This window comes from Chelatococcus sp. XZ-Ab1 (assembly GCF_029309855.1).
Lineage (GTDB): Bacteria > Pseudomonadota > Alphaproteobacteria > Rhizobiales > Beijerinckiaceae > Chelatococcus_A > Chelatococcus_A sambhunathii.
This window is the reverse complement of the sequence record NZ_JARKII010000001.1, coordinates 222,161-278,038: the sequence shown is the minus strand read 5'-3', so window position 1 is coordinate 278,038 and position 55,878 is coordinate 222,161. Positions and strand designations below refer to the sequence as shown.

General features: G+C 67.9%; 57 protein-coding genes (2 of these 57 only partly in view). 5 read left to right on the top strand and 52 right to left on the bottom strand.

The features are described 5' to 3' along the window. On the top strand, positions 1-950 hold the 3' portion of the coding sequence (locus P2T65_RS01415; RefSeq protein WP_055457595.1) for a hypothetical protein. It extends 52 nt beyond the left edge of the window; only the last 950 of its 1,002 coding nucleotides appear in the window; its start codon lies off the left edge, out of view; its stop codon occupies positions 948-950. On the opposite strand, the gene P2T65_RS01410 is transcribed toward P2T65_RS01415, so the two are convergent. The 3 genes from P2T65_RS01410 to P2T65_RS01400 all read right to left on the bottom strand — a co-directional run bounded on the left by P2T65_RS01410 (position 944) and on the right by P2T65_RS01400 (position 8,150). Beyond that, positions 944-5,251: a translocation/assembly module TamB domain-containing protein gene (locus P2T65_RS01410; RefSeq protein ID WP_276199065.1), complete on the bottom strand. Its 4,308-nt coding sequence runs from the start codon at positions 5,249-5,251 to the stop codon at positions 944-946. The two genes, P2T65_RS01415 and P2T65_RS01410, sit on opposite strands and share 7 nt — an antisense overlap. After that, a complete protein-coding gene (locus tag P2T65_RS01405; protein WP_276199064.1) occupies positions 5,251-7,230 on the bottom strand; it encodes an autotransporter assembly complex family protein in 1,980 nt (659 codons plus the stop codon). The genes P2T65_RS01410 and P2T65_RS01405 overlap by 1 nt, the downstream gene beginning before the upstream one ends. A gap of 203 nt (positions 7,231-7,433) precedes the next feature. Further along, positions 7,434-8,150: a ribonuclease activity regulator RraA gene (locus P2T65_RS01400; RefSeq protein WP_055457906.1), complete on the bottom strand. Its 717-nt coding sequence runs from the start codon at positions 8,148-8,150 to the stop codon at positions 7,434-7,436. 219 nt (positions 8,151-8,369) lie between these two features. Between P2T65_RS01400 and P2T65_RS01395 the strand changes: the two genes are divergently transcribed. Beyond that, complete coding sequence (locus P2T65_RS01395; RefSeq protein WP_276199182.1) at positions 8,370-9,587, top strand: urate hydroxylase PuuD; 1,218 nt, start codon at positions 8,370-8,372, stop codon at positions 9,585-9,587. Between the two features lie 80 nt (positions 9,588-9,667). Here P2T65_RS01395 and P2T65_RS01390 read toward each other — a convergent pair whose 3' ends face one another. From P2T65_RS01390 to P2T65_RS01235, 32 genes are all read right to left on the bottom strand, one after another. After that, entirely contained in the window at positions 9,668-10,717 is a 1,050-nt protein-coding gene (locus tag P2T65_RS01390) for an endonuclease/exonuclease/phosphatase family protein (RefSeq protein ID WP_055457599.1), read from the bottom strand. A gap of 252 nt (positions 10,718-10,969) precedes the next feature. Next, on the bottom strand, positions 10,970-11,893 hold the full coding sequence (locus tag P2T65_RS01385; RefSeq protein WP_245280438.1) for a sugar phosphate isomerase/epimerase: 924 nt from the start codon (positions 11,891-11,893) through the stop codon (positions 10,970-10,972). A gap of 27 nt (positions 11,894-11,920) precedes the next feature. After that, on the bottom strand, positions 11,921-13,033 hold the full coding sequence (ugpC, locus tag P2T65_RS01380) for a sn-glycerol-3-phosphate ABC transporter ATP-binding protein UgpC (protein ID WP_055457907.1): 1,113 nt from the start codon (positions 13,031-13,033) through the stop codon (positions 11,921-11,923). Between the two features lie 14 nt (positions 13,034-13,047). Then, positions 13,048-13,968, bottom strand: coding sequence for an ABC transporter permease subunit (locus P2T65_RS01375; protein WP_071924092.1), 921 nt, complete (start codon positions 13,966-13,968; stop codon positions 13,048-13,050). A gap of 10 nt (positions 13,969-13,978) precedes the next feature. Next, positions 13,979-14,869 (bottom strand): ABC transporter permease subunit, encoded by an 891-nt coding sequence (locus P2T65_RS01370; RefSeq protein WP_276199063.1) that lies wholly within the window; start codon positions 14,867-14,869, stop codon positions 13,979-13,981. Between the two features lie 70 nt (positions 14,870-14,939). Further along, positions 14,940-16,286: an extracellular solute-binding protein gene (locus tag P2T65_RS01365; protein ID WP_071924094.1), complete on the bottom strand. Its 1,347-nt coding sequence runs from the start codon at positions 16,284-16,286 to the stop codon at positions 14,940-14,942. Positions 16,287-16,453: 167 nt separating this feature from the next. After that, positions 16,454-16,969, bottom strand: coding sequence for an L-2-amino-thiazoline-4-carboxylic acid hydrolase (locus tag P2T65_RS01360; RefSeq protein ID WP_245280439.1), 516 nt, complete (start codon positions 16,967-16,969; stop codon positions 16,454-16,456). An 11-nt stretch (positions 16,970-16,980) separates the two neighbouring features. Beyond that, a complete protein-coding gene (locus P2T65_RS01355; RefSeq protein ID WP_055457604.1) occupies positions 16,981-17,688 on the bottom strand; it encodes an ABC transporter ATP-binding protein in 708 nt (235 codons plus the stop codon). A gap of 4 nt (positions 17,689-17,692) precedes the next feature. Further along, entirely contained in the window at positions 17,693-18,448 is a 756-nt protein-coding gene (locus P2T65_RS01350; RefSeq protein WP_276199062.1) for an ABC transporter ATP-binding protein, read from the bottom strand. Next, complete coding sequence (locus tag P2T65_RS01345; protein WP_055457909.1) at positions 18,445-19,458, bottom strand: branched-chain amino acid ABC transporter permease; 1,014 nt, start codon at positions 19,456-19,458, stop codon at positions 18,445-18,447. Before P2T65_RS01345 ends, P2T65_RS01350 begins: the two co-directional genes overlap by 4 nt. Continuing rightward, the gene (locus P2T65_RS01340) at positions 19,451-20,437 is read right to left on the bottom strand and encodes a branched-chain amino acid ABC transporter permease (RefSeq protein WP_245316218.1); all 987 of its coding nucleotides are present in this window, start codon (positions 20,435-20,437) and stop codon (positions 19,451-19,453) included. Before P2T65_RS01340 ends, P2T65_RS01345 begins: the two co-directional genes overlap by 8 nt. 124 nt (positions 20,438-20,561) lie before the next feature. Further along, a complete protein-coding gene (locus tag P2T65_RS01335; RefSeq protein WP_055457606.1) occupies positions 20,562-21,680 on the bottom strand; it encodes an ABC transporter substrate-binding protein in 1,119 nt (372 codons plus the stop codon). Between the two features lie 32 nt (positions 21,681-21,712). Next, the gene (locus P2T65_RS01330; RefSeq protein WP_055457607.1) at positions 21,713-22,210 is read right to left on the bottom strand and encodes an L-2-amino-thiazoline-4-carboxylic acid hydrolase; all 498 of its coding nucleotides are present in this window, start codon (positions 22,208-22,210) and stop codon (positions 21,713-21,715) included. 32 nt (positions 22,211-22,242) lie between these two features. Further along, positions 22,243-23,529, bottom strand: coding sequence for an FAD-dependent oxidoreductase (locus tag P2T65_RS01325; protein ID WP_276199181.1), 1,287 nt, complete (start codon positions 23,527-23,529; stop codon positions 22,243-22,245). Positions 23,530-23,759: 230 nt separating this feature from the next. Then, positions 23,760-24,542, bottom strand: a complete 783-nt coding sequence (locus P2T65_RS01320; RefSeq protein WP_063190019.1) for an outer membrane protein — start codon at positions 24,540-24,542, stop codon at positions 23,760-23,762. A 780-nt stretch (positions 24,543-25,322) separates the two neighbouring features. Beyond that, a complete protein-coding gene (locus P2T65_RS01315; RefSeq protein ID WP_276199061.1) occupies positions 25,323-26,234 on the bottom strand; it encodes a hypothetical protein in 912 nt (303 codons plus the stop codon). Positions 26,235-26,657: 423 nt separating this feature from the next. After that, complete coding sequence (locus P2T65_RS01310; protein WP_276199060.1) at positions 26,658-26,969, bottom strand: hypothetical protein; 312 nt, start codon at positions 26,967-26,969, stop codon at positions 26,658-26,660. Continuing rightward, positions 26,966-27,172, bottom strand: a complete 207-nt coding sequence (locus tag P2T65_RS01305; protein WP_276199059.1) for a hypothetical protein — start codon at positions 27,170-27,172, stop codon at positions 26,966-26,968. The genes P2T65_RS01310 and P2T65_RS01305 overlap by 4 nt, the downstream gene beginning before the upstream one ends. A 4-nt stretch (positions 27,173-27,176) precedes the next feature. Continuing rightward, positions 27,177-27,551: a hypothetical protein gene (locus P2T65_RS01300; RefSeq protein WP_276199058.1), complete on the bottom strand. Its 375-nt coding sequence runs from the start codon at positions 27,549-27,551 to the stop codon at positions 27,177-27,179. 1 nt (position 27,552) lies between these two features. Next, positions 27,553-28,056 (bottom strand): lysozyme, encoded by a 504-nt coding sequence (locus tag P2T65_RS01295; RefSeq protein WP_276199057.1) that lies wholly within the window; start codon positions 28,054-28,056, stop codon positions 27,553-27,555. 2 nt (positions 28,057-28,058) lie between these two features. Next, positions 28,059-28,277, bottom strand: coding sequence for a hypothetical protein (locus P2T65_RS01290; RefSeq protein ID WP_276199056.1), 219 nt, complete (start codon positions 28,275-28,277; stop codon positions 28,059-28,061). Positions 28,278-28,404: 127 nt separating this feature from the next. Then, positions 28,405-28,920, bottom strand: coding sequence for a hypothetical protein (locus tag P2T65_RS01285; RefSeq protein WP_276199055.1), 516 nt, complete (start codon positions 28,918-28,920; stop codon positions 28,405-28,407). 21 nt (positions 28,921-28,941) lie between these two features. Continuing rightward, entirely contained in the window at positions 28,942-29,982 is a 1,041-nt protein-coding gene (locus tag P2T65_RS01280) for an acyltransferase (protein WP_276199054.1), read from the bottom strand. Positions 29,983-30,042: 60 nt separating this feature from the next. Continuing rightward, positions 30,043-30,579 carry a hypothetical protein gene (locus P2T65_RS01275; protein WP_276199053.1) on the bottom strand — a complete coding sequence of 179 codons (537 nt, stop codon included), beginning with the start codon at positions 30,577-30,579 and terminating at the stop codon, positions 30,043-30,045. Between the two features lie 9 nt (positions 30,580-30,588). After that, on the bottom strand, positions 30,589-31,500 hold the full coding sequence (locus P2T65_RS01270) for a phage tail protein (protein ID WP_276199052.1): 912 nt from the start codon (positions 31,498-31,500) through the stop codon (positions 30,589-30,591). A gap of 60 nt (positions 31,501-31,560) precedes the next feature. After that, a complete protein-coding gene (locus P2T65_RS01265; protein WP_276199051.1) occupies positions 31,561-32,553 on the bottom strand; it encodes a hypothetical protein in 993 nt (330 codons plus the stop codon). Between the two features lie 6 nt (positions 32,554-32,559). Next, entirely contained in the window at positions 32,560-33,255 is a 696-nt protein-coding gene (locus tag P2T65_RS01260) for a hypothetical protein (protein ID WP_276199050.1), read from the bottom strand. Positions 33,256-33,267: 12 nt separating this feature from the next. Beyond that, entirely contained in the window at positions 33,268-34,395 is a 1,128-nt protein-coding gene (locus P2T65_RS01255) for a baseplate J/gp47 family protein (protein ID WP_276199049.1), read from the bottom strand. Beyond that, on the bottom strand, positions 34,392-34,931 hold the full coding sequence (locus tag P2T65_RS01250) for a phage GP46 family protein (protein WP_276199048.1): 540 nt from the start codon (positions 34,929-34,931) through the stop codon (positions 34,392-34,394). Before P2T65_RS01250 ends, P2T65_RS01255 begins: the two co-directional genes overlap by 4 nt. Positions 34,932-34,943: 12 nt before the next feature. Continuing rightward, positions 34,944-35,480, bottom strand: a complete 537-nt coding sequence (locus P2T65_RS01245; protein ID WP_276199047.1) for a phage baseplate assembly protein V — start codon at positions 35,478-35,480, stop codon at positions 34,944-34,946. Beyond that, complete coding sequence (locus tag P2T65_RS01240; RefSeq protein ID WP_276199046.1) at positions 35,473-36,537, bottom strand: phage baseplate assembly protein; 1,065 nt, start codon at positions 36,535-36,537, stop codon at positions 35,473-35,475. The genes P2T65_RS01245 and P2T65_RS01240 overlap by 8 nt, the downstream gene beginning before the upstream one ends. A 12-nt stretch (positions 36,538-36,549) precedes the next feature. Continuing rightward, positions 36,550-37,752 carry a DNA circularization N-terminal domain-containing protein gene (locus tag P2T65_RS01235; RefSeq protein ID WP_276199045.1) on the bottom strand — a complete coding sequence of 401 codons (1,203 nt, stop codon included), beginning with the start codon at positions 37,750-37,752 and terminating at the stop codon, positions 36,550-36,552. A gap of 300 nt (positions 37,753-38,052) precedes the next feature. Between P2T65_RS01235 and P2T65_RS01230 the strand changes: the two genes are divergently transcribed. Further along, on the top strand, positions 38,053-38,376 hold the full coding sequence (locus tag P2T65_RS01230) for a hypothetical protein (RefSeq protein ID WP_141659714.1): 324 nt from the start codon (positions 38,053-38,055) through the stop codon (positions 38,374-38,376). On the opposite strand, the gene P2T65_RS01225 is transcribed toward P2T65_RS01230, so the two are convergent. From P2T65_RS01225 to P2T65_RS01145, 17 genes are all read right to left on the bottom strand, one after another. Beyond that, positions 38,373-40,355 (bottom strand): phage tail tape measure protein, encoded by a 1,983-nt coding sequence (locus P2T65_RS01225; protein ID WP_055460636.1) that lies wholly within the window; start codon positions 40,353-40,355, stop codon positions 38,373-38,375. The genes P2T65_RS01230 and P2T65_RS01225 overlap by 4 nt on opposite strands. 71 nt (positions 40,356-40,426) lie before the next feature. Beyond that, positions 40,427-40,792: a hypothetical protein gene (locus P2T65_RS01220; RefSeq protein WP_055460635.1), complete on the bottom strand. Its 366-nt coding sequence runs from the start codon at positions 40,790-40,792 to the stop codon at positions 40,427-40,429. A gap of 3 nt (positions 40,793-40,795) precedes the next feature. Beyond that, the gene (locus P2T65_RS01215; protein WP_055460634.1) at positions 40,796-41,164 is read right to left on the bottom strand and encodes a phage tail tube protein; all 369 of its coding nucleotides are present in this window, start codon (positions 41,162-41,164) and stop codon (positions 40,796-40,798) included. A 71-nt stretch (positions 41,165-41,235) separates the two neighbouring features. Continuing rightward, positions 41,236-42,741 carry a phage tail sheath subtilisin-like domain-containing protein gene (locus tag P2T65_RS01210; RefSeq protein WP_276199044.1) on the bottom strand — a complete coding sequence of 502 codons (1,506 nt, stop codon included), beginning with the start codon at positions 42,739-42,741 and terminating at the stop codon, positions 41,236-41,238. 9 nt (positions 42,742-42,750) lie between these two features. Then, a complete protein-coding gene (locus tag P2T65_RS01205; RefSeq protein WP_276199043.1) occupies positions 42,751-42,978 on the bottom strand; it encodes a hypothetical protein in 228 nt (75 codons plus the stop codon). A 9-nt stretch (positions 42,979-42,987) separates the two neighbouring features. Then, a complete protein-coding gene (locus tag P2T65_RS01200; protein WP_276199042.1) occupies positions 42,988-43,776 on the bottom strand; it encodes a hypothetical protein in 789 nt (262 codons plus the stop codon). A 17-nt stretch (positions 43,777-43,793) separates the two neighbouring features. After that, entirely contained in the window at positions 43,794-44,195 is a 402-nt protein-coding gene (locus P2T65_RS01195) for a hypothetical protein (RefSeq protein WP_055460630.1), read from the bottom strand. 4 nt (positions 44,196-44,199) lie between these two features. Further along, a complete protein-coding gene (locus P2T65_RS01190) occupies positions 44,200-44,535 on the bottom strand; it encodes a DUF2190 family protein (RefSeq protein WP_055460629.1) in 336 nt (111 codons plus the stop codon). Positions 44,536-44,607: 72 nt separating this feature from the next. Continuing rightward, positions 44,608-46,293, bottom strand: a complete 1,686-nt coding sequence (locus tag P2T65_RS01185) for a Mu-like prophage major head subunit gpT family protein (protein ID WP_055460628.1) — start codon at positions 46,291-46,293, stop codon at positions 44,608-44,610. A gap of 88 nt (positions 46,294-46,381) precedes the next feature. Continuing rightward, positions 46,382-47,014, bottom strand: a complete 633-nt coding sequence (locus P2T65_RS01180) for a hypothetical protein (RefSeq protein WP_276199041.1) — start codon at positions 47,012-47,014, stop codon at positions 46,382-46,384. A 5-nt stretch (positions 47,015-47,019) separates the two neighbouring features. Further along, positions 47,020-48,501, bottom strand: coding sequence for a phage portal protein (locus tag P2T65_RS01175; RefSeq protein ID WP_276199040.1), 1,482 nt, complete (start codon positions 48,499-48,501; stop codon positions 47,020-47,022). Positions 48,502-48,514: 13 nt separating this feature from the next. Then, on the bottom strand, positions 48,515-48,688 hold the full coding sequence (locus tag P2T65_RS01170; RefSeq protein WP_157672354.1) for a hypothetical protein: 174 nt from the start codon (positions 48,686-48,688) through the stop codon (positions 48,515-48,517). Positions 48,689-48,711: 23 nt separating this feature from the next. Continuing rightward, entirely contained in the window at positions 48,712-50,769 is a 2,058-nt protein-coding gene (locus P2T65_RS01165; protein WP_276199039.1) for a terminase gpA endonuclease subunit, read from the bottom strand. Beyond that, positions 50,766-51,320, bottom strand: coding sequence for an ArsR family transcriptional regulator (locus tag P2T65_RS01160; protein WP_276199038.1), 555 nt, complete (start codon positions 51,318-51,320; stop codon positions 50,766-50,768). The genes P2T65_RS01165 and P2T65_RS01160 overlap by 4 nt, the downstream gene beginning before the upstream one ends. Before the next feature lie 165 nt (positions 51,321-51,485). Then, on the bottom strand, positions 51,486-52,079 hold the full coding sequence (locus P2T65_RS01155; protein WP_276199037.1) for a phage tail protein: 594 nt from the start codon (positions 52,077-52,079) through the stop codon (positions 51,486-51,488). A 293-nt stretch (positions 52,080-52,372) separates the two neighbouring features. Next, positions 52,373-53,236: a hypothetical protein gene (locus tag P2T65_RS01150; protein ID WP_276199036.1), complete on the bottom strand. Its 864-nt coding sequence runs from the start codon at positions 53,234-53,236 to the stop codon at positions 52,373-52,375. Between the two features lie 389 nt (positions 53,237-53,625). Then, entirely contained in the window at positions 53,626-55,389 is a 1,764-nt protein-coding gene (locus P2T65_RS01145; protein WP_276199035.1) for a phage/plasmid primase, P4 family, read from the bottom strand. A gap of 71 nt (positions 55,390-55,460) precedes the next feature. Between P2T65_RS01145 and P2T65_RS01140 the strand changes: the two genes are divergently transcribed. Both P2T65_RS01140 and P2T65_RS01135 read left to right on the top strand, forming a co-directional pair. Beyond that, entirely contained in the window at positions 55,461-55,703 is a 243-nt protein-coding gene (locus P2T65_RS01140) for a type II toxin-antitoxin system RelE/ParE family toxin (protein WP_276199034.1), read from the top strand. A gap of 12 nt (positions 55,704-55,715) precedes the next feature. Then, positions 55,716-55,878: the 5' portion of a helix-turn-helix domain-containing protein gene (locus P2T65_RS01135; protein ID WP_276199033.1), read on the top strand. Its footprint extends 227 nt past the window's final position; the window shows 163 of its 390 coding nt (coding positions 1-163); its start codon is at positions 55,716-55,718; the stop codon falls past the right edge of the window.

The following is a 55,878-nucleotide window of genomic DNA, read 5'->3' as shown; positions in this document are numbered from 1 at the left end:
TACCATACGCCAGCGCCGCCGAACTCGCCGCCCGTGTCGACAACGACAGCGAGCCCGTGCTGTGCGCCGAAAAGGACAACGTCAGCCTCACCTTCGCCAATCCGGCCGTGAAGCACTTCCGTATCCAGGCGGTCCACCCAGTCTATCTCGGCATGCTCGACACCGACCGCTGGGCAGCCGACTGGACGAGCTGCGACATGACGGGCGACCCCGTGCATGTGGCCGAGCCGCGCCGGGTCACCTTCTATGAGGCGCCCGACCTTTGGCTGGTCGGCTATACCTATCCGTCCTTCTGGCGGCCCAACGATGTGCCGGTGCGCGTCGGCAATCGTGTCGAGCACGGCCTGCATCTCATCCAGGTCTGGGTGCGCTACAAGGAACGGGCCGAGGAAGTGCTCGTGCTCTACCCGCCGGACGGCTACTGGCGGGCTCGCCCGATACCGCCCGGCGACATGCGCTGGACGGCCTACGGCAGTTCCTTCCTCGTCGGCCCCGTCAAGGACGAGGGGCGCCCGGTGGTGGCGCTGAAGGACATTGCCTTCGATCCCGCGACGCGGACCTTCACGCTCGCCTTCGCCGACGGCGGCGAGGGCAAGGTCCGGCTCGCGGCCCTCGACGAGGAGCATCTCGCGCTCGATGTCTCCTTCTCCGGCGCCCTGCCGCAAGAAAGGCCTTTCGCAGCCTTGCGCTCCATGTATGTGATGGAGGCCAATGCCGACACGGCGCGCGTCGCCTGGCGCGCGCCCGGCGCCAAGGGGTGGGACGAATCCCCCGTCATGACCTTCCCGGGCGGCGAGGCGACGGAGCTGTGGACCGGACGCGTCGTGCCTTCGCGCCACAATACCAGCGCGCCGGACCTGATCTTCGGGCGCTTCTCGGACGTCCCGCCCAAGCCGGACAAGCGGGATACTGCTCCCAGGGAGGCCACGAGCACGCCGCTCGCTCAGTAGTCCCATTCCATGCCGATGCCGACGGCGCTCGAGCCGTCGGCTCCCGCCTCGCCCTGCAGCTTGATGCGGTCGGTGATGTCGATGTCGACGGTCACACGGCTCGAGTCCGGCGTCGCGCCCTGCTTGACGCCGAGATAGATGTTGTCGTCGATGCGCTTGCCGATGCCAACGGCCACATTGCCGCGAACGTCGGTGTCGATGTCGACCGCATCAACGCCGAGCGAGCGGCTGAGGTCGTCGAGCACCCGGTTGCCGCCGGCGAACTGCGCCACCGCCTGCGCCAGTTGCAGCGCCTGACCGGCCGTCAGGTTGCCTGACGGCTTGCCGAAGAGAAGCCGGGCCAGTACCTCGTCCTGCGGCAGCTCGGGCGAGGAGGAGAAGCGCAGGTCCGGACGCGAGGCGATGCCGTCGACGGCGACACGCGCCGTCACGTCACCTGCCGGCGCCTCGGCCACGAAGTCGATCTGCGGATCGAGCGTGCCGGGGAAGGTGACGTTGCCGCGCGTGAAGGTGAGGCGCCGGCCGAGAACCTGGAAGGTGCCGCGGCGCATGGTGAAGCCGCCGTCGACGATCGGATTCGACGACGTGCCGCGGATCGTGAGCGTGCCGCCGAGTTCGGCATTGATGCCCTGGCCGCGCACCAACACGCGCCCCGACGAGGCGTCCACCGTGATGTCGAGTGCGGCGTTGAAGGCCCCGCCCGCGGCGCGCGCCCGCCGCTCCCGCTCGGCCCTGGCGCGCTCGGCGACGCGCGGCGGCGCATTCCTGTGCCGCACCTCGATCGGCGTCACGGACGGCGGCAGGCGGTCCGGCACGAAGATCTGCAGGTTCTCGACCGTCACGCGGCCTGAAACACGTGGGGTCGTGGCCATGGGGCCGGAGACCGCGAGGTCGAGGCCGACGACGGCATTGGTCGTATCGTTGGAGATGAGCTGGGCATTCGTCGCCCGCAGGGTGATGTTGCCCGGAAAGCCTGCGGCCGGATCGAGCGCGATGCGCCCGCTGCCGGTGATCGCGCCGCCGTTGCGCGCCCGCGCCGTGAGGCTCTGGATGACGAGCTCGCGCTCGGAGCCGGTGATCGTCGCATTGATGTCGGCGAGGAGGACGCCGTTGACGACGTCCTCGAAACGGCCGCCGACGAGGCGCACCGTGCCCTGCGCCCGCGGCGCGGCCATGGTACCGGTGAGGCGCAGGTCCGCCGTGGCCGAGCCGGCATAGCGCTGGCCGTCGCCGGCTGCGAGCCGGTTGGCGATGGCAAGGTCGATGCGGCCGGCGACGGTGAGGTCGAGGTTGCCGTCTGGGGTCGTCGGCAGTGAGCCGGTGATGCGGATCGGCGCCTCCGATATGCCGCGCACCGAGGCGTCGATCCCCGCCCGGCCGTCCGCCAGCGTCCCGCTCGCCTCGATGGCGAGCGGCGTCAGGCCGGCGTCGCGGATCTGCGGCATGGTGAAGCCGCTGACCGACAGCCGGTAACGCCCGTCGGGCCGGGTCGCGGTGCCGGAGATCTGCGCCTCGCCCGACAGCTGGCCGGCAAGGCCCAGGCCCGGCTCGGCGAGTTCGGCGACGGTGAGCGGCAGGTTGCGGGCCGTGACGGCAAGATCGAGACGCTCGCCGGCCGAGCCGGAGACCTGGAGCGAGCCGCCGTTGGCATTGACCGTGAAATCGCGGATCGTGACCGCCCCGCCGCGCAGGGTGAACGCCGCCCCGCGGGCGACGGTGACGCGCTGGGCGCCGCGCGAGGCACTGGCGCTGTCCAGCGTCACGACCGTCTCGTCCGGGCGCATGGCGACCTGCGCGGTGGCGGCGACATCGACCCCGCGCACGACGCCGTTAAGGACGAGGCGCGTCGCCTCGCGCGTCCCTTCCGCCGAGATCTCCGCCCGCGGCATGTCCACGCCCGCAACCGCGAGCCTCTCGAGCGCGACCTTGCCGTCGGCCACGAACTGGCCGAGCAGGTCGCGCACGCGCACGTCGACGTCGGCCACAGCAAGCGAAGCGCCGAAGCCCGCGAAATCGGACACGCGCCCCTTGGCGGCAAGGTTCTGGCGGCCGGCCTCGACAGACAGGGTCAGGTCGAGGTCGACCGCGCCGGCCATCTCCATCAGCAGCAGCGGGGCAATATCGCCGAGGTCGGCGGCGCGCAGCGTCAGCCGGCCGCTCGCCAGCGAAGCCGGGGTGATGGCGAGCGCACCCTGCGCACGGACGGAGCCGAGGCCAATGTCGAGATCCGACACTGCCACCACCCCTGCGGCATCACGCGCGAAGCGACCGCTGCCCGCCGCCGGCTTGCCGTCCACGCTGCCCGACAGCGTGAGTTGGCCTGTGGCAGCGCCCGTGACATCCTGGGCCTCGATGACGGCCGTCAGCCGCTCGATCGGCCGGCCGAGCGCTCTCGCCTCGTCGATGGTCAGGCGCAGGCGCGCAGCGAGCGCATCGAGCGAGCCGGTCAGCGTGGCCTCCACATTGCCGCGTCCGGTGAGGCGCGCATCGAGCTGCGACAGGTCCGGCAGGTCGAGCTTGGCCGTGACATTGGCCCGGTTCGCCGTTGCCGAGCCGTCGGCGATGAGGCCGACATGGGCGCCCGAGACGGAGAAGCGCTCGAAGCCGAAGCTGCCGTCCGCATTGCGGCGGAAACCGCCGGACAGCCGGACATTGCGGCCGAGAAGGCCGTCGGCCTGCGCGACACCCGTCGCGAGGTCGCGCGCCATGCCGTTGAGCGTCACCGCGAGCCGCGTCAGGTCGAAGCTCGCGGAGACATCCCCGGTGAGCGCCACGACGCCGGCGAGCGGCTGGTCCGTGAAGGCGCGCAGCGCCGCAAGGTCGGCTCGCTCCACATTGACCTTGCCATCCACCGCATCGCTCGTGACGGTGCCGGAGAAGGTCGCGGCCAGCGGCGCCAGATCGAGCCGAAGGGCGGCGATATCGGCACCGCTCAGCGTGGCGGTGCCGTTCGCGGTCAGGCGCGCCTCATCGCCGATGACTCCGGCCAGTTCGGGCGCCTGCGGCGCGAGCCCCGAGAGATCGGCCGTGGCGTCGAAGGCAAAGCGCGTGTCCGGCTGCAACGGCGGTCCCAGCGCCTCGGCCTTGAGACCGATGACGGCGCGGCCGATGGCGTTCCCCACAATCGACAGGGCGTTGCCGGTGGCGGACAGGTCGAGCCTGGGTCGCGACAGCGGCCCCTCCACCGTCGCCGTCACCTCGAGGCCCTGCCAGGACAGCGCGACCGGCGCGAGCGCTGCATAGGGCATGGCCGACGGCAGGGAGAGGACGAGGCGGCCGCTCACGGCATCGCGGGCCTCGTCGAGGGCACCGGAGCCCGTCACGCGGCCGCCGGCGCCTTCGGCGAAGATCTCGCCGATCTCGATGCGCCCGTTGTCGAATCGTTTTCCCCGTGCCCGCAGCGTGGCCTCGCCGGTGGCGAGGGGTGCATAGCGGTCCGGCAGCAAGGCGGCGATGTCGGCCATGCCGTCGAGGGCGAGCACACGGCCGTCGTCGTCGCGCGTGATCGTCGCGGTGGCCCGTGCTTCGGCGCTCGCGCCGAGCGTCAGCACGAGGTCTCCGCGCCAGTCGTCGAGCGGGCCGTCGCCGCGCAGGGTGAAGTCGAGCGGCGGCAACTCCGGCAGGTTCGCAAGGCGCGAGACGATGCCGCCGGCGGGCTCCGCCGCCCTGAGGTCGACGACGAGCTGCTGGGTGTCAGGCACGAAGCGCAGAGTGCCGTCGACGGTGGCGGCGACCCCGTCCGTTCGCCGGACGGCGATCTCGCCGGACAGCCCGTCGGCCGGATCGACGAGCCGCGCGTTGCCGCTGACGGCGAGTTGCACCGGCTCCCCGATGAGCGCCTCGCCGAGGGCGATCTCATCGACGGCGAGCTGCTCGACGATGACGCCGACCGGCAGCCGCGGCAGGCCGGCGCTTTCGGCCGCCGGCTCGGTGCCGGGAACGGGCGGGCGGGTCACGGCGAGGCGCCCGGCCTCCACCGCCGTCACTTCGACCACCCCCGAGAGCAGCGACAGCGGCCGCCAGGCGAGACGCGCGCGGTCCAGCGTCAGCCACACACCGTCGCGATCGGCGACAGAGACGTCGCTCACGGTCATGTCGAAAGGCACCGGGCCGTCGAGCCGGCCAATCGCGAGACGCATGTCGGGGCTGCTCGCCAGGGTCTCGACGAGCCGCACGAGTTGTGCGCGGCCGGCATCGGTGCGCGTCAGGAGCACGGCAGCCAGGACGACGAGGGCGACCGCCCCGACGATGGTGAGGAGAATGGCGCGGGCGACGCGGCCCGCCTTGCTCGAGCGGCGCATCAGAAAGCCTGCCCCAGGCTGATGTAGAGGCCGAAGGGCGGGTCGCCCCTCTCCCTGTTGAGGCCACGGGCGATGTCGAGCCTCAGCGGCCCGATGGCGGTATAGTAGCGCAGGCCGATGCCCGCCGAATAGCGCATGGGTTCGTCGAAATCGGGATAGCTCGAACGATAGGCCATGCCCGCATCGACGAAGGGCACGATGCCGATCGTGTCCGTCACCTTCATGCGCAGCTCGGCCGAGGCCTCCAGCAGGCTGCGCCCGCCGATGGGTTGGCCGAAGACGTTCTTCGGCCCGAGGCTCTGGTAGTCGTAGCCGCGCACCGACCCGCCGCCGCCGGCATAGAACCGGCGTGGCGGCGGGATGTCGCCGAGATCGGCCCCGATGAGGCTGCCGAACCCGACACGTCCCGCGAGCACGAAGCGCTCTTCGGCGTCGATCGGCCAGTAGCCGGAGAGGCTGGTCTTGACCATGGTCATATCGACGGTCGAGCCGAGGAAACTGGTGAACGGTTCCACCGTGACCGAGGCGCGGATGCCACGCTTCGGGTCGAGCTTGTCGTTGGTGTTGTCGTAGTCGACCTGCACAGGCACGCCGACGAGCGTGTACCAGCGGCCGGTATCGAAATCGGTATCGTAGCCGCGCAGGTATTTGGCACGCTCGATATCGAGGCCGATCTGACCCGACCATTCCCTAGTGAAACGCCGCTTGAGGGCGATGGCGCCGAGGAAGCCTTGGCGGGAATAGCTCTCCGTCACCTCGCGCAGGTAGGCCGCCTGCACGACGAGGTCGTCCTTCGCCGTGATGATGCCCGGCTTGGTGAAGGTGGCGCCGAAGCGGTAGCCGAGCTTGTTCTGCCACTCGGCCTTCTTGCCGGTCACGCCGATCGTGTTGATGTCGGTGCCCGACACCTGGGCGTCGAGGCGCAGCCGCTCGGCTCCGCCGAAGAGGTTGCGGTGCCCCCAATAGGCGTTGATGCCCGGCCCCTCGGTCGTCGAATATTTCGCGCCGAAGCCGATGAAGCGCCGCGCCCGCTCCTGCACCTCGATGGCGATGGGCAGGGTGCCGTCGGAATCGAGCGCATCGCCCTCGCGGATGCGCACCGAGCTGAAGACGTCGTATTCGCCGAGGTCGCGCCTCAGATCGGCCAGAGGCTCGGGCGAGAAGAGGTCTCCGGTCTTGAACGGCACCCGGTCTTCGACGAAGGAAGGGTCGAGCCGCTCGGTGCCCTGGACCGTCACCCGGCCGAAACGCGCCTTGCGCCCGGGCGCGACGAAGAAGGTCACGTCCATCGTGCGGGTCGCGTGGTCGACCACCGCCTCCCGCCGCGGCACGGCGGCGAAGGCGTAGCCTTCTTCTCGCAGGGCCGCGACGATGGCCCGCTCGCCGGCGAGCACGGCCGCGCTCTGGGCCGGCTCTCCCGGCACGAGCTTGGCCGCGGCCCAGCCGGCGGGCGGCGCGAGGGGCCGCCCCGTCGCTTCATCGACGACGGCAAGGCGCGAGAAGGTGAAGCGCGGCCCGAAGGTGATCGTGACGCGCACCGGCACCGAGCCGCGGGTGCGGATGGCATCGATGCGCTGCGGGGCCTGCGGCGAGGATACGTCGACGCCCGCCACAGTGATGTCGATGCGCGGCTGGTAATAGCCGAAGGCCGACAGTGCGCCGAGGAGTTGCTGCTTGTCGCCCTCGGCGCGCCTTTGCAGGCCGACGCCGCCCGAGGGTGGGTCGTTCTTCAGCTTCTCGAGGTTGGACAGTTCCTTCAGCCGGTCGCCGAGATCCTCGGTGTCGCCGCGGAAATCGAAGGTGACGTCGTAGGTGACCGGGTCGGGAACGGGAAAGGCCGGCCCATCCTCCTTCTCCTCAGTACCGAAGAGGCGCGCGAAGAAGCCGGGCCGTTCACCGGCCTGCGCCTCGGCCACCGTGAGGACGAGCACGATCGCAGTGCCGGCGGCGAACCAGCCGCACCACGGCGAACGGCCCATGCCGCCCCTCTCGTCCTGTGGCAACCGGATAAGCAATACGTCGCAGCCGCTTCGGCAGCCTCCTTCGCCTCCCTCAGTCCGCTATACCCGCCGGATTGCGCCGTTATCGAGGCATAAAGCCCGGCTGGACGGCAGCACGCGCATATTCCAGGGTATTCTGCACAATATCGTGCAGAATTCGCTAACGATGCTGGGCGCTCAGTTCACCCCTCGCCGCCGTTCGCCGCCAGAAAGGCCTCATAGCGGGCCTTGTTGGCCTCGTTCGGCGGATAGAGGCCCGGCAGCGCGGCGCCGCTCTCGACCTCCCGCATGATCCAGCCTTCCAGCCGCTCCTGTGCCACGGCGGCCTTGACCACGTCGTCGAGCAGCGCGCGGGGAATGAGCACCGCCCCGTCGTCGTCCGCCACCACCACATCGTCGGGGAAGACCGCGACGCCGCCGCAGGCGACCGGCTCCTGCCAGCCGACGAAGGTGAGGCCTGCGACGGACGGTGGCGCGGCCGCGCCCTGGCACCACACCTTGAGGCCTGTGCCGAGCACTCCGGCCAGATCGCGGACGACACCGTCGGTGACGAGGGCGGCGACGCCCCGCTTCTGCATGCGCGCACACAGGATATCGCCGAAGATGCCGGCATCGGTGACGCCCATGGCATCGACCACGGCCACCGCTCCTTCCGGCATCGCCTCGATGGCGGCGCGGGTGGAGGTGGGGGAGGACCAGGATTCCGGCGTCGCGAGATCCTCCCGCGCCGGCACGAAGCGCAGCGTGAAGGCGGGGCCGACGACGCGCTTCTGACCCGGCACGAGCGGACGCGTGCCGCGCATCCACACATTGCGCAGCCCCTTCTTGAGGAGAACGGTGGTCAGCGTGGCGGTGGAGACTTCGGCGAGGGCGGCGGCAACGGCGGGGTCGAGGCTCATGGCGGTCCTGTGCAGCTTCGCGAGGCCCGGCGTGCGGCGGGCGGGAGCGCGAGTCATAGGCCGGGCAGGAGCCTCCAGGCAACCACCGCAGCTCCGCACCGGATGCAGGGCGATCCACGCACGCCCGGCGTCGGAGGCAACGGAACCGCGCTTGCCGAGCTGGCATGCCCCATGCAGGCTGATGCCGCCCCGCCGGACGGGCGGGCGATTCACCGGGAGCTGGGCATGGGGGCAATCGTCTGGGAATGGCTCAATTTCGGCGTGCGCTGGCTGCACGTCATCGCCGGCATCGCCTGGATCGGCTCGTCATTCTATTTCGTGCACCTCGACCTCAGCCTCAAGCCACGTGAGGGCCTGCCGAAGGAAGCCTATGGCGAGGCCTGGCAGGTGCACGGCGGCGGCTTCTACAACATGGTGAAATATCTCGTCGCGCCGCAATCGATGCCGGACGAGCTGACCTGGTTCAAATGGGAGGCCTATACCACCTGGCTCTCCGGCGCAGCGCTGATGGTGCTCGTCTATTACATGGGCGCCGAGCTCTATCTCATCGATGCCGACGTCCTGCCCCTGCCCGCCCGGGCGGCAATCGCCCTCTCCGTGGGCGGCCTCGCGCTCGGCTGGCTCATCTATGACGGCCTGTGCCGCTCGCCACTCGGCCGCAACGACACCCATCTCGCCCTCGCCGGCTTCGTCTTCCTCGTCGCGCTCGCCTACGGCTTCGGCCTCGTCTTCTCCGGGCGCGGCGCCTTCATGCAGATGGGCGCGCTCATCGGCACGATGATGGTGGCGAACGTCTTCCTCGTCATCATCCCCAACCAGCGCAAGGTGGTGGCGGCGCTGATCGCCGGCGAGACGCCGGACCCCACCCTCGGCGCTAAGGGCAAGCAGCGCTCGCTGCACAACAACTACCTGACGCTGCCGGTCGTCTTCGTCATGATCGGCAATCACTATCCGCTCGCCTTCGCCACGCAATATGCCTGGGCCATCCTCGCCTCGATCATCGTCATGGGCGCGCTCATCCGCCATTTCTTCAACACCATGCACAAGACAGGCGAGATGAAGACGTGGCCGTGGTTCGCCTCCGCCCTGCTCCTCCTCCTCGTCATGTTCCTGAGTGCGCTCGGGCCGAAAGGCCCCCTGCGCGGCACGATGGATGCAGCCGGGCCCGCGGGGCCGGTCACCTTCGCCCGCGTGGAGGAGATCGTCACCAGCCGCTGCAGCATGTGCCACGCGATGGAGCCGGTGTGGGACGGCGTCGTCGTGCCGCCGAAGAACGTGCTCCTGGAAACGGGTGACGAGATCCGCCTGCGCGCCCACGACATCGCCATGCAGGCCGCCTTCACCGGCGCCATGCCGCCCGGCAACGTCACGCAGATGACGCCCGAAGAACGTGCGGTGCTGGCGCGCTGGTTCGAGGGTGGTGCGGCGGGGCAGTAAGACCGGCGGCAATCACGCACGGCTGTCTCGCATGCACACACCAGTTCCCTCGCCCCGCCTGCGGCGGAGAGGGTGGAAATTCACCCCTGCCGCGGGCGGACGTCGGCCACGACGAGGTCGTGGTCGGAGATGGCGTTGCCGGCCGCATCGACCGCCGGCACCGTTGCCGGATCGGCCACGGCGACGCCGCGGCAGAACAGCCAGTCGAGCCGGGTAAACGGCGCCTCGGGCGTGCCGTCCGGCCGCGTGCGCAGGCTGACATGGCGCGTGTTGCAGGTCTCCCAGGCAAAGCCTGCGGCTCGCATCTCGGCAAAGAGCGGCTCGGCCTCCTCGACGGCTTCGAGCGGCAGTTCCGCGCCGGCCGGGCCGACGGGCAGCGCATTGGTGTTGAGGTCCCCGCCGATGACGACGGGCACCCCCAGCGCCATATCCTCCAACGCGGCGAGCAGCCGCCGCACCTGGGCTGCGCGGTCCGCGGCGTCGCTGTTGCTTTCGAGGTGGACGGACACGGCGAGCAACTCGCCCGCCGCCCCCGCGACGCGGGCCGCGATCGCCATGCGCCCACCGAGCCGCCGCTGTCCGACCTCGGCCCCCGCGAACCACCGCCCGCCCTCGTCGAGGCGGATCACCGCCACGTCACGGAACGGCAGCCGCGACAGGATGGCATTGCCGTGCAGGCCGACCGCATTGGTCTGCCCCGCGTGCCAGACGCGCTCGCGCGTGTCGCCGAGCCCGAGTTCGACGAATTCCGTACCGAAGACGTAGCCCATGCCGAGCGCATCGGCGAGGAGCCGCACGGTGTGGACATTGCCCGAGCGCGCCATGCCGATGTCCATCTCCGACAGGAGGACGACATCGGCATCGACCTGCCGGAGCAGCACGACGGACGCCTCGTGATACTTGCAGCGCTCCGCATTCCAGGCCGCGATGCGCAGCGTCGCGGCGCCCCCCGTGACCGCCGCCACGGGCCGCATCTCGATGGCGTTGAGCGCCTGCAGGTTCGCGGCGATTCGGTCATGCTCCGCCTGGACGGCCGGCACGCGCCGGGCCTCGTCCAGGATGCCGTAGCCCGGCCCGCGCAGTTCGGCGGTCGTCGCGGTGACGAGACGCTCAAGGGTGGTGATGGTCATGATGGGATCACTTTCGGCGAGCTGTTACCGCAAAGCGCGGCACACCGGCTGATATCGGCTCTGGCGCGTCCTTATCGTCCGAGCGCATGCGTCGCACGGTATTTCCCAAAAGCAGACGCCATGGCAAGCGAACCGCCCGTCATGGCCGGGCTCGTCCTGGCCATCCACGCCTGGCGACTTGCGCGGCTTTCAAGGCGGGGATGCCCGCGAGGAGCGCGGGCATGACGGCAGGTGGTACCGCCCCTCACCACTTCACGCGGCGACGGCGGCCTTCTCGTCGGCGAGGGCGGCAAGGCCGCGGGCGCGGGCGAGGCAGGCCGGCAGTTCCGGTTCGAAGCGCTCGGTGATCTCCATGATCATGGTCGTGCCCGCCGGAAAAGTAAGTTCCGCGAAGATCTCCTCCCACGGGATGTCGCCCCAGCCAAGCGGCATGTGCAGGTCGCCGATGCCGAGCGCCATCGCCTCGCCCGGGTGGAAGAAGCGCGTCATCGTATAGGGGCGGCCGAAGGAATCGTGCACGTGCAGGTGGCCGGCCACGGGCGCCATGGCGCGGATCTCCGCCCGCCAGTCGAGGCCGCGGCGCTTCGATTCGATATAGGCGTGGCTGAAGTCGATCAGCGCGCAGAGGTTCGGATGGCCGATGGCGGCCACCGTCGCGGCAACCTCGGACGGCGTCTGGCGGTATTCGTCGTCGCCCATGGCGAAGATGTTCTCGAGCGCGATGCGCACGCCATAGCCGCGGGCAACCTCGGCCATCTCGGCGAGCGCCTCGCGCTCCATGGCATCGACGAGACCCATCTCGCCGCGCGTCTTCATGGGCGCCATGCCGGAGTGGTGCACGAGGACGCTCGCCCCGACGCGGTCGCACAGCTCGAGCATCGCCCGCATCGCCGCCTTCTGGTACGGCAGGTTGACCATATCCATGAAGTTCGAGCAGACGAGGCCGTGCACCGTATAGCCGAGCTTGTAGCGCTTGGTGATCTCGACGAGCCTGCCGATCCGCTCGGGCAGCACGCGCCCGCCGGAGACGAGGTCCTCGCTGTAGAGCGACAGTTCGGCGATGTCGGCGCCGAGGTCCGCATGGCGGGCGAGCGCCCGCTCCAGCACGGAAAGGTCGCCGGTGCCGTTGCCCGTGCAGAAGCCGACGCCGGCGATGATGTTGCTTGCTTGCGACATGATGCGTTCCATCCTCCTCGCGAATTGTCAGGCAGCGGCGACCGCCGCGCGGCTCGTCTCGACGCTCTCGGCAAGGCCGAGGCGCAGCCCCGTCTCGCCGTCGAAGAAATGCAGGCTCTGGGGCAGGAGCTTGAGGCCGACGCGCTCGCCCGGGGCGAGATCCGTCTCCTCCGACAAGGTCACGGCGAAGGGCAGGCCGTCGATGTCGGTGTAGACGACCCGGCCGGCGCCGAGTTCCTCCACGAAATCGACCGTCGCCGGCAGGGCACCGGGGCTGTCGGCGGCAACGAGTTCCACCTGCTCCGGCCGCACGCCGAGCGCCACCGGCCGGCCGGCATGGGCGCGGGCGAACGGCCATTCGACGGCGACGCGCCGGCCGTCGAAGGTGAAGCTGTCGGCAGCCATTGTGCCGTCGATGAAATTCATGGCGGGAGCGCCGATGAAGGCGCCGACGAAGCGGGTGCGCGGCCGATGGTAGACCTCGGCCGGGGCGCCCACCTGCTCGACGCGACCGCCGTTCATGACAACGAGGGTATCGGCCAGCGTCATCGCCTCCACCTGGTCATGCGTGACGAAGACCGAGGTCGCCGCGAGGCGCTTGTGCAGGCGGCGAATCTCGGCACGCATCTGCACCCTGAGCTTGGCGTCGAGGTTCGACAAGGGCTCGTCGAACAGGAACACCTTGGGCTCGCGCACGATGGCGCGGCCCATGGCGACGCGCTGGCGCTGGCCGCCCGAGAGCTCGCCCGGCCGGCGGCTGAGGTAGTTCTCGAGGCCGACCACGCGCGCCACCTCGGCGACGCGCCGCTCGCGCTCCGCCTTCGGCACGCCGGCGACCCTGAGCGCATAGCCGATGTTGCCGGCGACGCTCATATGCGGATAGAGCGCGTAGTTCTGGAACACCATGGCGCAGCCGCGCTCGCGCGGCTCCAGCCGGTTGACGACCTTGTCGCCGATACGGATCTCGCCCGCCGTGATCTCCTCGAGCCCGGCGATCATGCGCAGCAGGGTCGACTTGCCGCAGCCGGACGGGCCGAGAATGACGACGAAAGCGCCGTCCGCGAATTCGAGATCGACCCCGTGCACCACCTCCCTCTTGCCGTAGGCCTTGCGCACGTTGCGGATGGAAATGCTGGACATGTCCTTGAGCTCCGTCACTTCTCGGTGGCGATGAGGCCGCGCACGAACCAGCGCTGCATCAGCGCCACGACCACGACCGGCGGCAGCATGACGATGAGCGCCGCCGCCATGGCGACGTTCCAGTCCGGCAGGCCGCCGTAGGGGTTGGGCACCATCTGCTTGAGCGCGATGATGGCGGTGCCGTAGGTGCCCCGGTCCGTGGTGACGAGCAGCGGCCACAGGTACTGATTCCAGGCGTAGACGAACATGATGGTGGCGAGCGCCAGCATGTTGGTGCGCGACAGCGGCATCAGGATCTCGACGAAGAAGCGGAAGGCCCCTGCCCCATCCATCTTCGCGGCTTCCGCGAGTTCGTCCGGCACCGTCATGAAGAACTGGCGATAGAGGAAGGTGCCGGTGGCAGTAGCGACCAGCGGCAGGATGAGCCCGACATAGGAGTTGAGCAGGTTCCACTGCAGCGACACCTGGAAGCCGGACAGGACGGCGATAAGCGCGCTGATGCCAGTGACATCGAGGATCGCCTGCAGCGGCGCGAGCGCGTTGGCCGCGATCGCATAGGTCGGCACGATGCGCACCTCTAGCGGCAGCATGAGCGTGACGAAGATGACCCAGAAGAAGATCGTCCTCAGGCGGTAGTTGAAATAGACGATGGAGAAGGCGCTGAGCGCCGCGATCATCACCTTGCCCAGGGTGACGCCCGTCGCAAGAATGAAGCTGTTGGCGAGCTTGGTGCCGAAGTCTCCCCGCTGCCAGGCCGCGCCGAGATTGGTAAGAAGCTCGTCGCCGAGGGCGAAGCTGAAGGGAATGCGGTTGACCGCCTCGACAGTCTGCGTCGCCGCCGTGAAGGCCATCCACACCGGCAAGAGCACGACGAGGAGCCCGCCGAGCATGATGGCGTAAGTGACGGCATTGAAGATGGGGGTGCGCTCGATCATCTCGCCCGCCTCACTTGTAGTGCACGCGCCGCTCCACCCAGCGGAACTGGATGAAGGTGAGCACCATGACGAGCAGCATGAGGATGATGCTCTGGGCCGCGGCGCCCGAATAGTCTAGGGCTTTGAAGCCGTCGGAATAGATCTTGTAGACGAGGAGGTTGGTCGCGTTGGCCGGCCCGCCCTCGGTGAGGATGTCGACGATGCCGAAGCTGTCTGCGCCGACGAAGCTCTCGGTGAGATTGATGACGAGCAGGAATAAGAAGGTCGGCGTCAGCAGCGGCAGCTGGATGTCGAGCATGCGCCTGAGCGGCCCGGCGCCGTCCATGGCGCTCGCCTCCGTCAGTGCCCGCGGGATCGACTGCAGCGCCGCAAGCAGGAAGATGAAGTTGTAGCCGATCCACTTCCACGCGAAGCACAGGACGACGAGCGTCATCGCCTGGGCGCCGTTGATCGACGGATTCCAGAGCCCCGGCCACCACTGGTTGACGAAGGCGACGAGCCCCGTCTCGGGCGCGAAGATGAAGCGGAAGGCGAGGCTCACGGCCGGCGCCGCAACGGCATAGGGCCACACGTAGAAGGAGCGAAAGCTCTTCGAGCCGCGCAGCTGCCGGTCGACGAAGAGGGCGAGCACCAGAGCCTGGGCGAGCGCCAGCGCCGTGGCCGCAAAGGCGAAGACGCAACTCGCCGCGACCGACGACCAGTATTTGGCGTCGTTCAGCACGGCGCTGAAATTCTCGAGGCCAACCCACTGGTTGCCGCCGCCCCAGGGCATCTCCAGCGTGAAGGCCCAGTAGAGCGCGGCACCCGTCGGCCAGTAGAAGAAGACGAAGACGAGCAGCAGCTGCGGCAGGATGAGCAGGTAGGCGAGGCTGCCGGCCCTGAAGACGGCGCGCTTTTCCATCGGATCGGCTCCGGAGGCTCGACGCGGGACGCCGCGGCGCCGGAAAGGCGCCGCGGCCGTTCAGATGGCCTCAGAGGAGGCTCTTGCCCGCGTAGGTCTTCTCGAAGCGGCGCAGCACGGCGTTGGAGCGCTCGGCGGCCTCGTTCAGCGCTTCCTCGACGCCGACCTTGCCGGCGAAGATGCCCTGCAGCGCGTCCGTCACCTCCTTGCGGATCTGCATGAAGCCACCGAGGCGGATGCCGCGGGTGATCGGCGTCGTCGGCGTATAGGTCAGGCTCTCGATGGCGAGCTCGCGGCCCTTATAGGGCGCCTTGTCATAGAAACCCTTGGCCTTCATGGCCTCGAAGCCGGAGTTCGTCACCGGGATGTAGCCGGTGACCGTCGACCACCACTCAGCCGATTCCGGCGTGCCGATGAACTTGAGGAAAGCAGCGGCCCCCTTGTATTCCGGCTCCGACTTGCCGGCGAGGACCCACAACGAGGCGCCGCCGACGAGCGAGTTCCTGCGCTCGGTGCCCTTCCACACCGGCAGCATGGCAACGTCCCACCTCATGTCGGGAGCGGCCGTCTTGCCGATGGTGCCGTGGTCCGCGATCGAGGTCTGGATCATCTGGCAGGCGCCGGAGGCGAAGGACGGCACGATGTCCATGCCCGCCTCCTTCGTGCGCACCACGAAGACCCCTTCGTCCGCCATGCGCTTGAAGAACTTCACATGGTCGACGAACTTCGTCTTGTTGAACACGACTTCGGCGTCGAGCCCGTCATAGCCGTTGTTCTTGGTGGCGATCGGCTCGCCGTGGATGGCCGAGAACTGCTCCAGGATCTGCCAAGTGTCGAAGTTGAAGCCGAGCGGGCACTCGTAGCCGGCCTTCTTCAGTTCGCGCGCCACCTCTTCCACCTCCTCCCAAGTGGAGGGAGCCTTGTCGCGGCCGATCCTGGCGAAGGCGTCCCTGTTCCAGTAGAGCATCGCCGTCGAAGAATTGTAGGGGAAAGACAGAAGCTCGCCCTTCGCCGTCGCGTAGTAATTGGCGATGCCGGAGAAGTAGTCGTCCCACTTCACCTCGTAGCCGTTGTCCGCCATCAGCTTGCGCGCCGGCACATAGGCGCCGGAGAGCATAAGGTCGAGCGTGCCGCCGTCATAGACCTGCACGACGGTTGGCTGCTTGCCGGCGCGGTAGGCGGCGATGGCGTTCTGCACGGCGTTGGGATAGCCGCCCTGGCCGACGCAGACGGCCTCGAATTCCTGCTGCGAATCGTTGAAACGCTTGCAGGTTTCCTGCACGCGCTCGCCGAGGTCGCCCGTGAGGCCATACCAGAACTCGAACCGGGCGCGCTCGGCGGCGGCCGGTGAAACGGCGAATGCGGCGACGAGCGCACCCGCGGCCGCAGCCATCTGCAGCTTGCTGACGAAGGACATTCCGCAACTCCCTGATGCTGGCGGGCCAGGCGGCCGGCCCTCATGCCGAGAGGTTGCTACGCCCTGTGTCTGACAGTTTTATTTCATTTCCACAGCGCTTAACTCAGCCGGCAAAGCGAACGACTGTCATTATTCTGTCAGGCGACGCGGCGGGAGGTCGACATCTCTCAGCCTTCGGCCTTTTCGTATGTATAGCGGAAATCGCAGTGGCTCGCGCCCTGCATGATGGTCTGCGAACGGGCGAGCTTGAGCCTGTCGTCATAGCCCTCGCAGAAGGTGCCGTCCCGCTGGCACGACAGCAGGTGGCCGATCTCACCGAGGCCCATCTGCCGGTACATCTCCGCATAGCGGCAGCGGGTGACGTTGAAGGCGAAGGTCGTCTCGGTCTTCTCGATCACGTCGATCTCGAGCGCGTTCTCCATGGTCCACAGCGGCTGCAGCGCGGCAAAACCCTCGATGGAGGTCTCGCCGTTCTGCATGGCGGCGAATCGCGCGCCCTGCTCGATGGAGGAGCGGCGCACAGCATCGGCCACCGCCTTCTGCGCCACCGCGACGCCGTGGCTCTCCTTCAGCGTCTCGTAGACATGCTTGAGGATCTCCGCCTCGATGCGCCGGCGCTCGATCATCGGCATCGGCGGGGCGGCCGCCGTCTCCTTGGCTGTCGTATCCTTGGCTGAAGCCATCATCCTCTCCTCTATCCGGCGACGTGGCCGCCGAGATAGGCCTCGACGATGCGCGGATCGTTAGCGAGTTCGGCCGCAGGCCCGGCAAGGACGACGCGCCCCCCTTCCATCACCGCGGCCCTGTCGGCGACCCTGAGCGCCCCGCGCGCATTTTGCTCGACGATCAGGATCGACACGCCCTGCTCGCGGATCCGCGCGACGAGATCGAAGATAAGCTTGACGAGCTTGGGCGCAAGGCCGAGCGACGGCTCGTCCAGAAGCAGCACCCTGGGGCTGCGCATGAGGGCGCGGGCGATGCACAGCATCTGCTGCTCGCCGCCCGAGAGCGACCCCGCCGCCTGCCCCATGCGCTCGCCGAGGATGGGGAAGAGCGGCAGCACCTCGTCGATGCGGGCAAGGCCCTGCGGGCCGCCGCCGAGGACGAGGTTCTCGCGCACGCTCATGGTGGCGAAGATCTGCCGCCCCTCGGGCGCCTGGCAGAGGCCGCGCGCCACGATGGTGTGCGAGGGCGCGTTTGTAATGTCCTCGCCGGCGAGCGTGATAGTGCCGCCCCTGACGCGGTAGATGCCCGAGAGCGCGCGCATCAGCGTCGTCTTGCCGACGCCGTTGGCGCCCAGCATGGCGACGATCTCGCCTTCGCCGAGGTCGATGTCGATGCCGTGCAGGATCTCCTGCACGCCCATGGAGACGTGGAGGTCGCGGACTTCGAGAAGCGCCATGGCCCTATTCCTCCACGCCGAGATAGGCCTCGAGCACGGCCGCGTCCTTGCGCACCACCTCCGGCGCGGCATCGGCGATCTTGCGGCCGCTGGCGAGCACCACCACCCGCTCGCAGATGCCCATGACGAGGCCCATGTCGTGCTCCACGAGGAGCACGGTCATGCCGTCGCCGTGCAGGCGCTTGATGAAGGCCGCGAGTTCGCGCGTCTCGGTGTCGTTGAGACCGGCCGCCGGCTCGTCGAGGATGATGAGCTCCGGCTCCATGGCGAGCGCGCGGGCGATCTCGAGATATTTGCGCCGGCCATAGGAGATGTTGGCCGCGAGCTCTCCGGCGAGGCCTTGCAGGCCCACCTGCTCGAGCGCTGCCCAGGCGCGCCGCGAGATGGCCTCGCTCCGCGCCTTGCCGCCGAACACTGCCCCCGCCGCATTGACGCCGAGCATCCCTGCCGCCCCGACAGAGACGTTGTCGAAGACGCTCATGTTCGGGAAGATGCGGAGGTTCTGGAAGGTGCGGCCGATGCCGAGCCGGGCGATACGGAAGGGCTTCTGGCCGTCGATGCGCCGGCCCTTGAAATGCACCTCGCCCGCCGACAGCGGCGTGAAACCCGAGATGAGGTTGAACAGCGTCGTCTTGCCGGCACCGTTCGGGCCGATGACGCCGACGAGTTCGCCCTTGGCGACCGTGGTCGAGACGCCGTCGACCGCGGTGAGGCCGCCGAAGCGGCGCGTCGCGCCGTTGATGGTGAGAAGCGTCGTCATCGCCAGCCCACCTCCGAGCCCGCCTTCGTGCCTTCGCCGCGCCAGGCGCCGCCGAGCTGACGGCGCACGAGGTCGAGCGCCGAGACCTCGCCGATAATGCCCTTGGGCATCAGCAGGATGGAGAAGAACAGCACGCCGCCGACGATGATGTTGCGGAAGTCGCCGACCGGCCTGAGCACCTCCGGCAGGAGGATGAGGACGAGCGCCCCGATGACCGCCCCCGGCAGGCTGCCGAGCCCGCCCACCACCACCATCGCCAGGATGAGGATCGATTGCGGGAAGGAGAAATCGGCCGGCGAGATATAGCCGGCCGTGTGCGCCCACAGCGCCCCGGCAATGCCGGCGAAGAAGCCGGAAACGGCAAAGCTCTCGATCTTCAGCCGCACGGTGTCGAGGCCCATCGCATCCGCGCACTGGTCGTCCTCGCGCAGCGAGCGCAGCGCGTTGCCGTAGTAGGAGTGCGACAGGCGATGGATCACCCACAGCGAGGCGAGCGTAACGACGGCCACGACGAAATAGGCCGAAGCCGGCCGCGACAGGTCGTAGCCGAAGAGCGTGAGGCCGCTGGTGACGAGGATGCCGTTCGGCCCCTTCGTCACCGGCACCCAGTTGAGCATGACGAGATAGAGCATCTGCCCGATGCCGAGCGTCGCCACGGCGAAATAGATCGACACCAGCCGCATGGTCGGCAGCGCCACGAGGACGGCGACGAAGGCGGCGCCGAGCCCGGCGAGTGGCAGGGTCCAGCCGAAGGAGAGCCCGGCCTCCGTGGTAAGCAGCGCCGCCGTATAGGCGCCCACGCCGTAGAAGGCGGCATGGCCGAGTTGCAGGAGCCCCGCAACGCCGGTGACGAGGTGCATGGAGGCCGCGAGCAGCACGAAGATCAGCGCGAGATTGGCCACCTGGTAGAGATAGCTGCGGTCGAAGGCGCCGAGCACCGCCGGCACGACCCCGAGGACGAGGACGAGCACGGCCGCGACGACGAGAAGGGGGCGCAGACGGTCAGACACGGTCGCGAGCTCCGCCAAAGATGCCGCGCGGGAAGAAGATGAGCGTCACGATGAGGAAGCCGTAGGCCACCATGTCGGCCCAGACGGAGGGCACGAAGATGGTCGCGATGCTCTCGCTGAAGCCGAGGATGAGCGCGCAGATGACAGCGCCGGGGATGGACGAGAGCCCGCCCATGACCATGGCGACGAAGGCCTTGATGCCGGGGATGAAGCCCATGCTCGGGAAGATGGCCCCGTAGTAGAGCCCGACGAGGATGCCGGCCGCCGCCCCCATCATGGAGCCTACGGCAAAGGTCCAGATGATGGTGCGGTCGGTGTTGATGCCAACATATTTGGCACCGAGCGGATTGCTCGACACGGCGCGGATCGAGAGCCCGACATTGGTGCGCTTGAGGACATATTGCAGCCCGCCCAGCATCAGCGCCGCCACCACGAAGATGATGACGTCGCCCGAGACGATGGTGATCGGCCCGAGGCTGATCGGGCTGTTGAGCAGCCGGTCGAGCGGCACGGTCTGGAATTGCGAGCCGAAGCCGATCTCGACCGCCTCGCGCACGACGATGGACACCGCGAGCGACGACATCAGCGTCGCCTCGCGCATGGCGCGCGACTTGAGCGAGGCCTCGTCGCTGAAGCGCCGGAACGGCTTGAACGCTATGCGCTCCAGCCCGACGCCCGCGAGCGCCCCCACCGCCACCACGAGGAGCAGCACGACGATGAGCGGCGGCGCGAAGGCGGAGATGACCACGAGCCCGGTAAAGGCGCCGATCGTGTAAACCTCGCCGTGGGCGAAGTTGACGACGTTGAGCACGCCGAAGATCAGCGTGAAGCCGATGGCCATCAGGGCATAGACCATGCCGAGGGAGAGGCCGATGGCGAGTTGCTGCAGGTAATAATCCATCGCGACCGGGAGGTTGGGGCCGAAAAAGCCGCTGAACTCACGCCAATCGTCGTCGAGATCGACGCTCTCCAGCGTCATGGCCGGGCTCGCCCCGGCCATCCGCGCCTTTGACGCTGCGATCGTCTGAGGCGTGGATGCCAGCGACGGGCGCGGGCATGACGGCTGTGGACCGGACCGCCTCACCGGCGGCCCGCAGCTGCGTTCAGTCGGCGACTGCGACGAACTGGCCACCCTTGACGACGGCCTTGGTCAGCTTCTTGGCCGGCTCGCGGTGGGCATCGAAGGTGGTGTCGCCGGTCACGCCGGGGAAGTCCTTGGTTGCGGCGAGCGCATCGCGCACCTTCTCGCGCGTCGGCTCCGGCCAGGCCTTCTCGAGCGCGGCGAGCATGATGTTGACGGCATCATAGGCCTGGGCCGGGAACTGGCCAGGCTCCGCCTGGCCTGTCTTCTCCTTCCAGGCCGCGACGAATTCCTGCACCTGCGGCGCCGGGTTCGACGGCAGGAAGGTCGCCGTCAGATGCATACCCTCCGCGTCGGCACCGGCGAGCTCGATGAGCTTCTGGTTGTAGGCGGCCGAGGTGGAATAGACCGGGATGGTGAGGCCGAGCTGCTTCATCTGCTTGAGGAACTGCGCCCCATCCTCGTAGAAGAAGCCGGTGTAGATCGCGTCCGGCTTCTCGCGCGCGATCTTGGTGATGATCGGGCGGAAGTCGGCCAGCCCGCGGTTGAAGAACTCGCTGAATACCACCTCGCCACCCTTCTTCTTCACCTCGTCGGCGAAGTTGGAGACGACGGTCTGGCCCCAGTCGGTCTGCTCGGCGATGACGGCAATCTTCTTGAAGCCCTGATCGACCATCCAGTCGGCATTATAGGGCCCTTCCTGCGCCTGGGTGGTGATGTTGCGGAACTGCCATTCCGAGATCTTGGCATAATCCGGATGCGAGGCCGTCTGCGACAGCTGCGGCATGCCGGCACTCTTGTAGACCTGGGCCGAGGCCATGGACACGCCGGAGGTGAAGTCGCCCAGCACGCCGACGATCTCCTTGTCGTCGACGAACTTGCGCGCGATGGCGATGCCTTCCTTGGCGTCCGACCGCGAGTCCTCGAAGACGATCTCCACCTTGAAGGGCCTGCCGGAGGCATTGAACTTGGCGAGCGCAATCTCGGCCGCGTTCTTGAAGTCCTGGCCGTATTGCGCCGTATTGCCCGTGAGCGGCAGCTGGTAGCCGATCTTGACGACCGGCTGCTGCGCGAGTGCCGCCCCGCCCGAGACGGCGAGCGCGGCAAGCCCCGCGCCGATCAAAAGATTACGTCTGTTCATCTCAGTCACTCTCCCCGATTGTCTTCGGCGCCTCAGGCCGCCGTGCCCGGCAGGACCCTGAGACGGCAGCAGCCGCTCTCGCCCGGCTTCCATGTCTCGCCGGCGAAGGTGAAGCCGGCCGCGGTGAACAGGCCCGTGTCGATGGCGCCCGCCATGCGGCACAGCTTGCGCACGTCCTCATCGGAGCGGCCCATCTCCTGCCAGGCTTCCTTCAGTGGGCAGCGGTGGAAGTAGATCTCCAGCTCCTCGCCGTCGCAGCGGCGTACCTCGGGCGAGAACATGCGCTCGCCCTCGATGATCCCGCCGAGGAAAGCGTCCTTCAGCCCGTTGAGGTCGCCCGGGCCGTAGTCCTTGAAATTGCGCCCCATGTCCTCGCCCATGCGGCGGGTCGCCTTCATGCCGAGCTCGAGCGCCTTCTCCTCGCCCAGCTCCTCGCGCAGCGTGTCGAACATGTAGGCATAGGCCGCCGCGCGCATGGCGAAGGCCCGGCGCAGGAGGTTGATGGTGTTGTCATCGGCTTTGTCCGCCATATCGTCCTCTTCCACTGCAGCCTCAAACCGATTCAAGCGATCTCGCGGGCATCGCGCCAGCGATAAAGAACGAGGTTGAGCGGCGCGAGGCGCCGCAGCAACCCGTGCGCCGGCAGGGGCCGCGGCTCGCTGAACGGCAAAGCAACTTCCGCGCCATCGACGGCGCGCGCCAGTTCGCGGCCGATGCTGAGCGACAGCGCCACCGCCCGGCCGTTGCAGCCAGCCCAGGCATAGGCGTCCGGCCCGAGGCGATGGAAGCGCGGGAAATAGTCGGTCGTCATGCCGATATAGCCGTTCCACACATGGCTGAAACGCACCTCGCCGATCTGTGGGAAGATGCGCTTGAGCCGCTCGCCGATGCGCCGCCTGAGCCGCTCCGCGCCGTTGACCGGAGCGATGAGCGCCCCTCCGGTCACGAGCCGGTGGCGTGCGTCGTAGCGCATGAACCAGAGGTCGCCGTGGGTGTCCGACACGGCCTGCCGGCCGGGAATGATCGAGGCCCGCAGATTGTCGCCGAGGGGCTCGGTGGCCATCTGCCACGACAGCACCGGCACCACCTCCTGCGCGATGGCAGGCGCGAGTTCTGTGGCGAATTCCCCGGTATAGGCATTGGTGGCGAGCACCAGCGCCTTGGCCCGCACCTCACCGTGCGGCGTCGCGACGCGCCAGCCGCCGCCCTCGCGGGCGAAGGAAAGGGCCGGCGTGCCGGCGAAGATGCTCACGCCCTTCGCCGCCACGGCGCGTGCGAGGCCGCGCGCGAGCGCCAGGGGATTGATGTGCCCGCCGCTGCGGTTCCAGAAGCCGCCGTGCCAGGCCTCGGAGCCGGTCATCTGACGCACGCGCTCCCGGTCGAGCAACTCGACCGGCGCCCCGTAGCGACTCCACTGCGCGACGCGCGCCTCGGCAATCTTCATGCGCCCCGGCGTATGCACCGGCTGGATCCAGCCGGTCTGTTCCGCCTCCGCCGGGATATCGAGGCGACGCACCAGGTCGAACAGCACGGACGCGCTGTCGCGCAATAAGGCGACGAAGCGCTCGCCGTCAGCGCCGTGCCTTGCGACAATGTCGTCGGGGTTCGGGCGCGTCAGGGTGGGAATGACCTGGCCGTTGTTGCGGCCCGAGGCGCCCCAGCCCGGAGCGGCAGCCTCGAGGAGCACGACGCGCTTGCCATCCTTGGCGAGATGGAGCGCCGTCGACAAGCCGGTGAAGCCGCCACCGATGACGACGACATCGCCGGTGGCCACACCCGCAAGCGACGGGTAATCGTCTCCCGGAGGCGTTACGTCCGCCCACAGCGACGGCGGCCAGGCCGACTTCATATGCTCCACTGCCCCCTCCGATCCCACCACGGGCGACAGCCCGAAGCGTCTCAAAAACGTAACTTATTGATTATTTCGCGACAGTCGCAAGCCCCCAATTCCACAGCAGACAGGATAATATCCATAATTCCCGCATAAGAACGGGCATTTTCCGGCCGGCGGCAAATGAAAACGGCCGCCTGCGCAGTGCGCAGACGGCCGTGATGCCGCCTCGGAGAGGACCCGATCGATCAGAACTTGTAATTGAGACCGGCGCGGACGACGCTGAACTGCGTGTCGCTCTTGACCGTGAGGGTGTCGCCGGCGAGCGCCGGGTCCGTTCCCGTGTAGCCGAGCCGCGTGTTCTTGTCGCCGAGATCGACGTAGAGATATTCGCCGCGCAGGGTCAGGTTGTTCGTGATGGCATATTCGAGACCCGCACCGAGCGTCCAGCCCCACTGCGTGTGGTTGCCGCGGCCGGACCAGGAATCCTCGCCGATATCGTCCGCCACCGTCATACGATGCTTGACCTGGCCATAGGCGAGACCGCCGGTGGCATAGACGAGGAGACGCTCGGTCGGGGTGAAGCCGACGCGCGCGCGCACGGTGCCGTACCAGTCCACCGTCGCCTTGGCGAAGACGGAGCCGCCGTCACCTTCGAAGTCGGCCACCACGCCGCTGATGCGACGGTTGACATTGAGATAGTTGAAGTCGGCTTCGGCGCCGAGGACGAATTGGCCAATCTGGTAATTGTAGCCGATCTGCGCACCGCCGGTGAAGCCGCCACTGTCCGACTCGCGCAGGCCGAGGGCCGCGCCGACGTTGATGGACTGGAACGTATCCTCGTCGCGGACGTGCAGAGAGCCATGCTCCCAGGCGCCGCCGACATTCACACCGGCGTAGAAGCCGGTCCAGGTGAAGATCGGCCCGACGGGCACGACCGGAGCCATCTGCCGGGATGGCAGATCGGCAGCGAGAACCGGGCCGGCGACGGCGAGCGCCAGGATTGAAATCGAAGTGCGAAGTGCACGCATCAGTACCCCCAGTGTAAGAGTAGCGACACCTTACTCACTGTGGGTAATCAATCAATTAATATAGGCACAATGTGCCTCGAAAACAGGCGCAACGGAAGAATTTTAGATAAAATTCCGTAAAAATTGGCAAACAGCTCCCCCGACAGCCGACGTGAGGGAGCGCAGGCGCATGTAATGCTGCACAACAGCTGCTCGCTGTCATGCGGCTAAAAGCGAGACGGAGCGTTTTCCAAATGGCCGCAGGACGCAATGGCCGCTTGCTGGGGGGCTCACTTGCTGAATTTGGTGGCGCTCCCAAGGGGAGTTTACTTAGCGCGCTACATCAACGACTTGCCGGAAAAGTGGGACGAAATTCGTCCGTTGATTTTCCACGGCTTTTTACCCCTGGTGTCCCACTAAAATGACCCGCTTTGAGCGCCGCGGCCGTCTCGTCGCGATCATGATGCTCGTCCTGCTGATCCTCGCTATGGTGGTGGCAAACTGGTAGGAGCCGCCGCCCGCTTTCCCGACCGCGACGAGCGAGGTGAGCGTCTCAGGTTCGACAAGGACGTCGAGCGGTTCTGCCGCGGGCAGCGGCTTACGCTCGCGCCGCGGCACCACCAAGTACACCATGATGGGAAATGGTGGATCGTCTACTGCTTCGCCGAGCCGGAGCACGCCGAGCGGTTCCGACGGGCCTTTCACGGCGAGCCGTTCGACCCGAAGGACCGCGGCAAGGGCACGAACTGGATGAAGTGGCGGCGACCGACCTGAAAGAGAGGAGCCACCCTTTGAGGAAATTCAGCTATGAGGCACTTTAATCATTGCCGCCCCCATATGGTTCTCCACAATCTTGGCGGCCCCCGAAACCCCGAAACTATGCATATAGCAGTGGTGAACCGTTAAAACTGCGTCTTGAAGATCCTTATCGTCTTCCAACTTCTCAATTTTGAGGCCGAGCGAAATGCATTCATCGATGTGAATATGCCTACTATGGGCTTTGTGCGTATCGATATCCGACAGGGCGTCGACAGCTGCATCTGCCAAAGCTCCCGGATTCGCCTCCCCTGACAGCATGTTCTCTCGAAGATTTTTGCGAACGAAATCCTTTGCCCAATCCACTGCCTGCTCGCATTGCCCGATAAAAGTCGGATTATACTTGCTGAGCACAAACTGCCAAATGTTCAACATATCTGCGTTATTCTGGATATCAGCCAGAGCGCGCTGTATTTCCTTCTTGACCGCGGCAGCGGGCAGACCAGAAATCTGCGGATCAATCGGGCCCAAATTGGAGTGCTTAGCCATCACTATTGAGCGGCAGGAACATGCCAGCATCGTTCCGGCGGACATCGCAATCTGTGGAACGATTGCGCGAATATCTTTGCCAAAGATCCGATACAGATAATCGACCAAAGACTCAGCCGCCGCTATGCCGCCACCTGGCGTGTGCAGGATAAGATCAAGGCCCCGATCCTTCGGGACCTTGTGGATCGCCATCATAAACGCATTCTTATCTTCATCGTTTATGTCAGCACCCGGGATTCCTGGGTTCGTGAGCCAGCCCGAATAATACGCTATCGTGGGCCGACCTGTGAGCAGCGAGAGCTTTCGAAGGTATTTACGACGTACAGCGTCGACAGGACTAATATGCTTCTTGTGACGCTTTACGTCTTCTGCCTGGATTTCGTCCAGAACCTGCGTCCAGTTGGGCATGGCCGATCTCGTCGCGAATCATCACATCGCCGAGATCGTAAACTGTCCGCATTATAAAATGTCTAGGCTGATGCAGAGGCTCAAATCGGGGAGCGCTCGGATCAGGCGTGACCATGCCGGCGTCAACCAGCAACTGGAACTGCTGTGACAACGTCGCCATTTTAACCCTCCCTGTTTTGAGATGTAACTAACTCATTAATGAATGGTTTCCAACGCCGCAAATTCCGAATGCACTATTTGCGGCTGCAACCAAGCCTTCAGCGCGGAAAAGAGCCCCGCCCGGCCGGGGCCGAGCGGGGCAAGTCAGGCAACAAGCAGAGTGGCGCTGGGAGCCACTCGGCATCCGGAGTAATCCGGATCTCTCAAGGCGCACCGCGCCGATTCGTCATGGGCAGGATGCCGGCCGAAGCTGGCGCGAGGCCGTCACGGCTGGCCGGTGCGCGGCGCGTTGCTGATGATCCATTTCAGGTTGGTGTTGATCTCGCGCAGGCTCGCCTTCACCTCCCCCATGTCCCGGGTGAGAATTTCGAGCTTGGCGTCAGCGCGGTCGCGGACGGTCGAAATCTCCTTCTTCAGTTCCCGGTCCGCGTCCTCGAGCTTGGCGATCGCTTCGGTATGGCGCTTGTCGTTGTTCTCGATCTGCGACCACCCATAGGCGAGCCCTGCGATCAGTGCGGCAATCTGGATGAGCCCCAGGAGCGTGTTCAGGTTCCTGCCCTCCAGCCATTTGCTCACGGCGCGCCCTCCCCTGCGGCGTCGACGGCCTCCACCGCGGCCCGGCGCCGCGGCTCGCACATGCGCAGGGCGGCCCGGTCGCGTCCCCACAGCGACACCACCTCCTGCTGCGAGAGGCGCCGGTCGGGCACCGCCACTGGCTCGGGGCATGGTTCCCGTGCCGCTGCCGGCACCTGCGGCCGCACGAACGCGGTCTTGATCACCGGCCTATCGGGCGCCGTTGAGCAGGCGGCTACGATCGCGGTCGAGGCCGCAAGCATCAGCATTCGGGAGAGCCGCATTCATCTTCTCCAGGTCGTCGAGCTCGGCGTTGAGGCGGGCAATCTCGGCAGCCGTCCGGACCTCGATCTGGGCGACGCGCGTCGCCTGCTCGGCCTTGACGCGCTCCACAGCGGCGTTGGCCTTTTCGATCTCCGCGCGCCAATGGGCATCGCGCTCGGCGCGGGCGGCATCGGCGGCGCGCTGTTCCATGCGGTCGATGGCGGCCATGCCGCACCAGAAACTGAGGGAGGCGAGCAGGAGGAGCCCGAGGACGATGAGGCCGGCGACGAGCGGCCGCGACAACTTGAGGGCGGCGAGCATGTCATAGCCCCGCCAGGCACAACTCGAGCTCACCGATGCGGTTGGCATCGCCGTATTCGCGGCGCCGCTTCAGCCCCTCGATGATCTTGCCGCCGGCACGATTGAACCGAGTCATTGCGTAGCAGGCTCCGCGCATGTCGCCTGTTGCAATCAGGCGCGCCGCCGTCGAGTTGCAGGCCGCGCCGACGCCGACGTTGTAGGAGAGGTCGAGCATGGAAGCCTGCACACTGACCGGTGCGGCGTCGAATTCGCGGATGCACTTCTGTAGGGGCCGCCGGAAGTCGTACTCGAGCCGCGTGTAGAGCTTGCGCAGACACTCCTCATCGGTGTAGCGGTCGCCGGGCTTTACGCCCTTCGTCTCGCCGAAACAGACGGTCCAAACCTTTCCGAGGCGGTCGTAGTAGGCAAGGTTCTCATTTCCCTCCCAGGGCGCGGTCATGAACGTCGCGGTCAGCGCCACGAGGCCGAGTCCGGACGCCAAGGCGGTTTTCGCTCGCCTGCTCATAGTCATTCTCCTGATACGGATTTCTGGGCGACGAGGCGGGCGACGAAAGCCGCCGCCGTGACGAGGAGCGACAGGCCCGCGAAGAGGCCGGGCGGGATCGGCATGACGCCGCCGATCAGCGGCAGCGCCACCTCGAGGCCGGAAAGGAGGCCGCCCAGAATGAGCAGCCGGATGCTCCAGGCGCGCTGCAGCACGACGCGCCAGTTGTCGACAAGGCGCATGTCAGAACCCCATCAATTGGCGTCCGAAGATCGCGGGGCCGGCCGGGTCACCCCCATGCATCGGGCGGTGGGCGCAGGCGGCGAGGGCAGCCGCGAGCACGGCGGCGAGAATGAGCCGGGCCATCGATCACGCCAGCGCGACGGCGAGGCCGCCCCACAGGGCGCCCGTCAGCAGCTCGGCGACGATGATCGGATTGGACGGCCGCAGCCGCCATGCGATCTCATAGGCGCCGGTCGCGAGCGCCGAGAAGGCGAGCGCCGCCGCGACGCCGAGCAGAAGCTCCCCGGTGATGGCCGCCGCGAGCATCAGCCCCGGCAGGGCGAAGAGGTGCCGCAGGCCGAGCGCGACATGCACATTCCCAGCCGCCATTTCGATGAGCACCGCCTCGAGGCTCGACGCCGGGCGATCCGGCGCGAAGCGGCCGAGCCCGATGAGGTGCCCCCACGGACCGACGGCCCAAACGAAAAAGGCGGCCCCGAAGGCCGCCCCGAACGAGATGCCGCCGAATATGGCGGCGATGACGCCGATCAGCGGCGCCGTGTAGTAGAGCGCCCGGCCGCCGAGCCAGGCGGGCATCCATCTGTCGTCGCCGCGCGCGCGATTGAGCGCGGCGCAGGCAAGCGCCGTCACAACGAGATCCATATCGATGTCCTTGGAAGGGCGTCAGGCCGTGCGCGGTGAGCGCCGTTGCATGGCCCTGACACACGCCGAGCCGAGCCTGATCGCGGGTCGTTCGATCAGCAGGTAGGTAACGCAGGACACGAGAACTGAGGCCACGGCCCCAACCACGAACACGAGCAGCGGATCGGAGACATAGGCTCGCGTCTGGATGATCACGCCGAAGTGCACCAGGTAGACGCTATAGCTCACGGTGCCGACGAGAAGCACGACAGGATTGAGCAGAAGCGCCCGGACGACCAACGCCTCGCCCCTGCCGAATATGATGACAACGCCGGTGGCGAGGATCGCGACCATGTGCGGCATCCCGACCCCGAAGGTGGCATGCACCGCGAGAAGCAACACGGCAAAGCCTACGGCCGCTGTCGCGACCAGGTTGCTCGTCGGTGGGAAGTGCCTGCGCACCAGATAGGCGGCCACGCCGACGGCAAACGGGAAGGCATGGGCGAGCGGGCTGTGGAAGAACAGCTCGCGGTCCATCCCGGCGAGACGGGCCGCCGCATAGAGCGGGTGCGCCGAGAGAAAAGCGACGGTGAGCATGGCGAGGCAATGCAGAGGCCCGCGCGACGCAATCGCGAGCATGACGGGCACAAGCAGATACCAGAAGGCCTCGACGGGAATAGTCCACTCGATGCTGATGATCCTGTTCCCGAACTCCGGCCACAGCCAATCGATCAGCGCGAAATGGACCGCGAGGTTCTCGGCGGAAGCGCCCCAGGGGATGCCATAGGCAAGGAGCGCCGCGTAGTACGGCGGCAGGAGCCGGAATAGGCGCTTGACGAGATACTGCCCCGTCGTCGCCGACGCCGCGAGGGAGTGGCTGACGCTGAAGCCGCTGATGACGAAAAAGGCCTGCACGCCCATCGCGCCGAGGACCGTGAGGCGTTCTCCGATCGCCCCGAAGGACAACAGCCCTGCACCACCGGAGTGGATAAGAACCACGCCGAGCGCCGCATAGGCCCTCATGCCCGTCACGAAATCGGTGTCACCGTAGCGGCGCATCAGCGCCGCCGCAGCACTTCTCATGTCCCAGCCCCATGTCCCCGCCACTGAGATACCGGGAGCGCGACGAAGAAGGCAAGTGCGCTACAGCAACGCGGCCTCTCGAAATGCCTGGTCGATGTCGGCCGAGGCCAAGCCGAAGGCTGGCCCGAGCAGGTCGAACAGATGGTGCGACCGCTGGAACGTCGTCGCGTCCTCGTATTCGATCAGGGCGTGGGAGCGATCAGGTTCGTCCAACGTGGCTATGGCCGCCCGGATCGCGGCGTCGTCGTGCCCCGCATTGAGCATCCAGAGCCGGAGCTGCCGACGCGCGATCTCCGGGATCGGGGGCGGCGGCGCGTCTGGCGACAAGCCCAGCGCCGACGGGTCACCCAGTTCCTCGATGACGACGGGTCGCCCTCCTTGATCCCACCAGATCTCGTCGCGGTGGTCGGGCACGATGCTCCATTCGGCACCACCCCAGACCGCGGCCTGCTTGTCTTCCAGCGCAGGAGGAGGATCCGCCACCGCATTGCCGGGCACCAAGAATGCGTCGGGGTTACGCGGATCGACGTCCGTCGGACCCAGTTCGCAGGCGCCGACGAATTCGCGCGTGCGATAGTCGAAGCAGTAGACCAGCATCGATGCACCTCAGCGGAACCGGATGACAACCATGTACGCGACGTTCCTGGGTCGCGTTTCCGTGCCGCCCGTGGAACCGACGTTGAAGGGCCCGCCGCCCGTTTGGCGGAGGACGGTCGCGCCAGTCCCGCCGCCGGTCGAGCCTTCGTAGCCGGCAATGGGATGGACGTGAGACTGGATCGCAAATCCTTGGGACGTGCCGGCCCCACGACCGCTGTCGACGCCTCGACCATCGTCCCAGCCGCGCATGAACTCGCCGCGTAGATCGGGAATGCGGAACGTCGTCGACCCGTCCCCGGAGGAGAACGAGCCCTGATTGTTCGACGACCAGTTGGCCTCGGTCACCAGCAACCCCGACGACTGGGCATGGGCCCACAGCTCGGGATAGGAGGCGCGACTGAGAAGGGCGCCATTTGCCTTCAGTTCATTGTCGCGCAGCGTCGTGCGCGTCACGGGGTAGATGTCACCAACGCCCCTGTCGAGGGCATAGAGCCACTCACCAATGGCGATGATCACCTCTTTCAGGTTGATCTTGTCGGAGAACCAGTTCGGATCGTCCCAGCCGACGTCCTCGGGACGCACGCTGCCGCCGAGCCAGTTCTCCCACACCCCGGCGCCGGTGCGCCGACGGTGGCCGATGATCAGTGCCGTCCCGCCTTCGAGCAGCGAGGCCCGCTGCAGCAGGGTCTCGCTCGTCGGGTCGAGGATGACCTCGACGGCCCACCGGTTTCCCGCGCCGGCAACCGGCGCATTCGTCCCGGTCGTGACGAAATGCGTGCCGGGCGCGAGCAGCGCGTTGAAGTCCGTCCCGTCCGGCTGCTCGAAAACGCGGGCGTCGGTGACGAATTTCAGGAGCGTCTCAGCCGTCCAGTTGATGGCCTGCTGGTCGCGCGAGCCCGCGATCAGGTCGGCGAGAAGCACCTCGGGAAGCGTCGGGCGCTGATCGATGCGAACGCGTTGCTCGAGAGTCATCTTCCATCCTCACGCTGCGAGATTGAAATCGAGGTAGCCGCTGCTGGTTGCGAAAGTCGCGTCGGACCGCCAATCGGTGCGCACGCGCCCCGAGGCCACGTAACGAGAGACCGAGATCTGATCGATGGCGTTCGCAATGTGATCCATCCCGGCGGCCGGCGACGCATCCGCCTGCACGGCCCCCGTCACCACCTGCATCTGCGGCGTGCGCGACCAGTTGACGTCCTGCGTGGCGGAGAACGCGAGCGTCCCGAGCCCGAGATTGGCCGGCGTGCCCGACTTGCGCGCCGTGAGGAACAGGCGGTTGAGGTTCGCCAGCGCGGTCACGGTCGGCACGTTGGACGGATTGGTCGACACGCGCGCCAGCAGCGCGTCGTCATAGGCGCTGTCGAAGAACGCGTGGCTCTCGGCGAGGGTGGCCGGGTTGTAGCCGGCATCCGCCAGGTCGCGCAGCACGAGGCGCCCGTTGGGGAACGACGCTGCCGGCGTCGCGAGGCCCGTGCCGCTGGCGTGCCAGCGCAGGTGATAGACCTTGTTCGCCGAGGTGGCGAAGGTGCGGCTGCCCTCCGCGAAGGTGGAGAGGTCGATGCGAAACACGCCGCGCCAGATGATGACGTCGATCGCGCCGACGAGGACCTGCCCTGTCGAGCTCGTGATGCTCACACGCCCGCCCGCCCCTGGCGTCACCACCTCGGGGTATAGCAGCATGTTGGCGCGCGCGTCGCTCTTCGTCACGGCGTCGATGTCCGACGTCGCGGCCTGGATCGCCTTGAGCAGCATGTCGTCGTCGGCATTGTCGACGCTCACGCCCATGCCGACGATCGCCCGGCGGATCTGCGCCAGGATGCCGTTGAGGAAGTCGGCCGTGATGCGCGTGCCGTCCTGTTGGCTCGGCGAGGTACAGGGCTTGAACCAGCTGTCGTTCTCGCCGAAGACCCGCGTGTCGCCGGGGCGCGTCGTCACGGCATTGATGGCCGAGGCCGGCCCGAGAAGATCGGTCATGGATGGTCACTCCGCAACGAAGAGGCGGCCGTCCTCGTCGACGAGGTGCGTCTCGTCATCCGCCATCAGGTAGATCGGCGGCGGGATGAGGATGTACTCGACGGCGAGATGGGCGTGGATGACACGATCCAGCACGCATTGCAGGGGCGAGATGTCCGGATCGCAGGCAAGGGAGCCGTCGGCGACGAGGGCGTCCGCGAAGGGCGCCGTCTCGATGCCGCCGGCGTAGGCGTCCGACGCGCCGAGGTCGACGCGAATGACGATGGTGTTGAGCGGCGGCCCGCCGGCCGCCTCGGCGCAATCGGCCGCGGCACAGTCGGCGGTGTCGCCGCAGGCATCGGTCGCGTCGGCGCAGTCGATGACCCAGCCGGCGCGGGCCGCGACCGAAACGAGATGCTCGCACCGCGCTCCGCCCTGGGCCGCCACCTTGGCGCAGAGGTCGGGATAGGGGTCGCATTCATCCGGCAGGCCGTATTCGGCCATCCAGAGGTCGCGGGTCTCCGACTGCGTCGCGCACCAGAACTCGAGGCGCAACGCGCAGAGCCGCCGGCAGGCAAAGGCGAACACGTCGCAGACGGCCGCCCAATAGCGATAGAGCGTCGTCCCCGGCCCCGGGCCGCCCTCGTGCGTGCCCCAGGCGCGACCGCGCGGCAGCAGCGCCAGCGCCTGCGGGATGAGGTCGTCTTTGCTCGGGCAGAACATCGGCGCCTCGCATCAGGTAAAGGCCACGGCGCCGAGCACCGGATATTCCCCGGGCACGAGGCCGATGTCGCCGGCCGGCGCCGCGATGCTGTGCCGCTCCTCGCCGCTGGCATTGGCCACCGCCTGCCAGATCCACGAGCGGCTGAAGGTTGCGGAAGCGGCAAGGTAGGGCATGGAAGGGCTCAGCACGTCGATGCCCGCCACCCTGCCCTGCCGGCGGAAGGCGGCCTTGAGCTCGGCGAGCACCGCCTCCTGCACGGCCGTCGTCGCGGGCACGAGCCCGTCGATGGTCACGTCGATGACGCGGGGCACCGGCGCCACCACCGTGACGACGGCCCCGGCCGGCGCGAGCACGTCGATGTGCTCGGCCACGCGCTGAACGTTGGCCGCATCGGGCACGCCGCTCTCGAAAAGGTCGTGCATCAGCGGGAAGACGCGCACCGTGCCCGGCCCCGACCAGCGCCGCTCCACGAAAACGCCCGTGACGCCCGGCACCTCGCCGGCCCACATCACATAGTCCGCCGCCGAGCCGCCTTGCGGCACGTTGCGCTTGCGGAAGAGGATGCGCCCGCGGAAGGTGCCGAGGTCCGACGTGAACGGGTCGCCGTCCTTCTCGACATCCGCGCCCCCGACAACGCCGGCGGCGCCCACCTCGATCGTCGCCGCCCCGATGAGGCCGGACACGGCCGAAAGCGTGGTGCCCGGCAGCGTCATCGTCGCCTTGCCCGTGCCTGTCGAGGCGATGTCGAGCGTCAGCGTCCCGGCCGACGGCAGGCTGCCGCCGGCCACGACACGGAACTGCACCCCGTCGCCCCGGCGCAGGATGGCGCCCGGATCGACCGTCAATGCCGCAGGTGCGGTGAACACGGCCTGTCCCTGCGATGGCGTCGCCGGTCGGCGGGCAAGCCCCAGCTCGGCACCATGCATGTCGAGGTTTTCGCCCTCCGCCGTCAGCGCGAATTTCTGTTTCGCGATGTAGTCGGCGAATCCGAACACCTCGTGCGTCAACCCGCCCATGACCTTGGCGGACGGGCCGATGTTGTTGGGCCACAGCCAGGCATCCGAGCCGGGCAGAGCCCCGCGGAAGGCACGGCGCGCCCGCTCGACGAGATCGGGGAGTGAGGGGATGGCGAAGGTCATCTCAGCATCTGGCTCCAGACGATCTCGAAGCGCCGGTCGTAGATTTTCTGGCCGTCGGCCCCGTAGAGCCGCACCATCAGGTCGAGCCGGTTGTCCGGCGCCCGGGCGCTCGCCTCCACGTCGATGCGCGAGGCAGCGCCCTGACGCAGGAGCGGCATGAGCGCCTCCTCGGCCATGGCCTTGGCCCAGCGCGGCACATCCTCGGTAAGCGCCGCCCGCTCCAGCAGCCACAGCAGGGAGCCCAGCGGCTCCTCGCCGAGGTCGGCGCGCACGTCGACGCCGTCGCCCCACCAGCCGCGGGGGTCGGCGTCGGCATATTTCCGCAGCGGGTGGTCATCGCGCACCCGCCGGTCGGTGAAGAGCGCCAGCACCACCGCCGTCTCCAGCGCCGAGCGGGCACGAAGGCCGCCGACGTTGAGCGCTTCGCCATCGGCCAAGGCCCAGTCGGCCTGGTGCGTCGCGCCGTCCCAGACGCTGTCCCACAACAGGAAAGGTTGCGCCTCCTGCCCTTCGGCAGTGCGGATGAGGATGTCCATGACCGTTCCTGATCAGGCCGCGGGCTGCCCGGTGTTCCCCGTGCCCGGCTGCACGTTGGTGTGAACGTGGGTCTCGCCGATGTTGCGGCCGTTGTGCCGCAGGGCCGGCGACTGGATGTCCGTGCCGCCGGCGGAAATGGTCATCTGCGAACCGCCCGCCTCGAGGATGATCTCGGGCGCGCTCACGACGACCTTCTGCGCGTGCACGACGCGGACCTCTTGCTCGACCAGCGAGACGATGCTGCCGAACTGGTCATAGATGGCCGTCGCCCCACCCGGCAGGCCGCGCGGCCGATAGGCCTCGTGCTCCACGCCGATGACCATCGCCCGGTCGGACCGGCCGCCGAGCGAGATGAGGACGCCGACGGAATCGGCCGGCGGGTTCGACGTGAAGCCATAGGGCTGCACCCGCGGCACCTTCCGCGGGCTGTCGCCCTTGAGCCCGGCGAGGCCCATCATCTGCTGTCCGCCGCTGTCGTCGAGCGAGACGAGCTTCGCCCGGCGGATCATGGCGCGCACCGCGTCGTCGAGGTGATAGACGTCACTCATCGGTCGCCTCGTCGTCGCTCTGCTCCCACGCGTCGCCGGACTTGTTGCCCTTGTTCTTCTTCCCTCCGTAGGAGCGCGGGTCGACGAGACCGAGCTTGGCCTCGCTGCCGCCTACGCCGTCCTGCACGAAGTCGACGGTCTCGATGAGCATTTCCTGCCGGATCTGCAGGAACTCGCTTTCGGTCCACACAAGCCAGCCCGGCCGCCAGATGGCGCCTCGCTCATCGCGAAAACCCTGAACAGTGACGGTCGCCGACAGGGCCCTACCCGCCGCCTTGTCGCGCCGGTTCCGCGCCGTCTTGCGGGCCCGGGCCGGCGTGGTGTCGTCCTGCTCCACGATGATGACGGGGCGATAGCGGCCGACGCCGGCATCACGGGCGATGGCCTCCACCTCGAGGCTGTCCGGTCCGCTGCCGACGGCGCGCTGCCCCTTCACGACATACTTGCTGTGGCGGTTGGACCAGTTGTGGTCGGCTTCGCCGCTCTTGAGGTTCTGCCCCTCGACGATGCCGCCGGCATGGCGCTTGCTGCCGGCCTTCGGCATGCGGATGCTGCCGTCGGCCTCGCCCATCAGGGTGTAGCCCTGCTGCCGGGCCATCTTCTCCACGGCCCGGAACACGGATTCGCCCGGCGTGATCTGGTAGTCGATCGGCTCCATCTCGCCGTCGGCGGCGAAGGTGACGCCGAAGGGCGCCCCGAGCTCGTTCGCGATCTCCACCGGCGTCTTCTGTTCGAAGCTACCCGTGTCGTGCTCCGCCGAGGAATCGATGATGTCGGCCGACTTAGACCGGCCCTCGATCGCGACGCGCGCGTCCTCGGCGTCGATGCGCGGCCGGTAGCGGTCGACATGGCCGACGAGCAGCAGGTCGTCATTGGCATAGATGGATACCTTTGCCCCGGCGCGGAACGTCCAGGCCGTCGCCGTGGCCCCCAGTTCGGCCGCCACCTCGAGGCGAAACGACCGCGCCGCCTCCTTCATGGAGGCGCGCACCTGCATGCGCAGGAAGGCTGTGAAGCGTTGCCCGCCGACGACGACGGTGACGATCTCCTCTCCCATGGTCGGCTGGCCTCAATTCCCGAGCGCCTCGAAACGCTCGGGCATGAAGGATGGATGGACGACGCGGTTGCGCCGCACGAGGTCGTCGGCTCGGTTCGGGTCGCCGTACAGCCGCCAGGCGTGCCACAGCGACGGCAGTGCCCGCGGCACCGTGACGGTGACGATGGGCGCAATGTCCGCGATCTGGCGCGACAGCAGGTCGACGGCGCGCCCGCTCATATCCTCGCTGGCGAGGTAGAGCGCGGCATAGGCCGCGCCCGTCATGCCCGCCTGCTCGCGCGCGATGAGTTCGGCGAGCTCCCCGCGCGCCGTGATCGCATCCCGCCGCCCGTCGAACTGCCGGCGGGTGGTGGCCTCGACCATGGCCGCCAGAGCGGCGAGGCGCAGCACGAGGCCCGTGATACTGCGGTTCTGGGCCGCGGCCCGCTCCCCGTCCGTGCGCGCCGGCTCCACGAAGGGACGAATCGCGACGATCTCGCGAAAGGCGCCGACGGCGGCATCGGCCGGCAGGCCGTCGCCCAGGTTCCGCGCGATGGCGAAGATCCGCTCGGCCACCTCCGGCGCCGCGCCGGCCGCCCGGGTGATGAGGGCCGGCGCCTCGTCGTGCAGGGCCGCGATCGCATCGCGCGCCCCGGCGCTCACCTCCGGGTCGACGGGCTGCGACGTGCGCACCACCTCGAGCGTCGCCGCCGCGTCCTGTGCCGCATCGACCGCCGCGGCCACCGCATAGTCGGGCCGCCGGCGCACGTCCGTCAGCTCCGCATAGGCGCCACCGATGATGCCGGCGAGCGCGTCGACCGCGTTGAAGACCTGTTGCGCCAGAAAGGCGACGCTCGCGATGGCAACGGTCGCCCCTTCGCGCACGAAATCGAGTTCGTAGGCGACATAGCCGGCCCGATCCCGCTCGCGCGAGCGGCGAAAGTCGACGCAGCGGGCCGTCAGTGGCCCATGCATGGGCAGGACGAGGACCGCCGGGCCGCGGGCGCGGCTGGCACTTGCGAGCGCCGCTGCCTCCGCATCGGCCGCGTCCGAGGCGAGATAGGCCGTCACCGAGAAAATGGCCGCCTTCTCGCCCAGGTCCTCGTGAAACGGCTCGTCGCGCATGGGAAACTCATGCGTGACGATGCGCCGCCCGCCCCTCTCCTCGTCGACCTCGACCCAGAAGGGCACGCCACGAAACGAGGCGTGGAACAGCGTGCGCGACCAGTCCCTCATCGCTTAGTTGCTCCTCACGACAGAGCGAGCTTCCGAAGGTCTCGCAATAGGCCAGCAGGAAATCGTCGGGGATGCCGTGATCCCCGATCCGGAACGCCAGAACCTCCGCCATTATCGCGTGCTCGGCCGCATTGCGCGGGCGCGACCGCACGATGGTGGCCGCATTTCAAGTCCGCTCCATCGACATGACCGAGGACAGCTTCACGTTCCTTGTCATGGCTTCATCAGATGCGCCCCCTGGGTGGCTTGCCGACCGGCCATCCTCGTCTAATCTCCCCCTTTCCAACCGGGGGATTGACCATGAAGCTCAACTTTCGCGGCACTTTTCCACTTTTCCTACTGATCGTTTTCAACGCGGGAGCGATCTTTTTCCTTACGGGTGAAAGCTTCTCTGTTTGGAGCTACAGAGGTCGCGAGGCCGGCACCTTTTCTATGGCAGAAGCCGCGTATCTCGGCGCTCAATGGTCTAGGATTACCGCAGGCTGGGCGGCAGTCGCCGCGATCAACATCATGATCGGCCTTGGCGTAATTATTCAGCGGCTGCGAGATCTCGGCCATGTACTTGCCGACACTTCGAAACAGCAGATCGATGCCACACGAGCAATCGCAGGAAATGGCGGTTAGCCGCCCGCATCCGGCGACGACAAGCCCGTTGAGCCCGGCCCGACCGGGCTCATCTGCGGCGAAAGGCGGATGTGCCCGACCTCCTCGCGGATGACCTGCCGCACCTGCGCCCGGAAGAGATCGGTGTTGAGCGTAAGCTCGATTTCGTTGACGACGCGCGCATGCCCTTCGAGCTCGGCCTTGATCGGCCCGCCATCGCCGATGAGGGGCACGCCCATCTTCGCGCCGAAGGCGCCGAAGCCCGGTCCCTCCATCGTGCTGGCACCGGAAAGCCCATCCATGCCGGGCCCGGCGCCGATGGCTTTCGCTCCCTTCCAGCCCTTGCCTTGCGCCGAAGCACCGAAGGGCTGCCAGAAGCCGAGGCTCATGCCACGCTGTGCCATCCACACTGCCTGCAAGCGCTCCAGTTCGCGCTGCAGGTCGTAGATGCGGCGGTTCTCCTCCTCCCCCATGGCGGAAGAGAAGGCGGCGAGCCGCTTGTCGCCGAGCGATGAGCGGCCATAGAGCAGCTCATCGAGCATGTCCTCGCGCGCCTTGTCGGACCGCCCCTCCGCACTGCGCCGGCCTTCCCGCAGTGCCGCATCGACGCTGAGCGACTGCTCGTAGGCTTCGACGAGGCCGGCGAGCCCGCGGCTGAAGTCGATGCCCGTCTTGGCGAGGATCCAGGCGTCGAAGGCGGCGCCCTTCTGCGTCTCTTCCTCGATCCACTTCTTCGTGCCGCGTGCGTCTCCCGAAGCGTCGGCATCGGCCGCCGCGATCTGCCGGCGCTTTTCGAGGATGTTCTCGACCTTTTCCAGCCCGCTGCCGAGTTCCTCAATGCTCTCAGCCAGGCCCTGCAGCAGGCTGCCCACACCCATGCTGACGGCCCCGGAACCGACGGCATTGACGAACCGATCCCATGAGTTGGACAGCGTCTGGAGCTTCGCCTGGGTGTCGCCCAGAACCATGTTGAGGTCGCGCTCGACCGTCCCGCTCGCCTGGCCGATGGTGCTGGCGAGCTTCTGCCACTCGCCGCGCATCGACAGGAGCGCTCGCATGCCGCGTGCGAACTCCATGTCGTTGATGACCTTGGGCAACTGCGACAGGTCGCCCTTGATCGCCTTCCACGTCGCTTCCTCGAAGACCTCGATGAGGTTGCGCCCCTCCTTGCGTCCCTTCTTGAGCGCCGCCTCGAGGTTCACGCCCATCTTCGCAAAGCGCTTGCGCGTCTCCTCCGAAGACATCTTCTGGAGGATGTTGTTCATGGAGGTCGCCGCCTCCTCAGCGGAGCCGGCGCCCTTGCGCAGGATCTGCAGCATGGCGACGAGATCGGACAGTCCCTTCGTCCCCTCCATCCCGAGGGCCTTCGCTGCCGGCGCGAGCGACGGCAGGTAGCGGGCCATGTCCTTCAGTTCGAACTGCCCGGCCTTGCCGCCCTCAGCCATGATGTCGAAGGCCTTCTGCATCTCGGTCGCGCCGATCTGCAGGTGGGTGCCGACAGCGTCGGCCGAGCGGGCGATGTCATCCACCTCGGCACCGGCCGCCTGCGCCGTCTTCGCGACGGACGGCAGGATCGCGCGAATCTCCTGCATGGACCGGCCTTGTGCGGCGAGCGCGTCGGCACCGGCCACGATCTGGTCCATGGGCATCGCGAGTTCGCCCGCCATGCGGCGGGCCTCGCCCGTGAACTGCTGCATGTCCTCGCGCGAGGCGTCCGCTGTGATGCCGACGCGGGTCATCCTCCGCTCGAGCTCGGCAAAGCTACGCACGGCACGGGTCGTGCCATAAGCGAGCGCGGCCGGGCCGAGCACGCGACCGGCAGCGATCATCCCTGCGGTCATGGTCCTGGCCGCACGATCGTGCATCGTCATCGAGCGGCTGACGCTCCTCGCCGAGCGGTCGAGGCCGGCGAGCTTGCGCGAGACGGACGCAAAGGCGGCACCGGTGCGGTCCGACGCCGTGATGATGGCGCCGGCCTCGAGCGTGCGGGCCCTCGTCATGGTTCACTTCCCCTTGCGGCGCTTGTGCCAGTCGACGGCCCGGGAGCCCCACGCGCAGATCTCGTCGAGCGTCAGGCGCTGGACGGTCCCGACGTCCCAGCCGAGCCCGAAGACGAGGCTGTCAGCGACGGCGGCGACGCCTCGGGTTCGCGAAAAAAATCGAGGACGGCATCCCTCACCTTGCGCGCATCGGCGAGGCCGAGGAGCCCGAGCGCGTGCACCTTGTCCTGGTCGATCAAGAGGCGCTGCGCATATTCGCGCACGGTCTGGTAGTCGACGTTCCGGAAGTAGATGCCGCTCTTGGCGTAGCCCTCGGCATAGGGCTCGCCGAGGTCCATAAACTCGGCGAAGGTCGGCGCCCGCAGGGCGATCTCGTGCACCTGCTGGTCGTGCCAAAGCACGGGTTCCGCTAGCGCGATGGTGGTCGTCTTGCTCATCGGTCAGGCCCGCGACTTTCGATAGCTGCGGGCGAGGCCCTGGATTCCCGTCACCTCGCCGGTGCCCCGGTCGACGTTCGGGCGGCCGGTGAAGAGCGCGCCGGTCCAGGTGTGCACCGTGCCCGTGTGGTCTTCGATGCACGAGACGTTGAAGGGGCCATTGCGCATGATGGCGTCCCAGTCCACGTCCGCCGCATCCTCGAAGGTCGGCTCGAAGCCGTAGCCGGACGGCTTGTGCGAGGCTGACACGCTGTTGTCCTGGTTGACGATGCCCTCGACTTCGGTGTTCGAGGGCGTCGTCTTGATGGCGGCGCGCAGGATGAGGGGCGCGCCGTTGAAGGTGAAACGCATTTCGCCGCCGAAGCTGGCCATGGCGCCGGTCTCCCGTTGCGGATTGTGGAAGGGTGTGACCGGCCCCGCAGGGCCGGCCCGTCAGCGCCCGGTCAGGTGCGGACGTACTGCTGATAGATCGTCGCGTTGGCCGCGAGGACGTCGAGCGGGTTCACCCGGTCGAGCGGGGCGAACACGTCGATCCGGTTGGGGTTCTGCGCATTCCGCCGCACGTCGAGGCGCTGCACGAACTCCGGCACGTTCTCGAAGACGCCGCGCAGCACCAGCGCCTCGTAGGCGTGGATGAACGAGCCCTTGATGTCCTTCGGCGTCGTGATGGCCGCGAGGTTACCGGGGTTGTCGTCGGCGAGCGCCTTCTGCCCCTGCTCGTCGGCAAGCACGGTGCGGATGTAGGACAGGCCGCCCGACACCTGGAACAGCGCCTGGATGTCGCGGAAGGTCGAATCCGGCTGCCCGCTCGGCCCGAGGCGATACATCGTCACCAGCTTGTCGATCGCAACCTTGCCGTCGGCCGTGACCTTCCAACTGGAAATGCCGGACTTGTTCAGCGTGTTGCGGGCAGAGTAGCCCCACCAGGTGCTGCGGTCGCGCGGCGGGGCAAGGCCTTCGACGACAAGCCCCGTCTGGTTGCGCGAGACGTTGCCAGTCGCCACGTCCGACAGCCACGGGATGACCCTGGCCGCAGGGCCCGCCGCCCACAGCCAGGGCGGATGAGGCGAACCCGGCAGGCGCGGGATGGTCGTCGCATGCCGGTCGTTACGGCCGAGGCCGAGCGTCGTCTGCGCCGCCGTGTTGCCGGTATTGCAGCACAGGGCGTGACCATAGCTCTGCCGCATCCACGACCACCGGCCCGAAACATCGGACAGCGCAGTCTGGTAGGCGTCGAGCGAGGTGGTGTCGGCCCACGGCGAGACGATCATGTCCGCCGGGTCATCGCCGAGGGCAGCGAGAGCGGCGGCGAGGGACGGCGTACCGGCGCCGGCGGCGCCGGTGGCGATTGTGAGCGCCCCGGACGTGGCGAACCAGTTGCCCGAGATGTTCGTCGGCACGAAGAAGTCTTCCTCGGCCATGATCGCGCCCTTGTGGCGCGAGGTGACGGTGACGACCTCGGCCGCCGCGGCCGCGGTCACCGTCAGCATGGCGCCTGTGAGATCGTCGAAATAGCCGTTGATCGCCGCCGCGAGGGCCGTCGCCACATCCGCTGCCGCATCTCCCGGCGCGATTGTCACCGACAGGCGCTCGCCGCTGATGTCGATAACGCCGAGGCCGCCCGCCGTCGGCGGCGTGCCCACCGTCAGCGTCCAGGTCGGCGCCGTTCCTGTCTCCGGCACCGGCACCATCCAGATTTCCTGCGCCGGGGCGTTGCGGGCGGAGATGCGATACATCTCGCGCAGCATGGATCCGGGACCGGCGAGGGCGTCGGCTTCCGACAGCGACGTGACAACCGACGGCGTATTGTCGGCGAGCGACCCCGCGCTCGTCTTGTGGCCGATGAGGACGAGGCGGGAGACGCTGTCGTGCCAGCCCGCGCTGTTGATCTCGAAGCCGAAGAGCGGCGCGACGAGCCCCGACGGGATAAAGTTGAATCCGATGCTCATGGCGGTTCCTCAGCGCTTGGTCTTGGGGCTGGTGGCATTGGGGCTGGCGGGCACCTTCTCGGCGCCCTCCTCCGGCGGGCTCGCCTCGACCACCGAGCCGTCGGCGAGGCAGGCCATCCAGAAGGGATCGTCGGCATCGACCGTCATTCCCGCCGCCGGGAAGAGGCGGAAGTCGCGGTCGGGCATGGGAAGCTTGCTCGCCGGATCGGCGAGACGCGCGAAGATGCGGCGGGCCATGGGTGTTCCTCAGGTTGCACCGGGCGATTGGCCGGCTACTTGGGCGCGGACGTCATAGTCCTCGGCGGTCGGCATGCGGCCGATGCCGGCGAAGATGTCGATGGCCTCGAGCGGCACGAGGCCGGGCGGAGCCGGCACCAGGCCGGCGACGCGGTCGCAGATGTCGCGACCGTAGCTGCCCACCGGCAGGGCTTCCGCCACCGTGCGCAGCGGCTCGGGCAGCGTCGGCTCTGCGCCGGGCGCCGGCCATTCCGTCGCCCGCACCTGCACGGTGAAGGAGATGGTCCGAAAGGCGAGCCGCGTCGTCTTCTCGGCATCGCGCAGCGGCACCGATTCGATCGCCCGTACTTCCATGGCGATGCGTCGATAGAGCTCCGCCGACGGGGCCATGGAGCGTCGGTCAAGGGCGTAGCGCACCTGCGCCTCGAGCACGTCGAGGAGCGCCTCGTGCTCCGGATCCGTCGGTCCGACGTCGGCGACGCCGACCGTGCCGGTGCCGCCGTCCGGCAGGTCGATGACCACCGTTCCGCGCGCGGCGATGAGGGCCTCGACCACCAGCGTGACGATGGTCTCTTCGGGCCGGTGCCGGCCGGAACCCCACGGCGTGCCCTTGTCCTCCTCCGTGTAGACGAGGAGAATCGGGCGCGGCTTGTCCGGCACGAGCTGGTCGATGGGCACCTGCCGGCTGTCGTAGACGAGCCGGCCCGCCAGCGTCGGATAGGGGCCCGCCTCCTCGCTCGCCGCCGGGCAAAGCGCCTCGACGGCGGCAAGCCGCAGGGCAAGACGATGCAGGCTCATGGATCGACCTCACCGGATCAGGCGGTTTTCAGAACCCGGCACTGCAGGCGGCCCATGCCGTCGGGCGGCGCATTGGCGATGCGCCACGTGACGCCGTCGGCGAGCCGCACGAGCAGGTCGCCCTCGCGCACGTCGAGCGGTGGCTCCGCCTGGTTGCGCGGATCGATCTCGACGATCGGGTCGCCCGTGACCACCCCTGGCCGCTTGTCCGTGCGCTGGTCATATGCGTCCGGAGCCGAGACGGTGGTGGGCGCATCCCGATAGATGCCCACCACCTCACGCTCGGCCCTGTCCGGATCGGGCGCCGGCGCGCTGTTGACGCCGGCACGCCGCAGCGGCACGAGCCGCCACCGCTCGCCGTAGACGCCCTGCTGCACCCGCTCGGCGGCGGCATCGAGCCGCGCGAAGAGCGAGCCCATGGCGTCAGACGCCCGCCTGCCGCAACAGCACGTTGCCGGCGGTATCCGCCGAAGCGGCGGCCGCGGCAGCATAGCCGATGAACGTGTTGTCGGTCGCCGTGACCGTCACGTACTTGCTGGTGTCGTTCCAGTAGAGCTTGGCGCCCTCGGTCCAGGCGGAGCCCGTCGCCTTCGGCAGGCGAATGACGCCTTCGGTCTGGCCCTCGAAGGACTTGCCCTCACCCGTCGAAAACAGCGCCACGACGAAGAGCGAGCCGATGAGGTAGCCATTGCCACCGACGACGCCGCCGGCAGGAGCGGTCAGGGGAATGGTATCCCCGTGCTGAACATAGTTCTTCATGATGCCCTCGATTGATCTGCGCAGGTGGGATGGCCGGCCGGCGTCTGCCGGCCGGATGCGCGAGGGGCCGGCTTAGCCGGCCGCACCGGGGTTGCGATAAGCGCCGCGGAAGTCGATGGCGCCACAGCCGAAGTCATGCTCCAGCGAGATGCCGACGCCCGAGACGCCGAACGGGTTCTCGATGCGCATGCGCGGCGCCGTGTAGCCTTCCAGCAGCCCCCATTGGAAGACAGGCAGCGCCGACGGTTCGGCATAGAGCTCCCAGGCGTTGCCGGAGACCTGCGCCGTCGCCACCACCTCGAGGCGACCCGAGAAGGGGTTCACGTTCCCCGCCTGCTGCGGCTGGATCGACGAGGTGACCTGCTCGGCCTCGGTTTCCTTGTCCGGACCGACAAGAAGGATCCGCGGGGCGACGTTGATCGGCGCGCCGCTCATGTTCTTCTGTTTGCGCATCGCCGCCCGGGCCTTTCCGAGATTGGCGACGTCGATGACGGTACCCGCCCCGGCGAGGTTGCCGTGATCGGCGTGGAATACCGTCTTGTTGTCCTCTTTCAGCGTCGGGCCGAGGCCGGACGCCACACCCTTCATGGCGTAGAAGGTCTGCTCCTCGAAGAGAGCAACCGTGTCGCCATAAGAGCCGAGCACCTGGTCGATCGCGCCGAGGTGGTCGTTCACCAGCATCTGGCGGGTGAGCGCGAACTGCACCGCATAGGGCGCGACAACCACCGTCTCCTTCGCCTCGCCGAAGGTGCCGAACTTGATCTTGCCGCCCTCGCCGACCGGCTGCAGCATCGGGAAGTCACCGACCCGCACCACGTCGTGGGGGCGGAAGTCGACGAAATTGCGCTGCACCGAGATGCGCCGGTAGGTCGGCTGCGCCTGGATATAGCGTGCCTGCAGCACGCGATTGATGGACCCCTCGAAGATGATCGGGAAATCCGTCGTCGTGTGGAAGGCGCGGCGCAGCACCTCCTCGCGTTCGGCAAAGGAGCGCGGCATGGAGCGCTCGCCCAGAACTTCGGCGGCCATCTCCGCAAGCCCATGGCGCGCGAAGGATTGCGCCGGCCCCGAGAGGGCGCGGACGACCTCGAGGCGTCCCTCGTCGTTCCGGCGCACGGCGGCGACACCGCCAATGCGGAACGAGAGCGCCTCGGAGAGGGCGGCACGGCGCGTCTCGGTCTCGTCGCGCTCGACGCGTACCGAGGAGGTCGCGCTCGACGACGCCCGGGCCGCCATATGGTCGAAAGCCCTGCGGCGGAACTCCTCCACCGTCTGCCCGGACCGCACTGCGCCGTCGATATCCTCGCGGGCCATGCCTGCGCGCGTGCCGAGGTCCATGATCTCGGCCGAGCGCGCGCGTTCCGCGGCCAGGTCCGGAGCAGGCGCAGGCGTCGGCGAGCGGGCGGCGTCAGCCCGCTCCATGGTGGCGATCTCGCCATTCACGCGCTCGAGCTCGCGCAGCAGCTCCCCGTGCTCGCCCTCAATGCGCCGGGCGTCGTCCGTCGGCGTGTCGTCCTTCACTTCGGCGATCTTGGCAGCCGCCCGCGCAGTCAGGTCATCGCGCTGCGCGCGAAGGGCAAGAAGCGCCGGATTGGCAAGCGCCATCGCGTCCTGCAGCCAGGACACAGCGGCATGGCCGTCGATGCCGGACTGGACCGGAACAATGGCGGCGAAGGCTTCCGGCGAAAACGCCGAGAGGGCAAGACTGGTGATCACGGCGCATGCGATGAGCACTGCCGCGAGTTTGATGGTCTTCATTGACCGTCTCCTCAGGGTTTGATCATCCGGGGGCAATGCGCCGTGGACCCTGCCGCCCCGGCGGCGGGCAGGTAGCGAACTGGTGGTCTCAGGCGATGCCGAGGCCGGCCGCCCGCATCCGCATGCGGGTGGCAATCGACGCGGTTCCGATGGTCGCGGCACGCGTTTCGAAGGTGCAGTCGAAGGAGCCGCGATCCTCGCTGCGCACCCGCGCATTCGGATCGGCGCCAACGGTCACGCTGGAGATCTCATAAGGCTCCCAGTCGACCGCCCGCCGCACCAGGCGGTTGTCTGCGTCCCGCTCCTGCTCGAAGCGATGCACCCGGTAGCCGACCGAGACATTCTTGCGGATGCCGTCGTCGATCAGCGCGAAGGTCCGGTCCGCATCGGCATCAATGCCCGCCTTCGGGAATCGGATGAGCGCGCGGCCTTGACTGCCGTCGAGCCAGGCCCGCTCGACAACTCCCATGCCGCGCCAGTGCTCGCTGAGGAAGGGCGCCGCGCCGCTCGCCAGGCGCTCCATGCGAATGGCATTGGGGCTGACAACCAGTTCCTCGACGAACAGCTCGTCCGTCCAGAAATCCCGACGCAGGACCGGGGCACCGGTGGTCCAGATGACCTCGAAAGTGCGCCGGCCTCCGTCGATGCTTGTGACACCGGCCTCGCGCACAAGAAGGGGGATGGAGCGATTCTCCACCCCTGTCGGCTTTTGGTGCTTCATGGTGCTCAGCCTTCGTCCTCGCGCCGCCCCTCGGGCTCGCTCGCCTGCGCTGCGCCGGTTTGCGTGGTGCGGCGCGGATCCGTATCGAGGATCACGCCCATCTCGTCCGCGGCCTTCCAGAAGTCGGCAGTCGCCTGCAGGACCTCGTCAGGGTCGTTGCCCCAGGAGGCGATGAACTCCTGCGGCGTCATGCGCCCCGATCGCACGGCCAGGATATCGGCCTGCATGTCCTTGAGCGGATCGACCGGCTCGTTCGCCGGCATGATGTATTCCCGCGTGTAGGGTGCGACCCGCCGGCGCAGCTTGCCGGCCATAATCGCCGTCTCGAGGAAGCGCTCGACCACGGGTTCCATCAGCTTCGGCACGACGCACAGCCACTGCAGCTGTTCGACCAACCGCCGGTGCTCGATCCGGCCGGTCTTCATCGACGAGTAGTTCGCCCGCCGCAAATCCCCCGTCAGCTGGTCGTAAGTGATCATGCCGCCGGCCGCGATCCCCTGCAGGGCCGACAGGGCGATGGGTTCGAACTGGCTTGTGCTGGCCGGTGCGAAGGCCTGAACCGTCTCCCCATCGCGGAACCGCATTGTCATGCCGGGGCGAAGGCGATCAATCGGCTCCGGTGCCTCGCCCTGCGCTACTGTGCCGGGCAATCCGGTGCGCCCATCGGAGCTTGTGATGAGGAGCCCTATGCAGGCTTCCATCCGCGCCTTCACGACGACCGCGTCCATGAGATCCGCGAAGTCGCGCGCCGTCATCATCATGGGCGCCATCAGCGGCACACCGCGGACCTGCCCGGGCCGAAGGGCGCGGAAGAGATGGCAGAACTCCGACCGCGGAATGAAGCGCGACAGCGACAGCCCGCTTGCACCACCCACCGAGACGGCGGCCTCGCCAGGATGGCGGGGAAAAATATAGAACCCCTCCCGCGCGTCCCACTCACCGAGCACGACACCCAGTCTCACTCGCCGCTCGTCAACGAGGCCGTCGCGCGTCTCGTCGATAAAGTCGCCCTCGAGCACCTGCAGGCGGAGTGGCACACCCGGCGTGTCGAGCGGGCGAGGCACGAACCGCACCAGGCTGTCGCCGCCTTCGAGCATGGCCCGAACGGCGGCGAGCTGCTGCCCGGCGAAGTCAATCTCGCCCTCGACGTCCGAACGCTTGATCCACTCGTTCCAGAGCCGTTGCGCCGTCTTGTCCTTGAACTTGACGACGATGCCCGTGCCGACGACATGGGCGCAGAGCACGTCGAGCATGCGCTGCCCGATCCACGTGTTCCGCGACATGTCGCGGGAGCGATCGCGGAGCGGCTTCAGCGCGGTCGACAGGGCCGCATTGGCCGAATCGGCGCCGCGCTTGAAGCTTGCCCCGCGGCGGCCGCGGTTGGCCGCGTCGTAGGACCGCCAGGCGTCGATGGCCGCAAAGGTCCGCAGGCGCGCGGAAGCGGCCCCGGGCGCCACCCAGGCGAGAGCCTTGAGAATGCGGGACACGACGTTCTCCCGGTCAATCGCGCGAGTGTTCGGCGTAGGACACGATGCAGCGGTCGCGGCCTGCGAGCTCATCCTCCACCTTGGCGAGCATGGATTCGATCTCGGCCTGCGAGCGATAGGTGACTTCGCGGCCGTCCGCGTAGCGCACCTTATGCGCCCCGGTCGCCAGAGCCCGGCGAAGCGTCACGGCATCTTCCTGTGTGAACATGGTCAGTCCAGCCAGTTGCTCAGATCGCGCCCGATCCAGTCGCCATCCCGAGCGGCGGGTTTCGTCACCTCAGCAGCGGGGCCGGGTGAGGCGTTCGGATTGTCTCGGGCCGGATCGGCCGCAGCCTCCTGCCGCGGCGTGAACAGGTCCGCCCGCGACAGCTCCTCAGGCAACCCTCGCCGCCGCGCGAGCGCCGCCCACTCTTCCGGGGTCGATGACGACAGGCCGAGATATTCGGCGAGCGCCAGGTTGTAGACCCGGCAGTCGAGCAGGTGATTGTTGCCCGTGTCGACCCAGCGTCGGCCGGCGACGCGTCCGCGAACGATCACGTCCTCGAGCCGCTCGTCGGTCAGCTGCTTGAAATAGGCCTCGTCGAGCCACGCGCCGAAGTGACAATAGCCCGGCGGATTGGCCGGCTGGTTGGACATGACGCCGAGCAACTGCAGGTCGGCATAGAACGAGCCCTTGAGGGGCCACGTGCCGACCGGCCAGAGCTTGGCGCCTTGCTTCACCTTCTGCCCGTCGAGGTCGATGTCGACGAGCCGCGGCGTGCCGATGGCCGGGTGCCCCCAGCCGTCCCGGCCATCGACCGCCAGGATGAGGTCGCGGCCCGTGTCCGGGTGCAGACGCTGGTTGTTCCGCACCCAGGAATAGACCACATGCGAGCGATAGCCGGCGTCGACCGCAAGCGCGTCGATGCGGCGAGGCCGGTCCCACGCATCTTGGAAGGTCCGGTCGATCGTCGCCGTCCGGAGCTTCTGGAAGGCCTCGCCCGTCGGCTGCGAGGTGTCGCCGTCGAGAAAGTCGACCTCGACGGTCCACGTCTGTCGGTCGGCGCCGACCGCGATGACCTCCAGCCAGATGCCGCGCATCTGCACGTCGGCGGCCGCGACGAGCAGGAGGCCGCCGGCCGGCACGCGCCCGCGCCGCACCTCCGGGTCGCGGCGGGCCATCAGCTTTTCATGGTCCGGGGCGTCGCCGCGGAACCGGAAAGGCCGGCCCAGCGTGAGGTTCGAGTAGTCCTTGCGGCCCCGCTCGCCACGCTTCTCGGCCTTGATCTTGTCCTCGGCGATCGCCTCGTAGCTCATCATCAGCGAGATGAAGGCGTCGATGTGGAAGCCGGGGTGCCGATCTGGCCCTTCAGCCGTCGGCCGCCAGTGGCAATCGCCCGACTTCAGCGCGGCGACCCGCTCCGTTTCTGTGATCCCGTGACCGCAGTGGTCGCACTGGTAAGCAGAGCGGTGCGGATGCTTCTCGTCGACCTGGAAGCGGTCCGGATTGTGCGTGAAGAACGATCCGCACTCCGGGCACGGCAGGAAATAGAACCGCTGGTCCGACCGCTTGAAGGAGCGGTCGATGCGGCAATGACCCATCGCCTCGCCGAGCTCGTCGCCGGTGTCGATCTCCGGCGTCGAGATTTCGAGGATCTTGTAGCTTTTCGTCCGGCGGAACGCCGTGAAGCGCCCTTCGAACAGCGTTTCTGGATCGCCGAAGCCGGGGATGTCTTGCCACTTCGACAGTTCGTCCTTGATGCCCTTCTTCGCGGTCTTGGACGACAGGTCCATGACGGAATTGGCGTTGCCGAGCCACAGACGGCCGCCGGGAAACACCTTCTCGTAAGTCGTCGAGCCGGCGCCGGAGCGCGACGTCTGCTCGGCGATGACGGTCCGCTTGATGTGCTTGTGCCAGGCCTTGATGAGGGGCCCGAGCTTTGCGGAGTTGAGGTCGCGCAGCATGTCGATGCCGGGCGCGACATAAAGCGTGTTCGCCGGCTCGCGGTCGGCGATGTAGAGGCACCAGCCGAGCGCCAGGATTGACGCGCCGGTCTGCTGCGACTTGCGCACCGTGACGAGGTTGCACGGGTGGTCGTCGCCAAGGCAGTCGGCGATCTCGCCGAGATAGGGCGCGCCCGCCAGCGTCCACAACTCGCCGGCATTCGGCCCGTCGACGAGCACGAGGTTCTGGCTCATCCACCGCGACAGCGGCACCGGCTTCTGCGGCCGGATGGCGCGCGAGAACCCGCCGGCGACGAGCACCGCGGCGTCGGGATGTCCTGTCATGGCTCGGCCGGTTCGGGTTCCGTCTCGTCTTCGCTGCGCCTGGTCACGGCGACCTTGTCGAGTGCCTTGGCGATATCCTCGCGCATGGCGCTGGCGAGTTTCTTGAGGGCGACCCGCAGCCCGTGCGAGCCGTCTCGCGCGACGGCCGCGGCCAGATCGTCCGCGGACGTCGGCAGGCGGTCGATCACGCTGGCGATGGCTGCCCCGCTCTCCGCGACGATGCTCTCGACGGCGGCGACGGGCACGAGCCTGCCCTTCATCTCCTCGAGCTCAATGCGGCGTCGCTCGGCCTCGTGCCAGGTCTTCTGGCGCAGGGCCTCGTCGTAGCTCTCGCTCGGAGGCGGCTGCGGCAATTCCTGCTGCCGCGGCGCCTGCACCTTCGACGGATCCCCGTACCGGCCGCGCAGGTGGTCATACTCGGCCACGTTCAGGGCGACCACGCGCCCCTGCCCGTCACGCTCGACGGCAAGGCCGTGCCGCTCGACGAGGTCCTTGACCTTCTTCGAGACGGCCTGTTTCGACACCCCGTCCCGATCGGCGACCTGTTTCACCGTCCACATGACGGCGCGAGGCGCGTCAACCGGAGTTGTCGGCGTTGTCAACATCGTCAACCCTGATTTTTGACCTGCCTTACTGGCAAAATCTCGCGGGCCGCGCCCCCGTGGCGCCCTCCCCGGGGGGAAGGACCCGTGAAACATCCGTCGTGAAACATCGCGTCAGACCCCGTGGCGGGCCTTCACGCGGTCGATCTCGCGGCCGATCTCGTGCAGGGCCAGCGGCAGGATGACCTCGCCGACCTTGTCCGTGATGACCTTGGCCGCGTCCTTGTTGAACCCGACCTTGCGCTCGTCGAGCAGCGGGCGCGGCACGGACGGGCCGTAGAGCTGCTTCAGCGGCAGCCGCTTCTTCGAGGTCCGCGCGAAGATGCCGATGTGACCGTTCGGCATCTTGGCGATGAACGCGCCGCGGTGCATGCCCCAGCGCCCTGCCACAACGCCGCTCGGCAACAGGAACGGCTTGCCGCCTGCCGCCAGCGCGTAGCGGAACAGGGTGAGGTAGCGCCCGGACACCGTCAGCATCGCGGTCGGCCGTGCCGCCGAGGCGTTGAACACCACGGTAGCGCTGCGCACGTAGCCGTAGGGCAGTTGCGTGCTCTTGACGATGAAGCGCACCCACTGTGTGCGGGCCTGCGCCACGGCCTTGTTGATGGCCCTGGCATAGGCGGCGTTCCGGCGCTCGACAGGCACGAGATCGCGGAAGGCGCGTTCGAGCTTGTCAAAGGTGTCGGTCACGCGGACCGTGACGCTCATCGCCGCAGCCTCGCTCGTGCCGCCGCCACCCGTTGCGCGAAGGCCGACGATGCGTCCTGCGCGGCGGACCGCACGACGCTGCGCACCTCGTCGAGGGCGCGGGCGCCATCGCCACGCACGAGCGCGGCGGCGGAGCGGCCAAGGGCGGCACGACGTTCGGCACAACCTCCGCACATGCCCGCCTCCAACGCAAAAACCCCGCGCGGGCGACCCGGCGGGGCTTCTTCGATTTCAAACCTTTTCGTGTGTGGTGACCATCGGCGAAATAAAGGTCGCGCGCAAGCCCCTTTTTCCTATCGCCGCGCCCGCCGCGGCCGCACCTCCTTGCCCTGCAACGGTTTCAGCATGCTTTGGAGGATGCGCGGCCCGGCCTCTCCCGCCTCCCACGGGCGCAGCGGGCGCGGCGAAGGCCGCACGTCGACTGATTCGAGCCGGCCCGAAAGCTCCTCGCTCAGCAGGTCGAGCGCCGCCCGCCACACCTCGTATTCCGCCCGCTCGACGAGGCCCGCGACCGGGTCCGGCACGAGGCGCGTCTTCTGATAGGCGCCGGGACGCGGCCGGCGGCGCGTATAGCTGTAGCCGTCCACCTCGACGATGCGCTGCACGCGCTCGCCGCTGACGGTCTCTTCCCAGATCACGTCCCGCATGAACCACGCCGGCTGGCCGGTCTTGCCACGGCGCACCACCTCGACGGCCGGCGCCTCCATCTCCCAGTCCGGGCACCCGCCGAGAATGGCGTGCTTCTCGACGAGGCGGCGCGGCGTGCGGCGCAGGCGGCGGCGGTCCTGGGCGTCGATGACGGTGACGCTGGCAATGGCGCGGGCGACCGCCTCCCGCCCGAGGTCGCCGAGGTCGCCGAGGTCCGCCATCGGGTTCCAGTCCTCGGGCAGGTCGATGACGAGTTCGTCGAGCGCCCGCACCCGCTCGAAGACGATGAGGGCGTCGTCGTGCGGCCCGCCGGTGGAGAGGAGGTCCGGCACGACGCCGAAGCCGTTGTCGTCGATGACCGTCAGCAACTCGACGAAGGTCTCGACGCTGTCCCACCCGGCGCTCATGCCGCGCGAGAGGCCGGCCCGCACCGGCGCCGCCTTCGGCAGCTCATCCCGGTAGGTCCACCGCAGCACCGCCTCGATATCCATCACCCTCTTAGCCGTCATCGCCGCCGCTCCTTCGCCGTCAGGGAGGCAAGGGACGCAAGGGAGGATCGCAGGGAGGCAAAAAACCGGCCAACCAATCCTCTAACCCTTTGCGCCCTTTCCTCTTTTTTCCTTCGCTTCGCTCATAGGGAGGATAGGGAGGCAGAAGTGTCGTGATATGTGAGAGAAGAAGAACGCTTCAAACCTGATGAAGCGCCTTAATTTCACACGTACACGCCCGGATTGCCTCCCTAGCCTCCCTACCGTCCCAACTTGCTGAAATCCTTCGCACTTCCTCAGGGAGGCAGGCGAACCGCGCACCCGCCAGCCTCCCTAGCCTCCCTCGCTCGCCCGCCCTCCAAAGAAAAAAAGATCAATTTTTAAGAAACGGGCCCCGTCGCAGTCGCGGCTCAGCCGTCGCCGTCGCCACCATGGGTGTGCGAGGGCGGCCGGAAGTCGTCCTTGATGCGCAAGCCGCGATAGAGGCTCATGCCCATCGACTTCGCCTTGCGGAAGCCGAAGGCCGCCGCCTTCAGCGGCAGGTTGCGGTTGAAGGTCGTGGGGCCCCACGCGTTGAAGCCCGCCCGCTCGCAGAACACCTTGAAGGAGGCGTGCGCCTCGCCCGGCGTCACCATGTCGGTGTCGTCGCCGGTGACGATGCAGGCTTCCCGCACCCAGGCGCTCACCGGGTCCGATTCCTCGCGATATTCGTCTGTCGCCGCCCGCACGGCCTCGGGAATGCGCAGCCCCTCCTGCAGGTAGGACAGCGCCCCCGCCACGAGCCAGTTGAGGATGCCGGCGCGCTCCTCCCACAGCTTGTCCGGCAAGGCGCGGTCGATCTCCTCCTTCGGGATCTGCACGAGGAAGGGCACCAGCAGCACGCGCCGCCAGATGCCGTCGTCCGTGCCCTTGATGGTCGGCTTGTGGTTGCCGGAGACGATGAGCTTGAAGGTGGGATAGACCTCGACGAAGTCCCGGTGCAGGTGCCGCACGAGGATGGGCTCGCCCGAGGTGAGCGATTTGACCATGGCCTCTCGGAACTGCATGGACTGCTCGGGCTCGCTGGCGCGCACCAGGCGCGTGCCCGGCAGGCGGGCCAGCTCGGGCGTTGCCTCCGATCCCTTGCGCCGGTCCTCGCCGGCCAAGGTCTCGAAGGGCACCGTTGCGGCATAGTCGGCGAGAAGCCGGCAGATCAGGTCGACGAGGGTCGACTTGCCGTTGCGCCCCTGCCCGTAGAGAAAGACGAAGACCTGCTCACCGGTGAGCGCGGTCAGCGCATAGCCGAGATAGCGCTGCATGAACGCGCGCACCTCGTCGTCCGGCAGCACGGTCTCGATAAAGCGCAGAAAGTTCGGGCACTCCGCCGCCTCGTCATAGGCCACCGGGATAAGCTTCGAGATGAGGTCCTCGCGCCGGTGCGGGTCGAGCTGCACGGTCCAGATGGCCTTCTTGCCCTCGCCCTCTTTGACGAGCCGCACGGTGCCGTTGTCGCAGTTGATGGCGAGCGGGTCGGCATCGAGGTCGGAGACCGATTTCGCCACATAGACGGCCGCCTCCCGCAACATGTTGTCGATCTTGCCCGAGGACGCCGAGGTCTTGCCGTAGCGCACGCGCTTGGCCCTCCGCTCGGAAATGGCCTTGGCCGCCTCCGCGCCGATGCCGACCACCTCGCCGAGGCGCAACAGCTCCAGCTCGTCTTCCGGCGAGCGCTTGCGCCCGAGCTTCTTCAGCTCCCGAAAGCGGGGAAAGGCCTCCTCCGCCGCCGCCACGGCCGCCTGCTCCTCCTGCGTCGGCTCCACGAGCGACGCCTCGAGGCGGATCTGCTCCACCGTCTTGTGCGCCAGCGGGCGAATGCTGGAGCCCTCGACGTCCTCCGCCCAGCGACGGCCGTCGAAGACGTGGAAGCCGATGCGCATGACGGAGATGACGTCATTCCGGCAGCGGTGGAGGAAGCGGCGGGCATTGCCGATGTCGGTTTCCGGCTCGGCGGCGCAGCGGCGCACCATGTCCCAATCGACAGGCTCGCCCCCGTCCGCCGGCGGCTCCCCGGGCCCATGGCCGCCATCGCCGCCATCGGGTGTGAGAGGGCCACCACCGTCGCCGGCCGGCGCCACGTCCACGGGCTCGGCATTCTCGACGATCTCGGCAATCGTGCGCAGGGGATCGTCCGTCATGCCGCCACCAACCCGCCAAAATATTGCTTATAGCTATTTACAGCGATATTGCTATCGGCTATAAAGGAGCCATGAAGACGGTCACCTACACCCTCGCCGCCCGCCGCTCCCTCCGGAAGCTTCCGGGCGATGTCCGCCAGCAGGTCGAGGCCAAGCTCGCCCGCTATGCCGAGACCGGCGCCGGCGACATCAAGGCCCTGTCGGGCCAGCCGGGCGCCCGCTTGCGGGTTGGCGATTACCGGGTGATCATCATCGAAACCGTAGCCGCCGTTGAGGTCCACGCCATCGGACACCGGCGCGAGATCTACCGCTGAAAGGAGGCCCCCATGGGCAAGCCGCAGATCATCCACACCGACGGCGAGGACCTCGTGGTCCTCTCCCGCCGTGATTACGAGGCGCTGTGCGCCCGCGCTGGCGAGGAGGCCGCCGAGGACGCGATGACCGCCCGTATCGTCGCCGAGACGCGCGACGCTATCGCTCGTGGCGATG

Bases quoted from the DNA above. Each gene is read 5' to 3' on its own strand.
- P2T65_RS01330 (WP_055457607.1), bottom strand. From the start codon at position 22,210: ATGGCGGACAAAGCCGATGACAACACCATCAACCTCCTGCGCCGGGCC.
- P2T65_RS01375 (WP_071924092.1), bottom strand. From the start codon at position 13,968: ATGATCGAGCGCACCCCCATCTTCAATGCCGTCACTTACGCCATCATG.
- P2T65_RS01405 (WP_276199064.1), bottom strand. From the start codon at position 7,230: ATGGGCCGTTCGCCGTGGTGCGGCTGGTTCGCCGCCGGCACTGCGATC.
- P2T65_RS01280 (WP_276199054.1), bottom strand. From the start codon at position 29,982: ATGAGAAGTGCTGCGGCGGCGCTGATGCGCCGCTACGGTGACACCGAT.
- P2T65_RS01355 (WP_055457604.1), bottom strand. From the start codon at position 17,688: ATGGCGCTTCTCGAAGTCCGCGACCTCCACGTCTCCATGGGCGTGCAG.
- P2T65_RS01195 (WP_055460630.1), bottom strand. From the start codon at position 44,195: ATGGGCTCGCTCTTCGCGCGGCTCGATGCCGCCGCCGAGCGGGTGCAG.
- P2T65_RS01285 (WP_276199055.1), bottom strand. From the start codon at position 28,920: ATGGATCTCGTTGTGACGGCGCTTGCCTGCGCCGCGCTCAATCGCGCG.
- P2T65_RS01190 (WP_055460629.1), bottom strand. From the start codon at position 44,535: ATGAAGAACTATGTTCAGCACGGGGATACCATTCCCCTGACCGCTCCT.
- P2T65_RS01180 (WP_276199041.1), bottom strand. From the start codon at position 47,014: ATGAAGCACCAAAAGCCGACAGGGGTGGAGAATCGCTCCATCCCCCTT.
- ugpC (WP_055457907.1), bottom strand. From the start codon at position 13,033: ATGTCCAGCATTTCCATCCGCAACGTGCGCAAGGCCTACGGCAAGAGG.
- P2T65_RS01390 (WP_055457599.1), bottom strand. From the start codon at position 10,717: ATGACCATCACCACCCTTGAGCGTCTCGTCACCGCGACGACCGCCGAA.
- P2T65_RS01210 (WP_276199044.1), bottom strand. From the start codon at position 42,741: ATGAGCATCGGATTCAACTTTATCCCGTCGGGGCTCGTCGCGCCGCTC.
- P2T65_RS01325 (WP_276199181.1), bottom strand. From the start codon at position 23,529: ATGAAGTCGGCCTGGCCGCCGTCGCTGTGGGCGGACGTAACGCCTCCG.
- P2T65_RS01410 (WP_276199065.1), bottom strand. From the start codon at position 5,251: ATGCGCCGCTCGAGCAAGGCGGGCCGCGTCGCCCGCGCCATTCTCCTC.
- P2T65_RS01360 (WP_245280439.1), bottom strand. From the start codon at position 16,969: ATGGCTTCAGCCAAGGATACGACAGCCAAGGAGACGGCGGCCGCCCCG.
- P2T65_RS01185 (WP_055460628.1), bottom strand. From the start codon at position 46,293: ATGAAGACCATCAAACTCGCGGCAGTGCTCATCGCATGCGCCGTGATC.
- P2T65_RS01350 (WP_276199062.1), bottom strand. From the start codon at position 18,448: ATGACGACGCTTCTCACCATCAACGGCGCGACGCGCCGCTTCGGCGGC.
- P2T65_RS01245 (WP_276199047.1), bottom strand. From the start codon at position 35,480: ATGAGTGACGTCTATCACCTCGACGACGCGGTGCGCGCCATGATCCGC.
- P2T65_RS01240 (WP_276199046.1), bottom strand. From the start codon at position 36,537: ATGGGAGAGGAGATCGTCACCGTCGTCGTCGGCGGGCAACGCTTCACA.
- P2T65_RS01165 (WP_276199039.1), bottom strand. From the start codon at position 50,769: ATGACAGGACATCCCGACGCCGCGGTGCTCGTCGCCGGCGGGTTCTCG.
- P2T65_RS01295 (WP_276199057.1), bottom strand. From the start codon at position 28,056: ATGAGCAGGCGAGCGAAAACCGCCTTGGCGTCCGGACTCGGCCTCGTG.
- P2T65_RS01205 (WP_276199043.1), bottom strand. From the start codon at position 42,978: ATGGCCCGCCGCATCTTCGCGCGTCTCGCCGATCCGGCGAGCAAGCTT.
- P2T65_RS01365 (WP_071924094.1), bottom strand. From the start codon at position 16,286: ATGTCCTTCGTCAGCAAGCTGCAGATGGCTGCGGCCGCGGGTGCGCTC.
- P2T65_RS01140 (WP_276199034.1), top strand. From the start codon at position 55,461: ATGAAGACGGTCACCTACACCCTCGCCGCCCGCCGCTCCCTCCGGAAG.
- P2T65_RS01260 (WP_276199050.1), bottom strand. From the start codon at position 33,255: ATGTTCTGCCCGAGCAAAGACGACCTCATCCCGCAGGCGCTGGCGCTG.
- P2T65_RS01255 (WP_276199049.1), bottom strand. From the start codon at position 34,395: ATGACCTTCGCCATCCCCTCACTCCCCGATCTCGTCGAGCGGGCGCGC.
- P2T65_RS01235 (WP_276199045.1), bottom strand. From the start codon at position 37,752: ATGAGGGACTGGTCGCGCACGCTGTTCCACGCCTCGTTTCGTGGCGTG.
- P2T65_RS01200 (WP_276199042.1), bottom strand. From the start codon at position 43,776: ATGAGCCTGCATCGTCTTGCCCTGCGGCTTGCCGCCGTCGAGGCGCTT.
- P2T65_RS01385 (WP_245280438.1), bottom strand. From the start codon at position 11,893: ATGTCGCAAGCAAGCAACATCATCGCCGGCGTCGGCTTCTGCACGGGC.
- P2T65_RS01290 (WP_276199056.1), bottom strand. From the start codon at position 28,277: ATGCGCCTTGTCGACAACTGGCGCGTCGTGCTGCAGCGCGCCTGGAGC.
- P2T65_RS01370 (WP_276199063.1), bottom strand. From the start codon at position 14,869: ATGGAAAAGCGCGCCGTCTTCAGGGCCGGCAGCCTCGCCTACCTGCTC.
- P2T65_RS01215 (WP_055460634.1), bottom strand. From the start codon at position 41,164: ATGGCCAGCTTCGGCGGCGAAATGCGTTTCACCTTCAACGGCGCGCCC.
- P2T65_RS01145 (WP_276199035.1), bottom strand. From the start codon at position 55,389: ATGACGGACGATCCCCTGCGCACGATTGCCGAGATCGTCGAGAATGCC.
- P2T65_RS01320 (WP_063190019.1), bottom strand. From the start codon at position 24,542: ATGCGTGCACTTCGCACTTCGATTTCAATCCTGGCGCTCGCCGTCGCC.
- P2T65_RS01400 (WP_055457906.1), bottom strand. From the start codon at position 8,150: ATGAGCCTCGACCCCGCCGTTGCCGCCGCCCTCGCCGAAGTCTCCACC.
- P2T65_RS01340 (WP_245316218.1), bottom strand. From the start codon at position 20,437: ATGACGCTGGAGAGCGTCGATCTCGACGACGATTGGCGTGAGTTCAGC.
- P2T65_RS01155 (WP_276199037.1), bottom strand. From the start codon at position 52,079: ATGAGCGTCACGGTCCGCGTGACCGACACCTTTGACAAGCTCGAACGC.
- P2T65_RS01225 (WP_055460636.1), bottom strand. From the start codon at position 40,355: ATGACGAGGGCCCGCACGCTCGAGGCCGGCGCCATCATCACGGCGTCG.
- P2T65_RS01220 (WP_055460635.1), bottom strand. From the start codon at position 40,792: ATGAGCAAGACGACCACCATCGCGCTAGCGGAACCCGTGCTTTGGCAC.
- P2T65_RS01250 (WP_276199048.1), bottom strand. From the start codon at position 34,931: ATGGACATCCTCATCCGCACTGCCGAAGGGCAGGAGGCGCAACCTTTC.
- P2T65_RS01335 (WP_055457606.1), bottom strand. From the start codon at position 21,680: ATGAACAGACGTAATCTTTTGATCGGCGCGGGGCTTGCCGCGCTCGCC.
- P2T65_RS01265 (WP_276199051.1), bottom strand. From the start codon at position 32,553: ATGACCGATCTTCTCGGGCCGGCCTCGGCCATCAATGCCGTGACGACG.
- P2T65_RS01150 (WP_276199036.1), bottom strand. From the start codon at position 53,236: ATGACGGCTAAGAGGGTGATGGATATCGAGGCGGTGCTGCGGTGGACC.
- P2T65_RS01300 (WP_276199058.1), bottom strand. From the start codon at position 27,551: ATGCTCGCCGCCCTCAAGTTGTCGCGGCCGCTCGTCGCCGGCCTCATC.
- P2T65_RS01230 (WP_141659714.1), top strand. From the start codon at position 38,053: ATGAAGCTCAACTTTCGCGGCACTTTTCCACTTTTCCTACTGATCGTT.
- P2T65_RS01315 (WP_276199061.1), bottom strand. From the start codon at position 26,234: ATGCCCAACTGGACGCAGGTTCTGGACGAAATCCAGGCAGAAGACGTA.
- P2T65_RS01275 (WP_276199053.1), bottom strand. From the start codon at position 30,579: ATGCTGGTCTACTGCTTCGACTATCGCACGCGCGAATTCGTCGGCGCC.